Source organism: Arthrobacter sp. TS-15 (assembly GCF_006964045.1).
Lineage (GTDB): Bacteria > Actinomycetota > Actinomycetes > Actinomycetales > Micrococcaceae > Arthrobacter.
The window spans coordinates 1-46,896 of the sequence record NZ_SDXQ01000001.1; the positions used below are offsets into that span (position 1 = coordinate 1).

At 61.2% G+C, this 46,896-nt stretch carries 53 protein-coding genes, 1 pseudogene and 1 riboswitch; of the genes and pseudogenes, 23 read left to right on the forward strand and 31 right to left on the reverse strand.

The window, feature by feature from the left end; all coding sequences use genetic code 11:
* The 5 genes from EU811_RS00005 to EU811_RS00025 form a co-directional block, all read right to left on the reverse strand.
* Positions 1–357: serine dehydratase beta chain (locus EU811_RS00005; RefSeq protein ID WP_274595822.1), on the reverse strand; the 357-nt coding region annotated here is incomplete at its 3' end.
* A gap of 179 nt (positions 358–536) precedes the next feature.
* Entirely contained in the window at positions 537–923 is a 387-nt protein-coding gene (gcvH, locus tag EU811_RS00010) for a glycine cleavage system protein GcvH (RefSeq protein WP_090820475.1), read from the reverse strand.
* Between the two features lie 323 nt (positions 924–1,246).
* Complete coding sequence (gcvT, locus tag EU811_RS00015; protein ID WP_142936489.1) at positions 1,247–2,395, reverse strand: glycine cleavage system aminomethyltransferase GcvT; 1,149 nt, start codon at positions 2,393–2,395, stop codon at positions 1,247–1,249.
* 12 nt (positions 2,396–2,407) lie between these two features.
* A complete protein-coding gene (gene gcvP, locus EU811_RS00020) occupies positions 2,408–5,254 on the reverse strand; it encodes an aminomethyl-transferring glycine dehydrogenase (protein WP_142936490.1) in 2,847 nt (948 codons plus the stop codon).
* A 180-nt stretch (positions 5,255–5,434) separates the two neighbouring features.
* Positions 5,435–5,532: riboswitch (glycine riboswitch) on the reverse strand.
* Between the two features lie 93 nt (positions 5,533–5,625).
* On the reverse strand, positions 5,626–6,165 hold the full coding sequence (locus tag EU811_RS00025; protein WP_105691509.1) for a TetR/AcrR family transcriptional regulator: 540 nt from the start codon (positions 6,163–6,165) through the stop codon (positions 5,626–5,628).
* 73 nt (positions 6,166–6,238) lie between these two features.
* On the opposite strand from EU811_RS00025, the gene EU811_RS00030 reads away from it, so the two are divergent.
* Complete coding sequence (locus EU811_RS00030) at positions 6,239–7,789, forward strand: MFS transporter (protein WP_142936491.1); 1,551 nt, start codon at positions 6,239–6,241, stop codon at positions 7,787–7,789.
* A gap of 84 nt (positions 7,790–7,873) precedes the next feature.
* Here the strand turns inward: EU811_RS00030 and EU811_RS00035 are convergent, their stop codons facing one another.
* The gene (locus EU811_RS00035; RefSeq protein WP_142936492.1) at positions 7,874–8,533 is read right to left on the reverse strand and encodes a cyclodeaminase/cyclohydrolase family protein; all 660 of its coding nucleotides are present in this window, start codon (positions 8,531–8,533) and stop codon (positions 7,874–7,876) included.
* 90 nt (positions 8,534–8,623) lie between these two features.
* Between EU811_RS00035 and EU811_RS00040 the strand changes: the two genes are divergently transcribed.
* Positions 8,624–9,847 carry an amidohydrolase gene (locus EU811_RS00040; protein ID WP_142936528.1) on the forward strand — a complete coding sequence of 408 codons (1,224 nt, stop codon included), beginning with the start codon at positions 8,624–8,626 and terminating at the stop codon, positions 9,845–9,847.
* A gap of 96 nt (positions 9,848–9,943) precedes the next feature.
* On the opposite strand, the gene EU811_RS00045 is transcribed toward EU811_RS00040, so the two are convergent.
* Positions 9,944–10,951 (reverse strand): NAD(P)/FAD-dependent oxidoreductase, encoded by a 1,008-nt coding sequence (locus EU811_RS00045; protein WP_274595823.1) that lies wholly within the window; start codon positions 10,949–10,951, stop codon positions 9,944–9,946.
* Between the two features lie 101 nt (positions 10,952–11,052).
* On the opposite strand from EU811_RS00045, the gene EU811_RS00050 reads away from it, so the two are divergent.
* The gene (locus tag EU811_RS00050; RefSeq protein ID WP_142936493.1) at positions 11,053–11,634 is read left to right on the forward strand and encodes a helix-turn-helix domain-containing protein; all 582 of its coding nucleotides are present in this window, start codon (positions 11,053–11,055) and stop codon (positions 11,632–11,634) included.
* A gap of 31 nt (positions 11,635–11,665) precedes the next feature.
* Here EU811_RS00050 and EU811_RS00055 read toward each other — a convergent pair whose 3' ends face one another.
* A complete protein-coding gene (locus EU811_RS00055) occupies positions 11,666–11,968 on the reverse strand; it encodes a helix-turn-helix domain-containing protein (protein WP_142936494.1) in 303 nt (100 codons plus the stop codon).
* A gap of 67 nt (positions 11,969–12,035) precedes the next feature.
* Here EU811_RS00055 and map point away from each other — a divergent pair, with 67 nt between their 5' ends.
* Positions 12,036–12,815, forward strand: coding sequence for a type I methionyl aminopeptidase (gene map / locus EU811_RS00060; RefSeq protein WP_142936495.1), 780 nt, complete (start codon positions 12,036–12,038; stop codon positions 12,813–12,815).
* Between the two features lie 14 nt (positions 12,816–12,829).
* On the opposite strand, the gene EU811_RS00065 is transcribed toward map, so the two are convergent.
* Complete coding sequence (locus tag EU811_RS00065; RefSeq protein ID WP_142936496.1) at positions 12,830–14,404, reverse strand: HNH endonuclease; 1,575 nt, start codon at positions 14,402–14,404, stop codon at positions 12,830–12,832.
* Positions 14,405–14,707: 303 nt separating this feature from the next.
* On the opposite strand from EU811_RS00065, the gene EU811_RS24530 reads away from it, so the two are divergent.
* Both EU811_RS24530 and EU811_RS00070 read left to right on the forward strand, forming a co-directional pair.
* The gene (locus EU811_RS24530) at positions 14,708–14,836 is read left to right on the forward strand and encodes a hypothetical protein (protein WP_274595824.1); all 129 of its coding nucleotides are present in this window, start codon (positions 14,708–14,710) and stop codon (positions 14,834–14,836) included.
* Between the two features lie 27 nt (positions 14,837–14,863).
* The gene (locus EU811_RS00070) at positions 14,864–16,402 is read left to right on the forward strand and encodes an APC family permease (RefSeq protein ID WP_142936497.1); all 1,539 of its coding nucleotides are present in this window, start codon (positions 14,864–14,866) and stop codon (positions 16,400–16,402) included.
* A 102-nt stretch (positions 16,403–16,504) separates the two neighbouring features.
* Here the strand turns inward: EU811_RS00070 and EU811_RS00075 are convergent, their stop codons facing one another.
* The 11 genes from EU811_RS00075 to EU811_RS00125 form a co-directional block, all read right to left on the reverse strand.
* On the reverse strand, positions 16,505–17,050 hold the full coding sequence (locus EU811_RS00075) for an AMIN-like domain-containing (lipo)protein (protein WP_142936498.1): 546 nt from the start codon (positions 17,048–17,050) through the stop codon (positions 16,505–16,507).
* A 216-nt stretch (positions 17,051–17,266) separates the two neighbouring features.
* Positions 17,267–17,569 (reverse strand): DUF4193 domain-containing protein, encoded by a 303-nt coding sequence (locus EU811_RS00080; RefSeq protein WP_024819766.1) that lies wholly within the window; start codon positions 17,567–17,569, stop codon positions 17,267–17,269.
* A 125-nt stretch (positions 17,570–17,694) separates the two neighbouring features.
* Positions 17,695–17,922 carry a hypothetical protein gene (locus EU811_RS00085; protein WP_142936499.1) on the reverse strand — a complete coding sequence of 76 codons (228 nt, stop codon included), beginning with the start codon at positions 17,920–17,922 and terminating at the stop codon, positions 17,695–17,697.
* Between the two features lie 64 nt (positions 17,923–17,986).
* The gene (lhgO, locus tag EU811_RS00090; protein WP_142936500.1) at positions 17,987–19,204 is read right to left on the reverse strand and encodes an L-2-hydroxyglutarate oxidase; all 1,218 of its coding nucleotides are present in this window, start codon (positions 19,202–19,204) and stop codon (positions 17,987–17,989) included.
* A 163-nt stretch (positions 19,205–19,367) separates the two neighbouring features.
* Entirely contained in the window at positions 19,368–19,859 is a 492-nt protein-coding gene (locus tag EU811_RS00095) for a DUF805 domain-containing protein (RefSeq protein WP_142936501.1), read from the reverse strand.
* Between the two features lie 210 nt (positions 19,860–20,069).
* Entirely contained in the window at positions 20,070–21,620 is a 1,551-nt protein-coding gene (gene menE, locus EU811_RS00100) for an o-succinylbenzoate--CoA ligase (protein WP_142936502.1), read from the reverse strand.
* 12 nt (positions 21,621–21,632) lie between these two features.
* Positions 21,633–22,958 (reverse strand): MFS transporter, encoded by a 1,326-nt coding sequence (locus tag EU811_RS00105; protein WP_142936503.1) that lies wholly within the window; start codon positions 22,956–22,958, stop codon positions 21,633–21,635.
* Positions 22,959–23,015: 57 nt separating this feature from the next.
* Positions 23,016–23,471: a MaoC family dehydratase gene (locus EU811_RS00110; protein ID WP_142936504.1), complete on the reverse strand. Its 456-nt coding sequence runs from the start codon at positions 23,469–23,471 to the stop codon at positions 23,016–23,018.
* 38 nt (positions 23,472–23,509) lie between these two features.
* Complete coding sequence (locus EU811_RS00115; protein WP_446698025.1) at positions 23,510–24,733, reverse strand: acyl-CoA dehydrogenase family protein; 1,224 nt, start codon at positions 24,731–24,733, stop codon at positions 23,510–23,512.
* 7 nt (positions 24,734–24,740) lie between these two features.
* Positions 24,741–25,631 carry an amidohydrolase family protein gene (locus EU811_RS00120; protein WP_142936506.1) on the reverse strand — a complete coding sequence of 297 codons (891 nt, stop codon included), beginning with the start codon at positions 25,629–25,631 and terminating at the stop codon, positions 24,741–24,743.
* A gap of 2 nt (positions 25,632–25,633) precedes the next feature.
* Positions 25,634–26,584 carry an SDR family NAD(P)-dependent oxidoreductase gene (locus tag EU811_RS00125; RefSeq protein ID WP_142936507.1) on the reverse strand — a complete coding sequence of 317 codons (951 nt, stop codon included), beginning with the start codon at positions 26,582–26,584 and terminating at the stop codon, positions 25,634–25,636.
* 139 nt (positions 26,585–26,723) lie between these two features.
* On the opposite strand from EU811_RS00125, the gene EU811_RS00130 reads away from it, so the two are divergent.
* The 7 genes from EU811_RS00130 to EU811_RS00160 all read left to right on the forward strand — a co-directional run bounded on the left by EU811_RS00130 (position 26,724) and on the right by EU811_RS00160 (position 31,666).
* Positions 26,724–27,182 carry a MarR family winged helix-turn-helix transcriptional regulator gene (locus tag EU811_RS00130; RefSeq protein ID WP_142936508.1) on the forward strand — a complete coding sequence of 153 codons (459 nt, stop codon included), beginning with the start codon at positions 26,724–26,726 and terminating at the stop codon, positions 27,180–27,182.
* Positions 27,183–27,299: 117 nt separating this feature from the next.
* Positions 27,300–27,518 (forward strand): hypothetical protein, encoded by a 219-nt coding sequence (locus EU811_RS00135; RefSeq protein WP_142936509.1) that lies wholly within the window; start codon positions 27,300–27,302, stop codon positions 27,516–27,518.
* Positions 27,519–27,999: 481 nt separating this feature from the next.
* Entirely contained in the window at positions 28,000–28,746 is a 747-nt protein-coding gene (locus EU811_RS00140; RefSeq protein WP_160147610.1) for a DNA/RNA non-specific endonuclease, read from the forward strand.
* A gap of 212 nt (positions 28,747–28,958) precedes the next feature.
* Positions 28,959–29,387, forward strand: coding sequence for a hypothetical protein (locus EU811_RS00145; RefSeq protein WP_223941935.1), 429 nt, complete (start codon positions 28,959–28,961; stop codon positions 29,385–29,387).
* Positions 29,388–29,856: 469 nt separating this feature from the next.
* On the forward strand, positions 29,857–30,501 hold the full coding sequence (locus tag EU811_RS00150) for a hypothetical protein (protein ID WP_142936512.1): 645 nt from the start codon (positions 29,857–29,859) through the stop codon (positions 30,499–30,501).
* Positions 30,502–30,702: 201 nt separating this feature from the next.
* On the forward strand, positions 30,703–31,008 hold the full coding sequence (locus EU811_RS24680; RefSeq protein WP_446698026.1) for a hypothetical protein: 306 nt from the start codon (positions 30,703–30,705) through the stop codon (positions 31,006–31,008).
* On the forward strand, positions 30,974–31,666 hold the full coding sequence (locus EU811_RS00160) for a hypothetical protein (RefSeq protein ID WP_238703236.1): 693 nt from the start codon (positions 30,974–30,976) through the stop codon (positions 31,664–31,666). Before EU811_RS24680 ends, EU811_RS00160 begins: the two co-directional genes overlap by 35 nt.
* Positions 31,667–31,707: 41 nt before the next feature.
* Here EU811_RS00160 and EU811_RS24000 read toward each other — a convergent pair whose 3' ends face one another.
* Entirely contained in the window at positions 31,708–31,950 is a 243-nt protein-coding gene (locus tag EU811_RS24000; RefSeq protein WP_223941934.1) for a hypothetical protein, read from the reverse strand.
* On the opposite strand from EU811_RS24000, the gene EU811_RS24685 reads away from it, so the two are divergent.
* The 3 genes from EU811_RS24685 (at position 31,876) to EU811_RS00175 (ending at position 33,955) form a co-directional block, all read left to right on the forward strand.
* Positions 31,876–32,193 carry a hypothetical protein gene (locus EU811_RS24685; RefSeq protein WP_446698027.1) on the forward strand — a complete coding sequence of 106 codons (318 nt, stop codon included), beginning with the start codon at positions 31,876–31,878 and terminating at the stop codon, positions 32,191–32,193. The two genes, EU811_RS24000 and EU811_RS24685, sit on opposite strands and share 75 nt — an antisense overlap.
* Positions 32,190–32,831, forward strand: a complete 642-nt coding sequence (locus EU811_RS00170; protein ID WP_142936513.1) for a hypothetical protein — start codon at positions 32,190–32,192, stop codon at positions 32,829–32,831. The genes EU811_RS24685 and EU811_RS00170 overlap by 4 nt, the downstream gene beginning before the upstream one ends.
* Positions 32,832–33,310: 479 nt before the next feature.
* Positions 33,311–33,955 carry a hypothetical protein gene (locus EU811_RS00175; RefSeq protein ID WP_142936514.1) on the forward strand — a complete coding sequence of 215 codons (645 nt, stop codon included), beginning with the start codon at positions 33,311–33,313 and terminating at the stop codon, positions 33,953–33,955.
* Between the two features lie 245 nt (positions 33,956–34,200).
* On the opposite strand, the gene EU811_RS00180 is transcribed toward EU811_RS00175, so the two are convergent.
* Positions 34,201–35,073, reverse strand: coding sequence for a hypothetical protein (locus EU811_RS00180; protein ID WP_142936515.1), 873 nt, complete (start codon positions 35,071–35,073; stop codon positions 34,201–34,203).
* Between the two features lie 102 nt (positions 35,074–35,175).
* On the opposite strand from EU811_RS00180, the gene EU811_RS00185 reads away from it, so the two are divergent.
* Positions 35,176–35,907: a DUF72 domain-containing protein gene (locus tag EU811_RS00185; protein ID WP_142936516.1), complete on the forward strand. Its 732-nt coding sequence runs from the start codon at positions 35,176–35,178 to the stop codon at positions 35,905–35,907.
* Between the two features lie 2 nt (positions 35,908–35,909).
* Here EU811_RS00185 and EU811_RS00190 read toward each other — a convergent pair whose 3' ends face one another.
* Positions 35,910–36,371 carry a GatB/YqeY domain-containing protein gene (locus EU811_RS00190; protein WP_142936517.1) on the reverse strand — a complete coding sequence of 154 codons (462 nt, stop codon included), beginning with the start codon at positions 36,369–36,371 and terminating at the stop codon, positions 35,910–35,912.
* Between the two features lie 573 nt (positions 36,372–36,944).
* Positions 36,945–38,222, reverse strand: a complete 1,278-nt coding sequence (locus EU811_RS00195; protein ID WP_142936518.1) for an NAD(P)/FAD-dependent oxidoreductase — start codon at positions 38,220–38,222, stop codon at positions 36,945–36,947.
* 124 nt (positions 38,223–38,346) lie between these two features.
* Between EU811_RS00195 and EU811_RS00200 the strand changes: the two genes are divergently transcribed.
* From EU811_RS00200 to EU811_RS00210, 3 genes are read left to right on the forward strand one after another with little or no spacing between them, the layout of a single operon-like run.
* The gene (locus EU811_RS00200) at positions 38,347–39,132 is read left to right on the forward strand and encodes a histidine phosphatase family protein (RefSeq protein WP_142936519.1); all 786 of its coding nucleotides are present in this window, start codon (positions 38,347–38,349) and stop codon (positions 39,130–39,132) included.
* A complete protein-coding gene (locus tag EU811_RS00205) occupies positions 39,110–40,039 on the forward strand; it encodes an NAD(P)H-hydrate dehydratase (RefSeq protein ID WP_187697045.1) in 930 nt (309 codons plus the stop codon). The genes EU811_RS00200 and EU811_RS00205 overlap by 23 nt, the downstream gene beginning before the upstream one ends.
* An 18-nt stretch (positions 40,040–40,057) precedes the next feature.
* A complete protein-coding gene (locus tag EU811_RS00210; protein ID WP_238703237.1) occupies positions 40,058–40,564 on the forward strand; it encodes a hypothetical protein in 507 nt (168 codons plus the stop codon).
* Here EU811_RS00210 and EU811_RS00215 read toward each other — a convergent pair.
* Together EU811_RS00215 and EU811_RS00220 are read right to left on the reverse strand one after the other, a co-directional pair.
* Positions 40,561–42,225, reverse strand: a complete 1,665-nt coding sequence (locus EU811_RS00215; RefSeq protein WP_187697046.1) for a RecQ family ATP-dependent DNA helicase — start codon at positions 42,223–42,225, stop codon at positions 40,561–40,563. The two genes, EU811_RS00210 and EU811_RS00215, sit on opposite strands and share 4 nt — an antisense overlap.
* 123 nt (positions 42,226–42,348) lie before the next feature.
* Positions 42,349–42,969, reverse strand: a complete 621-nt coding sequence (locus EU811_RS00220) for a dihydrofolate reductase family protein (RefSeq protein ID WP_142936521.1) — start codon at positions 42,967–42,969, stop codon at positions 42,349–42,351.
* Positions 42,970–43,071: 102 nt separating this feature from the next.
* On the opposite strand from EU811_RS00220, the gene EU811_RS00225 reads away from it, so the two are divergent.
* Together EU811_RS00225 and EU811_RS00230 are read left to right on the forward strand one after the other, a co-directional pair.
* Entirely contained in the window at positions 43,072–43,305 is a 234-nt protein-coding gene (locus tag EU811_RS00225) for a hypothetical protein (protein ID WP_142936522.1), read from the forward strand.
* 203 nt (positions 43,306–43,508) lie between these two features.
* Entirely contained in the window at positions 43,509–44,162 is a 654-nt protein-coding gene (locus EU811_RS00230; protein ID WP_142936523.1) for a DedA family protein, read from the forward strand.
* A gap of 9 nt (positions 44,163–44,171) precedes the next feature.
* Here the strand turns inward: EU811_RS00230 and EU811_RS00235 are convergent, their stop codons facing one another.
* From EU811_RS00235 to EU811_RS00250, 4 genes are all read right to left on the reverse strand, one after another.
* Positions 44,172–44,624 (reverse strand): Clp protease N-terminal domain-containing protein, encoded by a 453-nt coding sequence (locus EU811_RS00235; RefSeq protein WP_142936524.1) that lies wholly within the window; start codon positions 44,622–44,624, stop codon positions 44,172–44,174.
* An 8-nt stretch (positions 44,625–44,632) separates the two neighbouring features.
* On the reverse strand, positions 44,633–44,836 hold the full coding sequence (locus EU811_RS00240; RefSeq protein WP_024819718.1) for a helix-turn-helix domain-containing protein: 204 nt from the start codon (positions 44,834–44,836) through the stop codon (positions 44,633–44,635).
* Positions 44,837–44,949: 113 nt separating this feature from the next.
* Positions 44,950–45,231, reverse strand: a complete 282-nt coding sequence (locus EU811_RS00245; RefSeq protein WP_142936525.1) for an amidohydrolase family protein — start codon at positions 45,229–45,231, stop codon at positions 44,950–44,952.
* Between the two features lie 275 nt (positions 45,232–45,506).
* Positions 45,507–45,791 (reverse strand): DUF1905 domain-containing protein, encoded by a 285-nt coding sequence (locus EU811_RS00250; protein WP_142936526.1) that lies wholly within the window; start codon positions 45,789–45,791, stop codon positions 45,507–45,509.
* Positions 45,792–46,030: 239 nt separating this feature from the next.
* Between EU811_RS00250 and EU811_RS00255 the strand changes: the two genes are divergently transcribed.
* Entirely contained in the window at positions 46,031–46,333 is a 303-nt protein-coding gene (locus EU811_RS00255; protein ID WP_142936527.1) for a hypothetical protein, read from the forward strand.
* Positions 46,334–46,410: 77 nt separating this feature from the next.
* Here EU811_RS00255 and EU811_RS23455 read toward each other — a convergent pair.
* Positions 46,411–46,896, reverse strand: a pseudogene (locus tag EU811_RS23455) (hypothetical protein); the annotation flags it as partial.

Below are 46,896 nucleotides of genomic sequence, written 5' to 3' on the forward strand. Positions count from 1 at the left end.
ATGAAGAACCATATCCTCCACCGCATACGGCAACTCCACACCCCCACCCGAAGCACCAGCCAGATTCAGCACACCCGTCTCGGCGATCGCAGCGAGCCGTTCCTCAACCTCGTCCGGCAGGATCAGCTCAGGGTGATAACCCTCCAAACCCAGCAACGTAGCCGTCATGGTCCCGTGCCCCCGGCCCGTCGCAGCCAACGAACCATACAAATCAACCCGCAGCGAAGCCACCGAACCCAGGACACCAGCGTCCTTGAGCTCCCGGGCAAACACCGCCCCGGCCCGCATCGGCCCCACAGTATGAGAACTCGACGGGCCAATACCCACAGTAAACAGATCGAAAACGCCAACAGCCATGGTCGGGATTCCTTAACAAAGCTTGAAAACGGTCCGGCAGATGGTCCTACCGGAGGGCCGCCCCCCCCCCCCGTGTGCCGGTCAGCCCGGCGCCCAATTCGGGGTCTAGCTGCAGAACATGCCGTGCGCACGGCACAGCCCGCAGCGAACCCCCGAATCGGACTCGGTCGGGGTGGGAGTTAGGAGAGGTCTCCGCCATTCTTGGAGGCGTATTCCTCGGCCGAGAGCAACGGGCCCTCGGACTCGGCGGCGACCTTGAACAACCAACCGGCGCCGTAGGGATCGTTGTTGATCAGGGCGGGGTCGGATACAACGGCGTCGTTGATCTCGGTGACCTCACCGGTGACCGGCGAGTACAGGTCAGAGACGGACTTAGTGGACTCAACTTCGCCACAGGTCTCGCCAGCGGTCACCGTGGAGCCAACCTCGGGGAGGTCGACGTAAACGATGTCACCCAGTGCGTCGGTGGCAACCTCGGAGATACCAACGGACACGGAGTTCCCGTCTCCGCGTGAAACCCACTCGTGCTCGTCGGAGTACTGAAGTTCGGGCGCTACTTTGGGCATTCTGTTTCCTTTACGTGTAGTGGCTACATCTAATTGTGTCGCGTGTGGGCCGTCTGAGTGGTTGGCCTGGCGGTGTGGCACCGAATTCCTCCGCGTGCTGCTCCTTCGTCGCTTTGACGCACGCTTCCGGAATCCGCTCCCCCACCGCACGGCCACGCGAGTCCGGCCTCCGGCAGCATGCTCCCCACCGTCCCCCTCGCCTCGCAAGCTCGGCCAGGGAACCCGGACGGCGTGGCCCCCGTGGAGCATCGCGTCCGCTCAGCGGGCGCACATGCGACCGAGCATGCAGAGGAGGTCGGACCCGCCGGCCGAAGGCGACTGATTCAGCGAACCCGCTTGTAGAACGGCAGTGCGACCACTTCGAAGGGCTCAGTTTTACCCCGCAGGTCAATATCCAGCGCGGTGCCCGGCTCAGCGAAAGCGACGTCGACATACGCCAACGCTACCGGGTAGTCGAGCGTGGGGCTGGGCTGGCCGGAGGTGACTTCGCCAATCACTGCGCCGTCCTTGAGGACCGGGTAGTGACTGCGTCCGGCACGGCGACCGAGGCCCTTCAGGCCAACGAGTTTCCGTCCGCTGGTGGAGCCGGCGCCGTCGGCCTTCAGTGCAGCCAGTGCGTCCTTGCCGACGAAGTCGCCTTCCTTGGACAATGCCACTACGGGACCGAGTCCTGCTGCGAAGGGGTTGCCTTCACGGGAGAGCTCGTTGCCATAGAGGGGCATTCCGGCTTCGAGACGCAGGGAATCGCGGGAGGCGAGGCCGGCTGGGGTGAGTTCGCCTTCATTCGCGGCAGCCGCAATCGCCTGCCACAGTGCGGCAGCTGATTCGTTGGCCACAAAGATCTCAAAGCCGTCTTCGCCGGTGTAGCCGGTGCGGGCGAGCAGCAGGTCTTGCGTGCCGCCGTCGAACGTGAACGGTACTTCCACCGCCGCGTAGTACTTGAGTTCGGTGACCAGTGCGTGCTGTTCGGCGGGCACCAGGCGGAGCAGGATGGCTTCGGCGAGGGGACCCTGCACGGCAATCAGCGAGGTCTCAGCGGAGGCGTCTTCAACTACGACGTCAAAACCGGCGGCGCGCTCCTGCAGCGCGGACGCCACAACCGCAGCGTTGCCTGCGTTCGGTACCACCAGGAATTTGTCCGAGCCTTCTTCGGTAGAGGCCCGGCGGTAGACGATCAGGTCATCGATGATGCCGCCGTTTTCCTGGCAGATCAGCGAGTACTTGGCCTTGCCGACGGCCATGGCGGAGATCTTGCCTACCAAGGCGTAGTCCAGGAACGCGGCGGCCTCGGGACCGGTGACCCAGACTTCGCCCATGTGGGAGAGGTCGAACAGGCCTGCGGCCTTGCGGACGGCGTGGTGCTCGGCCAGTTCGGACGAGTACTTGAGGGGCATCTGCCAACCCCCGAAGTCGGTGAAGGACGCGCCGAGCTTCTTGTGCTCTTCGTAAAGGGCTGTGTAGTTCTCAGTCATTTCCGGAACCCCTTAGTTTTCGAAGTCTTCGATTGGCGGGCAGGAGCAGACCAGGTTGCGGTCGCCAGCTGCGCCGTCGATGCGGCCAACGGGCGGGAAGTACTTGTCCTGCTTGAGGTGGTGGACCGGGAAGGCGGCCTGCTCGCGCGGGTACGCACGGTCCCAGTCGGAACTTACGACGGCGGCAGCCGTGTGGGGCGCGCGGCGAAGCGGAGAATCCTGCACGGAGAAATCACCGTGGGCAACCTGGTCGATTTCGGCACGGATGGTGATCATGGCCTCGATGAAGCGGTCGATCTCGGCAAGGTCTTCCGACTCGGTGGGCTCCACCATCAGGGTTCCGGCAACCGGGAACGCGAGCGTGGGGGCGTGGAAGCCGAAGTCGATGAGGCGCTTGGCCACGTCCTCAGCGGTGACGCCGGTCTTGGCTGTCAGTTCACGGAGGTCGAGGATGCACTCGTGGGCCACGAGTCCGCCTTCGCCGGTGTAGAGGACCGGGAAGTACTCGTTGAGGCGTGAAGCGATGTAGTTCGCAGCGAGCAACGCGGACTTGGTGGCTTCGGTGAGACCCTGGCCGCCCATGAGCTTCACGTACGCCCAGGAAATCGGCAGAACGCCGGCAGAACCGAAACGGGAGGCGGAAATCGGGACGTCGTTGCCCTCAGTCCAAGACGCGGCATCACCGGGCATGAACGGAGCCAGGTGTGCCTTGGCCGCTACCGGGCCAACGCCGGGTCCACCGCCACCGTGCGGGATGCAGAAGGTCTTGTGCAGGTTCAGGTGGGACACGTCGCCGCCGAACTTGCCCGGCTGGGCCAAGCCAACCAGCGCGTTGAGGTTGGCGCCGTCGATGTACACCTGGCCGCCGGCCTCGTGGATGGAGTCGCAGACTTCGCGGACGTCGGCGTCGTACACACCGTGCGTGGACGGGTAAGTGATCATGATGGCCGAGAGGGCGTCCCGGTTAGCTTCGATCTTGTTCTTGAGGTCAACGTGATCGATGGTGCCATCCGGAGCGGTGGCAACAACCACTACCTTCATGCCGGCGAGCACTGCCGAGGCAGCGTTGGTGCCGTGCGCGGAAGCAGGAATGAGGCACACGTTGCGCTGATCATCGCCGTTGGACAGGTGGTAGCCGCGGATGGCCAGGAGGCCAGCGAGCTCACCCTGCGAACCGGCATTCGGCTGGATGGACACCTGGTCGTAGCCGGTGATCTCAGTCAGCTGCGCTTCGAGGTCGGTGATGAGATCACGCCAACCCTCGGTCTGCGAATCCGGAGCGAACGGGTGGATCGAGGCGAATTCCGGCCAGGAGATGGCTTCCATCTCTGCCGTGGCGTTGAGCTTCATGGTGCAGGAGCCCAGCGGAATCATGGTGCGGTCCAGCGCGAGGTCGCGGTCAGAGAGCTTGCGGATGTAGCGCAGTAGCTGGGTTTCGGAGCGGTGCGTGTTAAACACCGGGTGCTGCATGAAATCGCTGGTGCGCTCCACGGAGGATTCCAGGGCGAAGCCTTCAGCGGTTTCGGTTACCGAAGCACCAAAGACTTCAAGGAGACCGCCGACAATCTCAGATGTAGTGGTCTCGTCAACAGACATACCCACGGTGTCAGCATCAATGCCGCGGAGGTTAATGCCTTTGGCCTCAGCGGCGGCCACGATCTCCGCAGCCTTACCGGGGACGCGGACGGTGATGGTGTCGAAGAAGGAACCGTGGAGGACCTCGACGCCGGCCGCCTTCAGGGACGCTGCAAGGGTACGGGCGTGACCGTGCGCGGTCTCCGCGATCGCTTTCAGGCCTTCAGGGCCGTGGTAAACGGCGTACATCGACGCGACGATGGCCAGGAGCGCCTGCGCAGTACAGATGTTGGAGGTGGCCTTCTCGCGGCGGATGTGCTGCTCTCGGGTCTGCAGCGCCAAGCGGTAGGCGGGGACACCGGCGTCGTCCTTGGAAACGCCAACCAGACGGCCGGGCATGGAACGCTCCAGCCCCTTCTGGACGGCCATGTACGCAGCATGCGGGCCGCCGAAGAACAGCGGAACGCCCAGTCGCTGCGCGGAACCAACGGCGATGTCGGCGCCCTGCTCACCCGGAGGGGTGATGAGCGTCAGGGACAGAAGATCTGCAGCCACGGTGACCAGTGCGCCGCGTTCTTTGGCTGCGGCGATGACGGCGGAGTGGTCGAACACGCGGCCGGAGACACCGGGCTGCTGCAGGACGACGCCGTTGATGGCGCCTTCCGGGAGACCAAGCGAGAGGTCAGCAACCTCAACCTCGAAGCCGAGTGCTTCGGCGCGGCCCTTCACGATCGCGATGGTCTGCGGCAGGCAGTCGGCGTCCAGGACGGTCTTGCCATCCTGTGCGGCCTTGTTCTTGTTGGCACGGCGCATCATCAGCACGGCCTCGGCAACAGCGGTTGCTTCATCCAGAAGGGACGCATTGGCAATCGGCAGGCCAACAAGGTCCTGGACCATGGTCTGGAAGTTGAGGAGCGCTTCGAGGCGGCCCTGCGAGATTTCCGGCTGGTAGGGGGTGTAGGCGGTGTACCAAGCCGGAGATTCCAGGATGTTGCGGCGGATCACCGGCGGCGTCACGGTGTCGTAGTAGCCCTGGCCGATCATCTGAACGGCAGTCTTGTTCTTGGAAGCGAGCTTGCGCAGCTCAGCCAAAACTTCAACTTCACTCAGTGCGTTCTGAAGGGTGAGGGCAACGTCCTGGCGGATATCGTTCGGGACGGCGGTGTCGACCAGCGAATCGACGGTGTCGTAGCCGATGGACTTGAGCATGGTCTCAATGTCGGCCTGGCGGCGGGCGCCGATATGCCGATCGACGAAGGTGGTGGAGGCAGAACTAACCGTCACGAAGGAACTCCATTACTTGGGCGGCGTTTGGGTACGCCACAGCGGCTGGGTTCCTCCCCGCTCTGTATTGGACCTGAGAGTTTCCGCGCGTTGCGTGAACAACCATCGCTTGCACCGTCGGTGAGCACAGCACCCGTTCGCCCGTGGGTGGGCTGAGTACCTGCTGCTTTCCAGAGTTGCCTCGCCGCGGCGGTGCTTGGGCCTGAGAGATTCCTGGGGAGGGTTTGCTCCTACGGCGCCTGCATCACTTGCCTGCAGGACTCTCCCGCCGCAGATCAAAGGCATGTTCAGTTGTGTATGGGCGCCATGTAGGGCACGCCACAAGAGTTAATTGTCCTACGCTCGGGCCTCAGCAGCAAATGGATGAGCTGCTACTTCCGCAGGCGTTCAAGGACCCCCAGAAGGATTTCGACGTCGGCCTCCCGCCCGGCGTTGCCGCCTTCCTGGCCGCCTTCAAAGATCGCGTTGAAATAGAGTCCGTCGCCCATATAGCTGACAGCCTTGGCAACCTCTGGTCCGACGTCTTCTGCCAGCACGTCAAGCCACCGCTGTTGAATTGCGGCAAACCTGCGGCGGGTTTCCTCGTGAGCCACCTCAGCCAGCCTGGTAGCGGCGACGAATGCCCGGTCCATGGGCGTATCTGCCCAGAGAGAGGACCTGATGAAGTATGCCGCTGAACCATCCGGCGCCGCCTTCATGAGTTCAGTATCTTCATCGGCCAGCAGGTCCAGGCGCTCCAAAAGGGCCGTAATCAGCGCTTCCTTGTTGGGGAAGTGGTAGAGCAGTCCGCCTTTGGACACGCCTGCCCGCTTGGCGACGGCGTCGAGTGTGGCAGCCCGCTCCCCTACTTCTATGAGGAGGGCTTCAAAGGCATCCAGGACGGCGTCCCGGGCAATTGGTTTTCGTGGCATGTATCCATCATTCCCTAAAGGTTCATGGGGGCTATAGTTGAAACTGTACCGTCTGGACGGTATAGTTGAATCCATGTTCTCGCCGTCCTCAACCCAAGCACCCCGTTCCGCTCACCCCGTCAAGGGCCAAGCGGCACCGTGGCGCGACTGGACGGCCTTGGCACTCCTGATGTTTCCGGTGCTGCTGGTGGCCGTCGACAACACCGCGCTCACCTTTGCCTTGCCGGAGATTGCCCGCTCCCTGAATGTCGGAGGCGTGCAGTTGCTGTGGATTGTTGATGCGTACCCGCTGGTCCTCGCAGCACTGCTCGTCTCCATGGGCAACTTGGGCGACAGGATCGGACGACGGCGGCTGCTGCTGATCGGCAGCACGGGCTTCGCGGCGGTGTCGGCTGCTACAGCATTCGCGCCGTCCGCTGAATGGCTGATCGCCGGGCGCGCCGGTCTTGGTGTCTTCGGCGCCATGTTGATGCCTTCCACGTTGTCCTTGATCCGGAACATCTTCACCGACCCCAACCGTCGCCGCTTGGCGATCGCTGTCTGGGCAGCCGGGTTCTCCGGTGGCGCCGCCCTTGGCCCGATCTTTGGCGGCTGGCTGGTGGAGCACTTCTGGTGGGGCGCCGTCTTCCTGGTTGCAGCATTCCTACTCCTCCCCCTGCTGGCTTTCGGCCGGGTCCTGATTCCGGAGTCCAAGGACTCCAACCCGGGACGTGTGGATGTGCGCAGCATCGTTCTGTCCGTCGTCACCATGGCGCCGTTCGTATACGGGATCAAAGAATTCGCGGTTCATGGTTTCGGAGCCTCCGCAGCAGCCTTCATGGGCTTTGGCGTGGTGATGGGCATCCTGTTCGTGCGTCGCCAGCAGCGGATCGAGAACCCCATGTTGGATGTTGCCTTGTTCAAGAACAAGGTGTTCAGCACGGCCATCGTGGCGAACGTGCTGTCCCTGTTCTCCATGACGGGTTTCATCTACTTCTTCGCACAGCACTTGCAACTCGTTGAGGGCCAGTCCCCCATGGAGGCCGGTATCGCCATGATTCCCGCCCTCCTGGCCACGGTCATCGCCGGACTACTGGTGGTGCCATTGGTCAAGCGCGTGCGGCCAGGGTTCGTTGTGGCCGCAGGCCTGACGCTCAGCGCTGTGGGTTATCTGATCGTCGTAGTGGGCGATCACGGCAGCGGCCCCGTGTTCCTGTTGTCGGCGCTCACCGTGTTGGCCGTGGGGGTTGGCGCGGCGGAGACGATCTCCAATGACCTCATCCTGGCATCGGTGCCGGCCGACAAATCCGGCGCAGCCTCGGCCATCTCCGAGACCGGCTACGAGCTGGGGTCGCTCCTGGGAACGGCAGTACTTGGCTCCATCCTCACGGCGTCCTACCAGCACAACCTGATCATGCCGGACGGCATCTCCGAGCAGGCCGCCGGGAATTCCGGTGAAACCCTCGCCGGCGCTGTTGATGCGGCGGCCGCACTTCCGGCCCCGTTGTCGGAGGCGTTGACACATGCCGCCCGGACAGCTTTCGAGTCCGGCGTCCACATCACTGCGGCGATTGGGCTGGTACTGATGGCTGGCGCGGCAGTGCTCGCCGCCGTCGTGCTCCGGCGTGTGCCGAAGGCGCAGTAATAGGCAGAGCGCCGAAGGCGCAGTAATGCCGTTGTGAGGCCCGCTCTGCATGGTTCCGTAGGGACTTGCCATGCAAACCGGGCCTCACAAGGCTTCGGTCGGCGCCGCTTTTTTGTCGACGCCGGCAGTCAGCTGGTCGATTCTGTCGAGGGCTTCGCTGAGCTGGCTGACTGTGTTCCACAACTCCGGGTGTTGTTCCCTGACTTCCTCCAACGTGGCGCCGGCGGAGGTCAGGGATGCGAGGTCGAAGCTCACGTTGGTTCGGGCCCCGGCTATGGCTGCCCGGAGTGCCCCGAAACCCACTACGACGTCGGCGATCAGCGCAGGATTGCCGTTGGCGGCGAGCCACCCGAGGTCTTCAATGGCATCAATGGCCCGCTCCCCGAGCACCGCTGATGCCCTGGCGGCATCGACGGAGGCTTGATGGATGGCCTCCTCGCGTTCAGGTCCGGGATCCAGGCGGAAAGCCGCGCCGAAGGCATTGGAAGCGGAAGCGTCGTCGTCGGCTAGTTGCAGGGCAGTTTGCCGGAGTTTGAGGGCACGGGAGTGAATGCCGTCGAGCTGTTGGTGCTGCGACTTTTCCGGCTCGGTATATCCGGCCACCATGGACGTCAACGACGCCGCGATGGAGAGCATCACCCCGGTTCCGGCACCGCCTCCCGGGGACCCGCTGGATTCTGCCAGCGCCTTGGTCCACTCCTCAACAGTGGACAGCTGTGTGGTGACTGATTCGGAATGGTTCATGCCCTCCAGTGTGCCGGGGCTTCCCAGACTTTGCATTTATGGGCTGGATACACTGGCCAAACTATGGCGTCGAACGAAAAGGGCAAACTCATGACCATTGACCTCGAAGAGCTTTACAAAGACCTGCACGCCAACCCCGAACTGTCCTTTCAGGAGACCCGAACAGCCGGGATCGCTGCGGGACATCTTGAAGATCTTGGCTTCACCGTTCATCGCAATATCGGAAAGACCGGCGTTGTTGGTGTTCTGGACAATGGGCCCGGACCGGTGGTGATGCTCCGGGCTGACATGGATGCGTTGCCGGTCAAGGAAACAACGGGTTTGGACTACGCAAGCACTGCGATGGGTGTTGATCATGAGGGCAAAGACATGCCTGTCATGCACGCCTGCGGCCATGACGTGCATGTGAGCTGCCTAGTAGGCGCGGCGGAGGTTCTGGCGGCCCGGCGTGATGAGTGGCAGGGCACCCTGATCGCCCTCTTCCAGCCGGCCGAGGAATGGGGCGGCGGGGCAGCAACCATGGTTGCCGACGGGCTGTATAACGTGGTGCCGAAACCAGATATCGTCCTGGGCCAACATGTTGCCCCGTTCCCCGCCGGCTGGTTCGGCATCCGGCCCGGCGTCACCATGGCGTCCGCCGATTCCCTCAACATCACCCTGCACGGACGAGGTGGCCACGGATCGCGTCCGGAGACCACTGTTGACCCGGTGCTGATGGCAGCTGCAACCACCGTGCGGTTGCAGGGCATTGTGTCGCGTGAGCTCGCCGCCAGTGACTCCGCGGTGGTGACTGTTGGGCAGATTCATTCAGGAACCAAAAACAACATCATCCCCGAAACAGCAACTCTAGGCCTGAGCGTCCGCACCTTCAGCGATGCCACAAGGGACAAGATCCTCGGTTCCATTGAGCGCATTGCCAAGAGTGAATCCACAGCTTCAGGCGCGCCCAAGGACCCTGAGATCAAGTTTGAAGAGCATTTCCCGCTGACCGTCAACGACCAAGCTGCGACCGGCAGGGTGTCCGCTGCCTTCAAAGCAAAGTTCGGCGAGGCACAGATCATGGACCCTGGCCCGGTGTCCGGAAGCGAAGACGTTGGAGCCCTGGCGAAGGCCGCCGGAGCTCCCCTGGTTTTCTGGTTCCTGGGTGGCGCCGAACCTGCCCTGTTCAAGGAGTTCGCCACAACAGGTCGGCTTCCGGAGGACATTCCCTCTAATCACTCGCCGTACTTTGCTCCCGTCATTGAGCCGACGCTGGCTCGCGGAACCGAAGCGCTGGTGACGGCTGCCCGGGAATTCCTGACGTCTACATCGTAGGGTGCCGGAGCCTTACTACGGCCCACTCGAACAAGGAAAGGCGCTGCATGCGCAGCGCCTTTCCTTGTCGAATTTCGATTCGGTCCGGGATTCCTATCAGCGGGATACAGCCGACTTGCGCGCATCCTCAACAGCCCGATTGGTCTCCTCCATTATGAGATCTGCGTTGATTGCGGCTCCTGACATGACACCTGCGGCTGCGGAGGCCATCACCTGGCCCATGAGGTCGGTGACGTTTCCTGCAGCGTAGACACCCGGCACTGACGTGGCACCACCCATTGGATTGACCTCTACGTGGCTTCCCACCCCCATGGGGTGCTCCACCGTGGGGACGCCCAGGGATTCCAGCACGGCAGACCTGGCCTCCAACCGTGGGGCGGTGACTACAGCTTCCACTGGGATGGTGGTTCCCGATGCCAGGATGACACCCGCCAAAGCGTCGTCAGTTACTTGGAGGGCCTGGACTTTGCCGTCCACTACGGTGATGGAACGGGCAGCCAACTGCTCCCATTGTTCTTCCGTCGGCTCCACCACATCATTGAGGAACAAGGTGATGTTGGAACTCCATTGGCGGAACAGCAACGCCTGGTGCAATGCCATCGGCCCTGACCCCAGGATCCCGATCGCTTTGTTCCGGACTTCCCAGCCGTGGCAATAGGGGCAGTGCAGGACATCTTTGCCCCACCGCCCACGAAGGCCTTGCACGTCCGGGAGTATGTCCACCAGTCCGGTGGTGACCAGCAAACGGCGGGCTCTCACCGTTCGTCCGTCTGCCAGATCCACCTCGAAGGTGGGTTCGGATCCGTTCGCAGGGCCGGCCGTCGAGCGTGCCCCGACTACGATGCCGGACACTATGTCCACTCCGTACTGGATCGCCTCCGCGCGTCCGAGTTCCAGCAGTTCCTTGGGATTGATTCCGTCCCGCGACAGGAATCCGTGCACCCCGGCCGCGGGAGCATTTCGCGGCTCGCCGGCGTCGATGACGAGGACGGACCGTAAGGCCCTGCCGAGGGTCAGCGCGGCACTCAAGCCAGCCGCGCCACCTCCCACCACTACGACGTCATACTCGTCCACCGTTCCGATGTTCTCGATTTCCGTACCCACAAGTGCCTCCACGTATCCAGCGGCCCTGCGCCGCTTCTTCTATGGTTTGCCAGAAGGCAAGAAACAGCAAGGAAGTTTGCCAATATGGCAAACTGGGGAACATGGCTACCGATTTCAGCACCATGCTCGACGCCGTCGGCCCTCGCCTGCGCGCCATGAGGACCCAACGCAACGTGACCCTTACTGAAGCTTCGGAAGTAACAGGCATCTCCGTGAGCACGCTCTCCCGGCTGGAGTCAGGTCAACGCAAACCGACCTTGGAGCTTCTTCTCCCCATTGCGCGGCTGTATCAGGTCCCCTTGGAAGAGCTTATTGATGCCCCCGAAACGGGCGATCCCCGCATTCATCTCAAGCCGCACGTTCACGAGTGGGGAACGGCCGTTCCCCTCACGCGACGCCCTGGCGGCATCCAGGCCTTCAAGATGGTCCTCAGGGGTGGCACGGGCAAGGAGACTCCCACACCGCAATCACATGAGGGCTACGACTGGGTGTATATCCTCAACGGCAAGCTCAGATTGGTCCTAGGCGAGAACGACTTTGTCCTGAAACCGGGCGAGGTGGCGGAATTTGATACCCGCACACCACACTGGTTTGCCAGCGCCACCAAAGAGCCGGTGGAGCTTCTCACTCTCTTCGGGCAGCAGGGCGAACGGCTCCACGTCCGGGCACGGCCCAAGCGCTGAGACGCGCAACACTGGCAGCTCAGCACTCAGGCTACGAGGCCAACCATTCGCGGGCGCTCCGACGTCGGCTGTCCGGCTCAATGGCACGCTCCTGCTGATTGATCTCCGCCCAGACCTCATCGAGGGATAGTCCCAGAACCTCGGCGATCGCAGCAACAGTGGGGAACGCGGGCGTCGCAACCCGCCCTGATTCGATCTTTCGAAGCGTTTCGGGCGACACTCGAGCATCCAGAGCCGTTTCCAGCATGGAGCGTTCACCCCGCGCTCGACGCAAGAGAGCTCCGAGGCGTTGTCCGCGCTCGGCCTCTGCGGGTGTAAGCGGCAACCTGACCATGGATCCAATTGTAATACCGGGATAATATGGCCGGGATAGTTATTGGTTGCTACATGAAAGGTCCCGCATGATCGAGATCCTGAGCCACTCAGAACTAGGCCGGGCCAAGGAAGCCGGCGCTCTGGTCGCCAACATTTTGCACACGCTGAAGGGCCGCGCAACGGTAGGAACGAATCTCCTGGACATTGACAGGTGGGCCAAGAGCATGATCCTCGAGGCCGGGGCCGTCTCCTGCTATGTGGACTACGCCCCATCCTTCGGTCGCGGACCATTCGGGCACTACATCTGCACTGGCGTCAATGATGCCGTCCTGCACGGGTTACCCACGGATTACAACCTGGCCGAGGGCGACCTCCTGACCCTGGATCTGGCAGTTTTGAAGGACGGAATCGCGGCCGACTCTGCCATCAGCTTCATCGTTGGCGAGTCCAGGCCGGCTGAGAGTGTGGCCATGATCGAAGCAACCGAACGTGCCTTGCGCGCAGGCATTGAGGCCGCCCGGCCGGGCGCTCGAATCGGCGACCTCTCCTATGCCATCGGCTCAGTCCTCAGCGAAGCCGGATACCCCGTCAACACCGAGTTCGGAGGCCACGGCATCGGCTCAACCATGCACCAGGAGCCGCACGTTCCGAACATGGGCCGCCCCGGCCGAGGGTACAAGCTACGGCCAGGACTCCTACTGGCCTTGGAGCCCTGGGTGATGGCCAACACCTCCCAACTGGTCACCGACGCCGATGGCTGGACGCTCCGCAGTGCGACCGGTTGCCGCACTGCCCACAGCGAGCACACCATCGCCATCACCGAAGACGGCGCCGAGATTCTAACCCTGCCCACCGTGGCTGCTTAGACGCTGGCCCAAGGTTAGATTCCCGCCATGCGCGGTTTCAGCTGGCCGCTGGATCCACATTCCGCGCCTTCAGCAGGCAAAGGTTCCGACTGCTGACCCGACGACGAGCGAGCCACATCCAAAGCACACTCATTCGACATTGCTACAGGTGGCGCGGATTGTAACGGCTGGGCGCGGACATGCCCCGGCAGTGGAGGCGCCTTGGATACATAGGCGTGGCCTGTGGGTGTGCTGATCTGGAGCGTGTGGCCGCCTTGTTTGTCCCCGGTCACCCTCTTGCTGTTCCATCCGGGGTTTTCTTTGGTGTGGTTGCAGGCTTCGCAGAGTCCTGCGCCGTTGTTAGGTGTGGTGGTCCCGCCGGAGCGCCAGGGGACCACATGGTCGATGTGCCGGATGGGCGCGTCGCAGAAGGGGGTGCGGCAGGTGTCGTCCCGGGCCTCGATGTATCGTCGGAGCCGGGGTGGGAAGAGTCGGGCTTTGGAGTCCATGTTCAGGAGTTCGCCCGTTCCGGGTGCCGTGTAGAGCCGCCGCAGCCACACGGTGAAGTCACGGTCCGGAACTGGTGAGCCTGCCTGGCCGGTCGCCAAACCACTTGCTTCGTCTGCCTGAGGTTCACGAAGTAGTTTCCTGGCCCACTGGGCCGGGACGATTCCATAGCCTTTGAGCCGGGCCGGTTCGCTGTCTGCCTGAAACAGGGTCCGGTCCGTCATCACGAGATCGAGGTTGATGCCCGCGACCCCGCCCGGGGTTCCGGTAACGCGTTCGACCAGGGTGTCAGCCATGACCTGACCGCGGGAACGGCAGTCACCGCCGGCCCGGGCAGTATCAGCCTCACGGGTCAGCGCCGCATACGCCGCGACGCCTCGGGCCACTGGCAGGAGGGCGGTCAGGTAGGTCATGGTGTCCGGGGCGGGTCGCAGGCTCACTGTCCGTTCGGTGGCTGCTTGACTGGCGCGTTGGGCCACCGAACGGGGATCACGACGATACGCGGCAGCCTTGACCGCGGCGATGATGGCCCGGTCGCCCTTGCCTTCGAAGGTCCCGGTGTCCGGGGCGAGTTCCTCATCCACCGCGCACCGGTCCTCCACGGACAGGCACGCTGTTTCCTTGACCAGCAGCATGGCCCGCCACTCATTGAGCTGGCCTGATTCCAGGGCGGCCAGGGTGCGGGGCATCTCCGTCACCAACGCTCTCGCCAAGCCCAATAACCGGGGACCCTTATTGGGAGACTCCCGCCGGGCCAACGCCAGCTGCGCCCCGACACCCTGGCCACGCTCGGACGCAGGAACACCAGCTCGGGCCTGTTCAGCCCGTTGGGCAAGATCAAACGCCACAGCAGCCCGCGCCTGCAGGCCGGTGATGGCCGACTTCAGCTCCTCCAACCCCCGGAGCTGATCAATCAGCTCTCCACTGGAGCCGGCAAGCGGAACAGAGCCAAGGAGCGCGACGAGGTCAGACACCCGGGGCGATGAATGGCCTGACACAGGCCCCGTAGCAGGGAGTGCGGAGTCGGAGTGCCCGGGTAGAGCTTCCCAGGCGCGCCCGAGCTCATCGTGTGACGGCGTCTGCGTGGCCCGGATCTGCTCCATGCCCCAACTCTTCCAGCACGCAGCAAGCGCTATAAGACCACAACTCCCGTATGTGGAAACCAGGGCCTATGTGGAAAACAGGGCCCGTGCGGAAAACACCCCGCAGCAAGCCCAACACCCACGTCACCAGACACCCACCCCCGGACCCCGGGATACCCAGAGACCCGGACCCCAAAGTACCCATAGGCCAGTCACATATGAACGTCATTCATTTCAGGCCTTGCGCCCGAGCGTGACTCACGACATACTAAATGAACACTATTCATTTAGTGACTGTCGTCTCACCGGAGTACCAATCACACCATGATCGAACTGACGCGCCTGGATGGCCCGGCCCCCAACGCCACGGCACGCCCGGCCCCCAACGCCACGGCGCCCACGGCACCTTCGGCCCCCAGGGGCGGCAGCATGCTCCGCAGCACCAAGCAATAACCTTCGGCCATCTAGAAAGGGCCTTACATGAGCCAGACAATCCGACGCAGCGGCAGTGAAGCCGCGAAGTCGCATGACATCAGCGGCAAGGGACTGAAGACGGGGCAGTTGGGGCTCCTCGCCGTCGTCGTTCTTGGCATCTCCACCATCGCCCCGGCGTACACCCTCACCGGCGCGCTAGGCCCAACTGTCAACGAAGTCGGGCTGCAATTGCCTGTCATCTTCCTGATCGGGTTCATCCCGATGATCCTGGTGTCCTTGGCGTACCGGGAACTCAATGCAGACTCCCCCGACAGCGGCACCACCTTCACATGGGTAACCAAAGCCTTCGGACCGTGGGTTGGCTGGATGGGCGGCTGGGGTTTGCTGGCCGCCAACATCATTGTTCTGTCCAACCTGGCGGGCGTGGCCGTGGACTTCTTCTACCTGTTCCTCGCACAGGCCACGGGTTCACCCGAGCTCGCAGACCTCGCTTCGAACAAGCTGCTCAACGTTGCCACGTGCTTCGTTTTCGTGGCACTTGCTGTCTGGATCAGCTACCGAGGGCTTCACACCACCAAGATTGTCCAGTACGGCCTGGTGGGATTCCAGCTGCTGGTCCTTGGCCTGTTCGTCGCCATGGCGTTCGCTAACTGGTCCACCTCCGAAACTGCTGTGCCCTTCAGCTGGGACTGGTTCGACGTCACCAAGATCGAGACGTTCGGCCAGATCGCAGCCGGCATCTCATTATCGATCTTCGTCTACTGGGGCTGGGATGTATGCCTGACCGTCAACGAGGAAACGGCCAACGGTAAGAAGACCGCGGGCCTCGCAGGCACGCTGACAGCGGTGATCGTCCTGGGCATCTACCTCCTGGTCACCATTGCCACCATGATGTTCGCAGGCGTCGGCGATACCGGGATCGGCCTGAACAACGAGGAAAACCACGCCAACGTCTTCACCGCACTGGCATCACCGGTCATGGGTCCATTCGCCATCCTCATGTCCCTCGCCGTGCTTTCCAGCTCCGCGGCCTCGCTTCAGTCAACGTTCACCTCACCGTCGCGCAGCCTGTTGGCCATGGCGCATTACGGCGCCCTGCCGGAGCGCTTCAGCCACATGAGCAAGAAGTTCTCGACGCCGGGCTTCGCCACCATAGCGGCTGGCGTCCTGTCTGCGGGCTTCTACGCGGTGATGCACGTGATCAGTGAAAACGTCCTGAACGACACCATTCTGGCCCTTGGCCTGATGATCTGCTTCTACTACGGACTCACGGCCATCGCCTGTGTCTGGTACTTCCGCAACAGCGTGTTCTCCAGCGCCAGGAATTTCTTCCTGCGACTCGTCTGCCCGCTGCTGGGTGGCGTCGGCCTGTTCGTCGTGTTCCTGCAGACTGCCGTGGACAGCTGGGCTCCCGAGTTCGGCAGTGGCTCGGAGATCTTCGGGGTGGGGCTCGTATTCGTCCTGGGCATCGGCATCCTGGCTTTGGGCGTAGTGGTCATGTTGATCATGTCCCGTGTTCGGCCCGGGTTCTTCCGTGGCGAGACCATCCGAAAGGACACGCCGGCTCTGGTGGTGCCGGAGTAGGCCCGCCTTCCGCGGAGTTCGTGGGAAAGCTGCCAGTTCGCCGGACATCTCCGGGCGAATTGGCAGCTTTCCCGCGATCTGGGCACTTCAGCGCCCCGTCAATCACCAACGATGCGCCACGTCCACTACCAGGCGAGAACCGCCGTCGGGCCCGTCCAGGGTGAAGACCCGGAACGGAAGACGTGCACGGACGCCCAGCCCAATGCTGGTGGTGCCCTCAAAACTGCCCGCGTAAACCACCTGCCGGAAGGTCTGATAACCGGAGACGTTGGACAATTCGGCCTTGGCTGCCGGCACATACGTCGGCTGGTTGTACTGGTTGTACGACGGCGCCGTCACCATCACTTGGAGATCAGCATCCCCCAGCACCGGGATGGGGTAGCCGGTAGCATCCTGGGTCACTACAGGAACGTACTGAACGACGTAGCCGGCCACCTTACCTGTCATGTCGATCACCAGACGGTCATAGCAGGGCTGTTGCCCGGTGCGAACGTTGGTGACACTGGCGGAGCTCATGTCGAGGTCTGCCTTGGCCATGGAACCCCACGAGATACCGCAATATGTTGCTGCCGAGGCCGGCCCCGGCGCCACCAGACCGAGACCGGCAGCTGCCATGACCGCTGCCAAACCCGCTCCAAATTTCCTCATTTTTTGTGCCCCCTTCAGGCGAAGTTAATACTTCAACAGTAGGAGCGCAGCAGGGTGTTTGGGCGGGTTGTGGCCGCTTCGGGGCGCAACCGTTAAGTGGACGCAGCGGTGGTCACAAGAGGGTTATTGTCGGGCAGTATTTTGGGCATTGGGCGGCCGTGCAGAGGGTGCTCGCGCCCATATTCGTAACCGAAGATAACGAGACCTTGGCGTTATTTAGCCTTCGCAGTCCTTACAGAACTTAAGACCGTTCTTTTCCAATGCAATCTGGGACCTGTGACGGACCAGGAAACAGGAGCCGCACGTGAATTCGTCGGACTGCTCCGGGACCACAATAACTGTCAGTTCTTCACCGGAAAGATCTGCTCCGGGCAGGTCGATTCCTTCGGCGGTATCGTTTTCCTCGACGTCGATGACCGCAGTCTGCGCAGTGTTTCCTCGGGATGCCTGAAGGGCCTCAAGCGACTCGGCGGGAGACTCTTCTTCTGTCTTGCGCGGGGCATCGTAATCAGTAGCCATTGAGCTTCGCTTTCGTTGCTGCATAGTGCCTCTTCCGGCACCTCAGTGAAGCAGTTTAGGGCATATCAGAGGAGATCAGCGAAAAGTGTGCCCAACGCGACATTCTGCAGCATTCCGAGCGGCTTCTAGGACTCTGAACGCACCCTTGCGGCGTGCGTTTGGATGGCCTGAGCACTGGCAACCGTGACGCCGCTGAGGGCAGGGAGCCATGACAAATCACTCATGCTCCCCGGGCCACCTGCACCTTGTTCCTCCGCCGACGGGCCAGTGCAATCCAGGACGTACGCTGCCTCAATCCAGGCCGCTATGGTGGTGCCGACTGAACTGGCAAGCGAAGCTAGTGATCCGATCATGCGGCAACGGTATCCAGCCCGCGTTTGGCGGCCGTTTCCGTTGGATCACCAGTTTGTTAACTCCTCAATCCTGCAAAGCCTTCTCCACGATGTACTCCGCTATGGCCATAGACGAAGTAGCCCCGGGAGAAGGTGCGTTGCGCACCAAAACGGTGTCCCGGCGTCGTGCGATCACAAAGTCGTCCACCAGCGAACCGTCACCGTTCATTGCCTGCGCGCGCACGCCCCGGGTGCCCGGAAGAATGGTGGCGCCTTCCAGCGACGGCACAAAGCGCACGGCCTCGCGGATGAACTTTTTCTTGCTCACTACGGTCTGGAATTCACGAACAGCTGACGGCACATTCTGCCTGGCAAATTTCCAGAATCCAGGAAACAGCGTGTAGTTCAGTACGTCGCGGGCATTCACCTCATTCCACGAGTAAGACTCGCGGCCGAAGGAGATGAATGCATTTGGACCGAGCATCATTTCACCGTCGATGCGTTTGGTGAGGTGGACACCGAGGAAGGGGTGTTTTGGGTCCGGCACCGGGTAAATCAGCCCGCGAACTTGATCCCGGGCCTCCTCACCCAGCAGGAAGTACTGCCCAAAGAACGGCACGATCCTTGGGGTAGCCGGTTCACCCGTCGCTTCGGCCACGCGATCCGATTGAAGGCCCGCGCACACCACCACGAGGTCGTAATGTTCGCCGCCATCCCTGGTACTGACCACCACGCCGCTGTCCTGTTGCTCAAGCCTGGTAACTTCCTGCCTGAGCCGGATGCTTCCGCCCGAACTACGGACGTCGTCGGCGAGCGCGTTGGTGATAGCCGTGTAGTCAACGATCGCCGTTTCCGGCGAGTGAAGAGCGGAAAGCCCGACGGCGTTCGGCTCCACCTCGCGTAGCTGCTCGCCCCGCAGCATCCTTGCGCCCGGGACCCCGTTGGCCGTGGCACGGGCGAAAATCTTGTCCAAGCGATCCGATTCCTCGGGTGTCTGGGCAATGACCAACTTGCCGCACGCCTCATAGGGCAGGTTCTTCATGGCGCAGAATTCCTGCAGCAGCTCCACTCCCCTGCGACACAGTTTTGCTTTCAGCCCGCCGGGTTCGTAGTACAGGCCTGCGTGCACCACCCCCGAATTGTGTCCGGTCTGGTGTGCTGCGAGCCGGTCTTCCTTTTCGTAGACGGTGACCTGGACGCCCTCGAGCCTGTTCGTCAGTTCCCTCGCCACTGCAATGCCGATGATCCCGCCACCCACCACGGCGCAGCGTTTGATGGTTCTTAGGCGTGGAGGGTGGGGCATGGCAGTCCTCGTCTTTGGGTGGGCCCGAATCAGTCACAGCATGTCACGCGTGCCGCTTTTACGGCACGTGACGCCCGAAAATTGTCCGAAGAAGGGCATGAAAAAGGGCGGCACGCGAGGTGCCGCCCTTTTCTGTGAAACGAATTACTTGCTATGTGGCTGACTATGCAGTCGGCTGATCGAAACGCTGGCCGGCCGGGTTGGACGGCAGGAGCGCGAAGACCAGGATGGCAAGTCCACCCACGAACGGGATGAGCCCGAGAAGGGCCAGCCAGCCGCTGAAGTTGCCATCGTGGAGACGACGAACCAGCAGGGCGATGGACGGGATAAGGACCGCCAGGTAGAACACGGAGATCAGAATGATGCCCACCACGGCTCCCGGGCCGGGAACCGTGCCGCTGCTGGTGGTGGTGGATCCGGCTGCACCGAGAATGCCGGTGAGGAGCTGCAGGACAAAGCCAACCACGCCCAAGGCAAGGGCGACCCACCAGTATTCGCTGCGGCTCGCGCGGCCACTGAATGCGGTGTATTTCTTGAAGAAACGCTTGACGGCCGCGCCGATCGGAGCGCCGTAATAAGGTGCCCACAGCGGCGGTTCGCCGGCTTGGACGCCGTACTGCTCGGTTTGCTGAGGTTGTTGCGGGTAACTGGTCATTGGTATATCCCCCGGGTTAAGTGAGTCGTGATGAAGCTTCGTGCTCAGTGTGTGAGTCGTGCCTATCGTAATGCCCTTACACCGAATTAGGCAGTTCGATGGAGGAAATTAACCCGGATTTAGCTTGGTAACGCAATATTTCGTCGGTGCGGCTTGCCATGAGACAGCATATTCTTTGCCACGACAGGTGACATTGAATACGGTCAAGCGTCACTGCGCGTAGTGCTTTCGGAGGTCCATCTTCCGGATCTTCCCGCTGGCGGTTCGTGGCATCTCCTCAACGAATACCACTGACTTGGGGATTTTGTACCGTGCCAACCGACCCTCCAGATGCGAGCGCAGTTGCTCTTCGGTCAGGGACGCACCGTCACGCAATGTGATGATCGCCCTGGGCACTTCTCCCCATTTGTTGTCATCCATGCCGATCACGGCCACACTCCCCACGGCCGGTAATTCTGCGATGGCAGCTTCCACTTCGGCCGGGTAGATGTTCTCCCCGCCGGAAATGATCATGTCCTTGATGCGGTCCGAAACGAACAGGAAGCCTTCTGCGTCTTGGTAGCCCATGTCGCCGGAGCGGAACCAAGAGGACTCGGAATAGCTTTCGACGGTTGCTTCGGGCCGGTTCCAGTACTCCTTGATCACGTTGGGTCCGGAGATTTGGATCTCCCCCACGGCGCCAACTGCAGCAAGACCACCCAACGGATCGGCAATCCGCACGTCTGTAAAGAAGTGCGGAAGCCCGGCGGAGCCAGCCTTTTCCTTGGACTTCGATACCGGCAGCATGGTGGCCCCCGGCGCGGTTTCCGTCATGCCATAACAGCTGGTGAAGCCGATGCCGCGTTGTTCGTACGCATCCAGCACCCGCTGCGGAACGGCAGAACCGCCGCAGGTGAGCTTGTCCAGGGAGCTGAGATCCGCCGTCCACCATCCCGGATGGTCACAGAGCATCTGGAAGGTGGTGGGGACACCGTTGAGCGTGGTGACTTTGTGCTGGTCCACCAGCTCCAGTACACGGCCGGCGTCGAACTTGGCTTCAAGCACCACGGTGGCACCCTTGAGCAGCATGGGAAGCAGACCCATATCCAGGGAAGCCACATGGAACAGCGGTGAGATCATGAGCGCTACGTCGTTGCGGTTCAGGTCCATGTCCACCACCGTGTTGATGCAGTTCCAGGTGATGTTGCTGTGTGTCAGCAAAGCACCCTTGGGCTTGCCGGTAGTGCCGGACGTGTAGAGGATCATGGCGCCGTCTTCAAGAGTCACCGCTTCATCCAGCGGCGCCGCGTTTGCAGCGCCAAGCACCTCGCCATAGTGCTCGACGCCGGATGGCGCCTTAAGAGCGGAACCGTCAGTCTCGTCGTCGGACGCCACTACAAGGCGGTGGGTCACGTCAGTGTCGATGCAGGACGCGGCGGCAACGTCCTCCAACGATGCCGCGCTGATCAGGAGCCGCGCACCGGAGTCCTGCAGTTGAAACTGCAGCTCCGGGGCAGCCAAGCGGGTGTTCAACGGGACGAAGATGGCGCCCAGCAGCCCGCAGGCGAAGAACGTCTCCACAAAGGACGGGTGATTCTCACCGAGGTAAGCCACCCTGTCCCCCTTGGTCACGCCCCTGTCCTTAAGGGCGTTGGCCAGGCGATCGGTCCGTTCTGCGAGTTCCGCGTAGCTCACAGTGTGCTCACCGGAAATGATGGCAGTTTTGGTACCGGACTTGATCCGGCGCCGGTGCAGCCAGGATCCAACTCCGTTGTTGTCCATGGTGCGGTACTCCTAACTGACCGTAGAGAGGTCGTTGTTCTTAGACTCCCGCGTCAGCAGGATGAAGACAATCGATACCAGCGACATGACGGACAGGAACACCACCACGGGAACGATGCTCTGGCCGGCGTCCTTGTAGAGGCTCGCCACAATGCCGGGTGTGAAGCCCGCGCCAATCAGTGTTGCCAACTGGTAGCCGACGGCTGCGCCGGTATAGCGGTTAGTGGTGCCGAACTGCTCGGACACGAACGCGGCCAGCGGACCATAGAGGGACGAATGCAGAACCAGCGCCACAGTGAAGGCCAGGAAGACCACAGCGATGTTGCCGGAACTCAGCATCCCGAACATGGGGAACAAGTAAAGGATGAACAGGGCCAGGCCGGTGACCATGACCGGACGGCGGCCGAAGCGATCCGAGAGCCTGCCGCCCAAAAGGACGAACAGGATGGAGATGGCTGAGGCGCCCGCGAAGGCATAGAGCACACCTTGTTGTGGTGCTCCCTTGGACACTGCATAGGTGACGGAGAACGTGGGCAGCACTACTTGGAGGCCGAAGCCGGCAGCACCGGCAAACATGATCATGATGAGTGCCTTGGGACGCTTCAGCACTTCCAGCAGCGGGATCTTGCGCTTGGTGTCCTGGGCGCTTTCCTTGGCCACGGCCTCGGCAAAGATGGGGCTTTCGGAGACCCTGAGCCGGACGAACATGCCGACTATCAGGAGTACGAAGGACAACAGGAATGGAACTCGCCAGCCCCAGGCCAGGAATGCATCCTGGGGAAGTGCGGAGAAAATGCCCATGACAACGGTGCCGAGGACTGCGCCCGTCGGGGCACCGGCATTGACGAACGATGCCGCGAACCCGCGACGTTTGGGATCCGAATGCTCCAGGGCCATGAGCGCTGCCCCGCCCCATTCACCGCCGACGGCGATTCCCTGGCAAACACGCAAGACCACCAGGATCACGGCGCCCCAAGGACCAATGACGTTGGCTCCCGGGATTAGACCAATCAACGTCGAAGCGATGCCCATCATGGCCATGGACACGATCAGCATGCCCTTGCGGCCAATGCGGTCACCGAAGTGCCCGAAGATGATACCGCCCAGAGGCCGGGCAACATAACCCGCCGCGAACGTGGCATAAGCCGCGACCACGCCCACCCACTCATCTGTACCGGCGAAGAACACTTTGGGAAAGGCAACCGCTGCCGCAGTTGCGTACAGCAGGAAGTCGTAGAACTCGATGGTGCTGCCCAGATAGCTGGACATGATGACCGTGCGCGCCTCTTTGCGCTTAGCGGCCGTGCTCGACTGTGCGAGCGCAGTGTGTCCTGACATGGCTGTTCCTTGGGAGAGGAGGGAAAGGGGGTGGATGTCTACTTGTAGAAGCGGTTCCTACTTGTAGAAACGGGCGAGGAACTCGGCGACGACGGCTGGGCGTTCCTGGCCTTCGATTTCGATGGTGGCGTTGACCTTGATCTGGGCGCCGCCCTTGACTTCGCTGACTTCGGCGATGCTGCCTTGCATTCGGACCTTCGAGCCGACCTTGACCGGCGAGGTGAAACGGACCTTGTCCAGGCCGTAGTTGACCTTGGTGGTCACGCCCTCGACGTCGAAGAGTTCGCCCCAGAACGGGATGATCAGGGACAGGGTGAGGAAACCGTGCGCGATCGGAGCGCTGAACGGGCCGTCCTTGGCGCGTTCCGGGTCGGTATGGATCCACTGCTGATCGTCGGTTGCGTCAGCAAACAGATTGATCTGCTGCTGGGTGACTTCGCGGTAGTCGGTGGTGCCAAGGTCCTTGCCGGACATGGTGAGCAGGGTGTCGAAATCGACGACGAGATTGGGCATCTTTGCCTCCTGTGTTGTTGTGTTTTGGTGTTCGTTGTTCAGTGGGTGAAAGCACTCTCGCCGGTGAGGGCGCGGCCGACAATGAGGGCGTTGATTTCGTGCGTGCCTTCGTACGAATAGACAGCTTCCGCGTCGGCATGGAAACGCGCGACGTCGGCGGCGAGGGTTATGCCGTTGCCGCCCACCACTTCGCGGGCCAAGGCGACGGTTTCGCGCATCATCAAGGACGTCTGCATCTTGGCCAGGGCCGAGTCCTGGTCCCGATAGATCCCCCAGCTCTGCTGCTCGGTCAACCGCACCACCAACGACAAGCTGGCAGTGATGTTGCCGAGCATGCGTGCCAGCTTTTCCTGGACCAGCTGGAACGACCCCAGGGAACGGCCGAACTGTTGGCGTTCATTCACATACGCCAGGGCAGCTTCGAACGCGCCTGCTTGGATCCCGGTGGCGATCCACGCAACGTCCGATCGCATCGCCCGCAGCATGGCGGCCACGTCCTTGAACGAGTTCACGTTGTGCAGGCGCATTGCCTCGGATACGCGAACATTGTCCAGGGTGATATGAGCGTTCTGCATCATCCGCAGCGAGGTCTTACCGTGGATCTTCTCCAAGCTGACCCCTGCGGCGGTCCTGTCCACGAGGAATGCCTTGACCTGTCCGTCCGCGACGTCGCGGGCGAACACGCACAACACATCCGCCGTTGAGGCGCCCCCAATCCACCGCTTGGCGCCGTCCAGAACCCAGCTGCCGCCGTCGGCCTCAGTCCCCGGGTCTGGTTCGAAGCGTGCGGTGGTGGAAAGCCCGCCGGCGATGTCCGAGCCGTGCTCCGGTTCTGTCAGCGAGAAGACGCCTTTGAGGGAGAAGTCGATGACCTTGGGCATCCACTCCTTCTGCTGTGCCTCGGAGGCTCCCACCCGGATGGCTGTCCGGAACAAGCCGGCTTGGGCTGTGTACCACGTTGCCAACGAGGCATCAGTGCGGGCCAGTTCGAAGATCCGGAAGCCTTGGTAAATCCCTCGGGCTGGAGCCTCAACAGTGACGTCGGCCGGTTCCATCAGGTCCAGGTCAATCAACGGCCGGGCCAGTTGCTCGGGGAACTCCCCCTTCTCCCAGTACTCGGCCAACAAGGGCTTGGCTTCGGCGTCAAGGAAGTCCCGCAGCCCGCCCAGCACCTTGCGCTCTTCGGTGCTGAGGAGCGCTTCGGCGTCGTACCAGTCCGCAACGGAGTACAGCCGCTGTTCCGCATCTGTTGCTGTAGTCATGGTCATCTCAGCCATCAAGTCCCAGCAGCTCGACTGCGTTGTCCTTGAGAATCTTCGGTCGGACTTCGTCCTTCAACGGCAGGTCCGCGAACGCCCTCAACCACTTTTGCGGGGTGATCAGCGGGAAGTCCGTGCCGAACAGCACCTTGTCCTGCAGCACCGAGTTGGACAGCCGAACCAGGGATTCCGGGAAGTACTTGGGCGACCACCCGGAGAGATCGATGAACACGTTGGACTTGTGCGTTGCGATCGAGTTCGCCTCGTCCTGCCATGGCACCGAGGGGTGGGCCATGATGATCTGCAGCCCCGGGAAATCAGCCGCCACGGCATCCAGCAACAGCGGATTCGAGTACGCCAACTTGATCCCGTACCCGCCCGGAAGACCCGCGCCCATGCCGTTCTGGCCTGTATGGAAAATGCATGGCAGCCCCAACTCCTGGAGCGTCTCCCACAACGGGTAGAACGCCTCGTTGGACGGGTCGAAGCCCTGCAGCGAAGGGTGGAACTTGAAACCCCGGGCACCCAGCTCCACAGCCTGGTGTTTTGCCCCCGCGATCGCGTCCTCCCCCGTCCGCGGGTCAACGCTGCCGAAAGGAATCAGCACATCATTGTTCCGCGCAGCTCCGGCAATCAGCTCGGGGATGCTGTTGGGCTCATGCTTGAGCTGGGTCCGGGCGTCGACGGTGAAGACGACGGCGGCCATGTTCAGTTCGCGATACACCTCGGCGATCCTGTCCAGCGAGGGGGTCCGATCCTCGGACTTGAAGTACTTCGCCGACGCTTCCGTCAACGCTTCCGGAAGCGAGCCGTGCCCGCAGCTGTCCACTTCGAGGTGGACATGCATATCGATGGCATCCAGGGCAGCGGCGTCGATGCCGAGCTCGTAACGGTCGGCCATGATCAGCGCGCCTGCGAAGGTACAGCCACCGGCTCGGGCCGGAGTTCCTCAGGCAGCGGCAGGAATTCCTCGCCGAAGCTCTGCAGCGCCTGCGGACCAAACAGCGAGTCGGCATTTTCCTGCAGGGCCTCGTAGCTCCAGCCGCCATCGCGGTACTCGGTGGTGGCCGCCGTCGGGTGCGTCCAGACTTGCAGCCGGTCGCCACCGGCACCGATTGCCTGGCCGGTAATGCCGGCAGCCGCATCAGAGGCGAGGAAGGCAATCAGCCCGGCGACGTCGTCGGCCGTTCCAAAACCGAGATCATGGCGGAAGAAGGACGGCATGGCCTCGCCACGTTCCTCCGCCTCCACGGCCTTCTGGAAATACGGGACCGTCTTGGTCATGGCCGTTGCCGCCACGGGGATCACGGAGTTCACCGTCACGCCGGCCTTTTTCATTTCCAGCGCCCACGTCCGGACCATGCCCACAATGCCGGCCTTGGCAGCGGCATAGTTGCTCTGCCCGAAGTTGCCGCGCTGGCCCGTCGGTGAACCAATGGTGATGATGCGGCCGGCGATGTTGTTTTCCTTAAAGTACGCGAAGGCCTCACGGACGCAGGTGAACGTGCCCTTCAGGTGAACGTTGATGACCAGGTCAAAATCCTCGTCGGTCATCTTTAGGAGGCTCTTGTCCCGCAGGATTCCGGCATTCGTCACCAGGATGTCCAGCCGACCGAACGCTTCAACAGCACCGGCCACCAAAGCCTTCGCAGCATCCGTCGAACCCACCGGAACCACCACAGCGGTGGCGCGTCCGCCGTCGGCCTCGATCTGGGCGACAGCGTCCGCAGCGGTCTGGGCGTTCACGTCGTTAATAACGACGGCGGCACCCTGGCGGGCGAGCTCCCTCGCGTAAGCGAGTCCAAGACCCTGTCCACTCCCGGTGACGATTGCAACCTTGCCGTTCAAGCTCATGGCGTGCTCCTTCGCATGCAGTAACCGGCCTGAGCCGGTGAGGCCGATCCCACTGCATCGTGAGATCCTTGTCATGATCAATGAGAATACGGATCATTGAAAAAGTCAACGATTGTTTTTCATTACTATTGGAGTTGTCATGGGCCCGCAAAGCACCGAAGTGGAAACCCCGCGCCTGGCCGCAGCAAAAATCGGCAGCGATGTGGGCCTGTTGCTGGCCAAACTGCACGCCACAGGATCACTGCTCAACAACAAAGCCCTGGCCGACTACGGCCTCCGCGAGCGATCATTCTCCGTGCTGACACTCGCATGCAGCGGCTTGGAACCCACCCAACGCGAGCTCGCCGATTTCCTTAGCCTGGATCCGAGCCAAGTTGTCAGCCTGGTGGACGATCTGGAGCACCGCGGACTGGTCAAACGAGCCCAAGGCAAGCAGGACCGCCGGGCAAAGATCATCGTCTCCACCACTGAGGGCCGCCGGATCCACAACAAAGCGCGGGCCGGGCTCGAAGAGTGTGAGCGGACGCAGCTCGCGGCACTCAGCGAGGAAGAGAACACGCAGCTGAGGGCGCTGTTGAAGAAGGCACTGTGGGGCTAGGCTCGGGGCCGCACACCTGAACCGCGGCGGCTCGATGGACATCTGCACAGCAGCCCCCGGCTACCGTATGCATCTGTCCATATCAGCATCCGGCCGCTTCTGTCAGGATCGGAAACTATGAGCTTCCCTCTTTTCCACGATCCCCTGCAGGGCGCCGTCGCCGTTGACGCACCTGTCCGCGATCCTCAGGTCCACCGCCAAAGCCGCACTAACAACAGGCCGGCTCGCCAAGCCACACATGGATCCAAGCCTGTCCGCACCTCCCGGCAGCGAGAGGTAGCTAAGGTTGCCGAAGACCTTCAGGCTCTGATGGCGCGGACCCCAGGCAGACACTAGCTAACCCTCAGTGCCCGTAAGTCGCTGCGCAGGTTGGATAGTATCCAGACGAGTAGTCGCCTTTTGAGGGGCTGAACCGTGAGCTTACACATCTGGTACCTGGTGGATCTTTCTGCATCTTCAGCGGAAGCGGACAGTGCCGTCCGTCGGCTTCAGGAATGGCTGGTAACCACCGGATGGGTGGGTGCCGAACGGGAGTCCGATTGGGTGGAGGGTCTTTGCCTGACACCCGGACCGCGGGCCCTTGAGCGAGGGCTCGCAAAGGGAACCAGCAATTTGACCCTGATTCATGACCGGGATGGTTACTCCATGGGAGAGAATTTCGGCCCTCCCCCCTGCCCTGCCTGTGGGGAGACGCTGGATGAAGACATCCTGTTTGACGCTTATAGCGACTGGGCCGCCACCGACTGGACACTTGAGACGCAACCCAGCGTCTCCTGCGACGCATGCGGGGAAGAGAAACCGGTGGTGGACTTCGCTGATGAGCATTCCCGAGTGGCGCACGGCAACCTCGCCAGCCAAGACCGGGCTGGAACCCAACACCTTGTACATCGTGGACAACCGCACCAAAATGCCAGATTCCAGCGGCGGCCTCACGGACGACAGTCTTGAACGGTTCTATACGGATGCCACAGGCCGGGTCGAACGCGTAGACACGTACGCTGGCGTCAAGGGTGCCTGGTCCGTTGAATTGAACAAGCGGATGCCCAATGTCACCTACAACGTCGTCGCGAAAACCGACGGTGGCTTGGAAAACCACTTCACGATCATCACCGATGACTTCGCCAAGCCCAAGAGCGTCGAAGCACACATCACCGGGTTGCTCAAAGGCGACATCAACCGCAGCGCATGGCAGCAGATACTGGCCGGTATCCGTGTAGGCGGTCGCGGCTACGAGGGCGGCCACATCATCGCGTCCCTCTTCGCAGGACCAGGAGAAGGCGCCAACCTCATGGCCCAACTCATGTTCCAGAACCGCGGACACGGAACCCCCAACGTACCCGCCAACACCCTGGCGTTCTACCAACTCGAACGAGAGCTGATGACCAAGGCCCTCCACCGCGTCGACACCGGACAACCCCTAGACTTGCGTGTAAAGGTAGAAGCCGTCCCAGGACCAAAACCCGGTCTGCCCGACAGGGTGGACGTTACATTCCGGTTCGACGCGGAGACATCAACGACTCGCCGTTTTCCGAATTTGCCCATGGAGCAGAAGGAGTCACTTTGAGCAGCAGCGAAATCATTTCCAGACCCTCCGTGCTAGTAGGCCTCACCCGGTTGAGGAGCGAGACCTTCAGCGAAGGCGCCCTGGGATTCGGTGCCCAAGAAGTTATAAGTACCTCGGTCATTCATCAGGCCTGGTCCCAACAAACTGAGACAATCTTGCGAGACGGTGTTTGGGGACCGCGTAGCTTCTCCTTGGAGTTTTCCCGCGAGTCCATGATTGATTGGCTAGAGGAAGTCCGCCGCGAGTCGTACGTCCTAGGCTTTGGAACGTGGACCAGCTGCAAGGTCTATCTCTATCCAGATTCGGACGGCAGACTTGAGGTCTTCGACGTGGAACTCCTCAGACCCGCCCACGAAACAACCATCCCTGATCGTCCGGCGGACGCACTGACATTGTTCCAGGACCTCAAAGCGTTCCCACGCACGCTAGACAACATCCCGCAGTGGATGTGGACGGTGTTCCGCGCCGAAGGCATCACACCCCCTGTCTACAACCCTCAACTGCAAACAGTCGAGTGGGCCAACAAACGCCTACCCGTCGCCGAAACCGGCACCGACTTCTCCGCCCAGCCTGAAATCATAGACCCATCCAAAGAACCAGGTGTCTTCGCGAAAATCAGCCGGAAGCTCTTCGGCAGCTAGGCTTCAATACGGACACGAACGCGCCCTGTCCGCACCAGTACGGTCACCCAGGGCAGCCGCGATCCAAGTTTTGTGAAGAAGCGGAGCTGCGTAAGCCGCCGTCGAGGCCCCACAATCTGTTGGGCCGCTCAAATGCGACATTAACCGCAGCGCCTAGCGGCAAATACTTGCCGGCCGCCGCTTCGGCGGACACGAAGGCGCTAGCCTCCTGGCCCAACTCATGTTCCAAAACAGAGGCCACGGTACCCCCAACACCTTGGCCTTCTATCAACTCGAAAGAGACCTCATGACCAAGGCCCTCCACCGCGTTGACACCGGACAATCCCTAGACTTGCGTCTGAAGGTAGAAGCCGTCCCAGGACCAAAGCCCGGCCTGCCTAGCAGCGTGGTAGTCAGAAATCGGTTCGACTCAACAGAGGAAATCGAAATCAACAGATTTGATAATTTGCCTGATACGGAAGAGTAGAAATTGCCACAAGCATTCAGACTTAATTCTCCGCAAGTAGCGACAGGACTTGAACGATTACACAAGGAGGCCTTCTCGCCGAGCGGAGCTGGCTTTGTTGCTGATGACATCAAGATATCGGCAGTACTGCACGCAGGTTGGTCCCGGATGACAGAGGCCACCTGGCTTCGGGGAGTGCCTCAGAGTCAGGACTTTTCGGTAACTTTTTCCGAAGAGGCTACCACCAATTGGATGTACGAGCTGAGACGTTCGTCCTATGTCGTCGGCCAGGGTACTTGGACGATCTGCGTCATACGAGTTTCACAATCGGGTGATAATTACATCGAAGTTTTCGATGAGGAAATTATACGGCCCGAGAAGCCCACTAAAATCCCGGACCGGCCGGCGGACGTAAAGACATGGGCCCGCGACCTTAAAGCTTTTCCGAGGACAATAGACAATATTCCGTCCTGGATGTCGGAGATATTTCGAGCTGAAGGAATTATCCCTCCCATCTACAATCCAGAGTTCCAGTCTGTGGACTGGAAGAACCGTCGCAGGCAAGTTACCGACCGAGGAACTGATTTCAGCATAGAACCGGTCGTCATTGACCCCACACTGGAACCAGGCGTCTTCGCGAAGATCGGCAAAAAACTCTTCGGCGGATAGCCAGCACCAACGCCGGACGGAGCGCCCGTCAGCACTAACACAGTCACAAAGAGCAGCCGCAATCCAAACTCCCCGAAGAAGCGGAGCCGCGTACGCCGTCGTCGAGGTTCATCTGCTCGAGGCGACATCAACCGCAGCGCATGGCAGCAGATACTGGCCGGTATCCGTGTAGGCGGTCGCGGCTACGAGGGCGGCCACCTCATCGCGTCCCTCTTCGCAGGACCAGGAGAAGGCGCCAACCTCATGGCCCAACTCATGTTCCAGAACCGCGGACACGGAACCCCCAACGTACCCGCCAACACCCTGGCGTTCTACCAACTCGAACGAGAGCTGATGACCAAGGCCCTCCACCGCGTCGACACCGGACAACCCCTAGACTTGCGTGTAAAGGTAGAAGCCGTCCCAGGACCAAAACCCGGTCTGCCCAGTGGACTCAAAGTGTCCCATTCGTTTGACAAGGACTTGATTCAAGATGATTTCTTCCCAAATCTTGAGTCCCCGAAATAGTGAGGCCCTGATGCAAGATTCCGTGGTGGATAGCCCTCTAATTCGACAGGGACTAGCTCGCCTCCAGGAGCATACTTTCTCCAAGGCCGGACTAGGCTTCGGCGCACAGGAAGTCATAAGCACCTCGCTGATGTTTCAAGATACATCGAGGCGCTACGTCGATGTTTGCCGCGACGGTCAGTGGGGTGGTCGGGACTGGCAAACCGATTTCCCACCCGAGCTCCTTGACTACTGGCTGATGGAAGTCAGACGTGAACTCTATGTTCCAGGCCTCGGCACATGGAAAACCTTCAGAGTATTCCTTTTCCCGTCCAACGAAGGGCGCATAGAGGCATTCGACTACGAGATTCTGACTCGCGGCATGTTCGGTGATCCGAAAGATTCCACCGGCCCAGCATCAGGGCAGGCCGTCAAGATGGATCTCCTGACATTTCCCCGCACATTAGACAATATTCAGGAATGGATGTGGACTGCTCTGCGTACAGATGCTCAGACGCCCCCGGTGTACAACCCCCAACTAAATACTGTCGATTGGGACAACAAACGCCTCCCCGTCACCGACAGTGGCACGGATTTCTCTGTCGAACCGGAGATTATTGACCCATCCAGGGAACCAGGCGTCTTCGCGAAGATCGGCAAAAAACTCTTCGGCGGATAGCCAGCACCAACGCCGGACGGAGCGCCCGTCAGCACTAACAGTCACAAAGAGCAGCCACAATCCAAGCTTTGCGGTGAAGCCGAGCTGCGTACGCCGTCGTCGAGGCTCACATCACCGGACTGCTCAAAGGCGACATCAACCGCAGCGCATGGCAGCAGATACTGGCCGGTATCCGTGTCGGCGGTCGCGGCTACGAGGGTGGCCACCTCATCGCATCCCTCTTCGCAGGACCAGGAGAAGGCGCCAACCTCCTGGCCCAACTCATGTTCCAAAACCGCGGCCACGGAACCCCCAACTTACCCGCCAACACCCTGGCCTTCTACCAACTCGAACGAGAGCTAATGACCAACGCCCTCCACCGCGTCGACACCGGACAACCCCTAAACTTACAGCTAAAAGTAGAAGCCGTCCCCGGACCAAAACCCGGACTGCCTGAATCGTCAAAGGTCACTCACTGGTTCGGCTCCGGAGAAAAAAGGTCAGAACATTTTCCCGACCTTCCACTTTCCGAGGAGGCATTCGAATGATGATTGGAACACGAATTTCTGGGGTAGAAGTGGTCACTGGTCTTCAAAGACTGCGCGCAGAGGCTTTTGCCGAAGGCGGCCTAGGATTCGGTGCTGAAGAAATCATCAGCACGACCGTGATGCATCGGGCCTGGAGCCGGCGCAGCGAGGACATCCGTCGTGACGGCGTATGGGGCTTCGCCCATAGTTTTCAAGACTTCTCCATCGAGTCCATGGAACATTGGCTCGAAGACATCCGCCGCGAGTCGTACGTCCAAGGTAAAGGCACATGGACCAGCTGCAAGGTCTACCTCTATCCTGACTCGGACGGCAGACTCGAAACCTTCGATTTTGAACTCTTTAGGCCGGACAACGACGATGGAATTCCTGATCGTCCGGCGGACGCACTGACATTGTTCCAGGACCTCAAAGCGTTCCCGAGAACGCTGGACAACATACCGCAGTGGATGTGGACGGTGTTCCGCGCCGAAGGCATCACACCACCCGTCTACAACCCACAACTCAAAATGGTCGAGTGGGCCAACAAACGCCTCCCCGTCACCGAAACCGGCACCGACTTCTCCGCCCAACCCCAAATCATCGACCCATCCAAAGAACCAGGCGTCTTCGCGAAAATCGGCAAGAAACTCTTCGGCTAGACAACACCAACACCTCAAGCAGCCACAATCCAAACTCCCCAAAGAAGCGGAGCTGCGTACACCGTCGTCGAGGTTCATCTGCTCAAGGCGACATCAACCGCACCCCATGGCAGCAGATACTGGCCGGTATCCGTGTCGGCGGTCGCGGCCCCGGGTGGCCACCTCATCGCGTCCCTCTTCGCAGGACCATGCGAAGGCGCCAACCTCCTGGCCCAACTCATGTTCCAAAACAGAGGCCACGGAACCCCCAACGTACCTCCGAACACCCTGGCGTTCTACCAACTCGAAAGAGACCTCATGACCAAGGCCCTCCACCGCGTCGACACCGGACAAACCCTAGACTTGCGTGTAAAGGTAGAAGCCGTCCCCGGACCAAAACCCGGGCTGCCCGACAGCATTGAAGTCACGCACAAGTACGATTCAGAGACACCCATGTTTCACGAGTTTCCGAATTTGCCCTTGGACCTAGAGGAGACATTTTGAGTAGCGGCCAACTTGCGTGGAGCCCGTCCGTAACGTCTGGCCTCCGTCGCCTGCAAGTTGAAACATTCAAAGAAGGCGGCCTTGGCTCCTGCGCCCAGGAAGTCGTAAGCACCTCCGTGATCCATCAGGCATGGTCTCGACGGACAGAGGAAATCTTGCGGGATGGTGTTTGGGGGGCGCGCAGTTTTTCCTTGGATTTCTCACGAGAGGCAATGAGTCAGTGGCTCAAGCAAATCCGCCGCGAGTCGTATGTGCTGGGGGCCGGAACGTGGACCAGCTGCAAGGTCTATCTCTATCCAGATTCGGACGGCAGACTTGAGGTCTTCGACGTGGAACTCCTCAGACTCGCCCATGAAACAACCATCCCCGATCGTCCGGCGGACGCACTGACATTGTTCCAGGATCTGAAAGCGTTCCCGAGAACGCTGGACAACATACCGCAGTGGATGTGGACGGTGTTCCGCGCCGAAGGCATCACACCACCCGTCTACAACCCCCAACTGCAAATGGTCGAGTGGGCCAACAAACGCCTTCCTGTCACCGAAAATGGCACCGACTTCTCCGTCCAACCTGAAATCATAGACCCATCCAAGGAACCGGGTATCTTCGCGAAGATCGGCAAGAAACTCTTCGGCAGCTAACCCCAACCCGGCGAACGGCACAGGCCTCGCCAAGCAAAACCAGCCGTGATCCAGACCTGCGAAAAGGGACGACCGATCATGTGGAGCCGCTACCCACCCAACGATGGCGCCGTCGTCGAAATGTCAATTCGTAAATTACGCGGTGAGGCTGCATAGGGGTCTCGGAGTCCGTCATCGTGGGTCGCTGCCAGCCGGGTCACCCAAAAACAGTGTTTCGCAGGGTCCTTAGCCTAGCGACTGGCGGATTATTTGACGGAGACCATCCGCTGATGTGCCCATCCAGGGAGTGTGCCAAGCTTTCGGATCCGACGCGTTTCACTGAGGCACGCGGCCTTCGTCGGCTCGGTGAGCCATTCCGGTTCTTTGTCGTAATTGAACTCGGTTTGGTAACTCCCGGGATCCGCTGGATTGAGTGTAATGGTGGCCGCGAACCACGTATTGCCTCCGGGGCCGCGCATGATGTTCCTGGCCTCAGACATCTGGTCAGCCAAGTGTGCTGGGACTTCCGTGGTGAACCGCGCCCCTGCCGTTTCGACGTTGAAGACGCATTCGCGATGAGAGCCGATTTCCCTGAATTCCAGCCACGCCGAAGACCACGTCGGCGGGAGGGTGGGGAACAGTTCAACTAGAACCGCGGTGATGTTCTGCATGGCGTCGATGGAGCTATGCAGCCCACCCGGCGCCCCGGCGGAGGATGGTCCGGACCGCGCAACGGCTGCGGGCGTCAGAGGAGCGCGCTGGCGGAAACACCAGGCGGCCGCGACGGCCAGTAAGGGTCCAAGTATGTGCGCAAGGAAGGAGTACATAGGGTCGACGGTGCCTCTTCCTTGGGAGGAAATTGCGCTGACGATGAGCAATAAAACGATTCCAAGGCCGATATACCCCTTGGTGCGCCTCGCCCATCTCCTCAAGAAGACGTGAATAAGAAAAGCAAGGAGAAGTGGCGATCCGATAACCCCCAGAAGGATCCCTCCCTGAATGATCGAGCCAATGACCATTGAGGCGAAGGCAGCGAGGGCAAGGACCGGCCCCAGCCATTCCGGTGGAACAGGGCCCGTCACCTTGCGGTCGGGCTGATCATCTGCCTCTTGCGCAGCAGAATTGGCCTGATTCTCCATGGTTCCCCCATCAACTGGATTTGGCCCTTTGAGTCTAGGCCAGCAGCGTGAGCCGCCCAAGCCACCACCCTTTCGGCCCAGAATCCCGCTACCATCCACACCATGGGCATCCACATTGGCACTTCAGGCTGGAGCTACGACCATTGGGAGAACGTGCTGTATCCCCCGAGTCTTCCCGTGGCCAAGCGTCTGGCCCACTACACTGCGCGATTTAGCACGGTTGAGCTAAACGCAAGTTTTTACCGGTGGCCGCGCGATACGTCCTTCGCGAGTTGGAGGGAGCGTCTCCCTGCCGGCTTTGCCATGTCGGTGAAAGCGCCACGCGGTCTGACGCACGGCAAAAAGCTTTACAGTCCTGAAGTTTGGGTGGAACGGATCATCCGCTGCTGGCACGAACTCGGCGACAAAAGGGCTGTACTCCTGGTCCAGCTTCCACCTGATTTTCAACGCGACGACGCCCGGCTCGACTACTTCCTGGCCACGCTTCCGCAGTGGGTTCGCATCGCCGTCGAGTTTCGTCATGACAGTTGGGACCACCCGGACGTCTACGCCCTGCTGGAGCGTCGAGGCGCCGCCTACTGCATCATGAGCGGCGCCCATCTGCCCTGCATCCTCCGGGCCACCGCACCATTCGTGTACGTTCGACTGCACGGCCCGGACCATGAGCACCTCTATGGCGGCTCATACTCCGATGATGATCTGCGATGGTGGGCGGACCGGATTCGCGAGTGGGCCGGCTACGGCAAGGACGTGTACGTCTACTTCAACAACGACGGCGGTGGTAACGCCGTGCGCAACGCTGACACTCTGCGGTGGCTGCTTGGGGTCAGTTGACTCTACGCCAGGCGTCCCCGCACGATCTCGCTGACAGTCTTGCCATTAAACCGTCCAGCAACCTTGGCGGTGACGGGCTTCATCACGGCTCCTATGGAACGCATGGACAGCTCTTGGCCATCAGCTTTCAGTGCCTCCACGGCATCGTCAACGATTGCTTCCACTTCTTCCCGCGTAAGAGCTTTTGGCAGGTAGGCCTCGATGATTTCGGCCTCCGCCACCTCGGCTGCGGCCCGATCTGCCTCGCCCGCCTCGGTGTAGATCCGAGCCGTATCCCGCCGCTTTGCGGCTTCCTTCTGAAGCAGCGAGGTGACCTGCGCGTCGTCGAGCTCCACCGGCGTCTTGCCAGACTTCTCACGGGTGGTGATCTCACCCAGCACGTTGCGCACAGTGGTCAACGCAAGCTTGTTGCCCGCCTTCATATGGTCGACGACGTCCGCCTTGAGGCGTTCTTTGAGTGTCATGATGCTCCTTGTTTGGGTTCCTCCTGTTATCTTCCCAGAATGAGTGCATGGGGGATGTTTCGCGGAGCCAAGCCGCGCGTGGTTCGGATGTTCCTGTGGCGCGTGCTCGCCGCACTAGTGCTCGTTGCCGCCGTGGTCGGTTCCTTCATTCTGGTGTCAACCCAGATCCAGGTCGCCGCCAGCAGTGTCCAAGTTCAGGGAATTGTTACGTCTCAAGAAGGATTCAGACATCGTGGTGAACACTGTGTGTTGGGATTGGGCTTCGAATTCCAAGGACGGCAATACAACGAAACGTTTGATACCAATTCAACGTGCATAGCGGTTCCGGGACCTGGCTCCCCCGTAATCCTCAGCGTCTATCCGGACGACCCACGCCAGCACCTACGGGTTGTGGGGCACGCCGGTAGTAGCTGGACTCCGTGGCCAGCGGCAGTGGCTGCCGTGCTGCTGATCATCGGAGCATGTATTCACCTGCACTGGGCATCTTCGGCATACAAGCAAAGTCGACTGGCGGCTTCTGCCAACCGGGCATCGCAATAAACCATTCATTACGAGTAAAACGTCGTGCGGGGCTCAAGTGCTGGGCGGATCCTGCTCCGTTGTTTCCTTCTCAGTGGGCCCGCTAACTACCACCTGTGCAGGGCTGTGAAGGATGTATCCGTTAAGCCAGGAGAACAAAGCCCGGATTTTCTGCTGGAGCCCGGACAAAAGGGCGAGGTGCACCAACAGCCAGGACAAGAAGGCCAGGATGCCTTGGAGTTGGATTCGCTTGCGGCCCAGCTCTGCCACAGCAGCTCCGCGCCCCACCATCGCCATATAGCCTTTGTCGACGTACCGGAACGGATCGCGGCTCTCGCCCTTGAGGTCCGCGAGAATGTTCTTGGCAGCCCATTTTCCGGCCTGTTGAGCCACCGAACCCAGCTGGGGCAATTTTGCCCCCGTTGAATCGGTGATGTTGGCGCAATCCCCGATGACATACACGCCCTCAACGCCAGGGGCAGTCAGGTCCGTCTTGACGTCAACGCGACCTCCCCTCCCCTGGGTCAAGCCCGAACCGCCAATGAGGTCCCCTGCTTTTAGTCCACCGGCCCACACGACAATTTGCCCGGGCACGGAGCTTCCGTCAGCCAGGGTCACTCCGTCTTTCCTTACCTCGGTGACACCCTGTCCCATATGGAGTTGAACGCCCACCTTCTTCAAATGATCAGTGGCATAGCTCTGGGACTTGGCTGAGAACATATTCAGGACAGTGGGAACCATGTCTACCAAATGAACCCTGCAGCGTGCCGCGAGTTCCGGCGAGAAGTACTTGCTCACCACGTATTTAACGTTCTCGGCCATTGCCCCGGCCGTTTCAACTCCGGTGGGTCCGCCGCCCACCACCACTACGTCCACAGACCCGTCCGGGTTCCTATCGGCTTGGTCCAACAAGCGGGTGAGGCCGCTCCCCAGCTTCGTCGCATCTGTGACGGAATACAGTGGGAAGGCATACTCTTCTGCTCCAGGTGTATTGAAGAAGTTCGGGACCGCCCCAACTGCAATGACCAGGACATCTGCCCGCAGCGAGCGGCCGTCGGCAGTTGTGATCACCCGCTCCGCGGCGTTAACGGCGTCAACCTTCGAGGTCAGAACTTTGACACTTTTGTAGCGCCGGAAAACGGAACGCAGTGGCCGGGCAATGGCCGAAACCCCAATTTGCGAGGTTGCCACTTGATAGAGGAGCGGCTGGAACTGGTGATAGTTATTTGAGTCGATCAGCAAGACACGAATGCCCTTGCGGCCCAGCTCTTTTGCAGCTGCAACGCCCGCGAATCCGGCACCGACAATGATGACTGGGTATGAGTCCTCCATGCGAGCAACTTACTGCACTCCCAGTTCCCACAACAGAGGCTTGTGATCACCGTCGAGCGTTTATCCTCTGTTCCTGTGGGTACGCAGTGGGTAGTGTTCTGCATTCGGCAACGCACACGGAAGGGTGATCTTTGTGAACGAGGACGGGCTGACGGACGCGGTGCAGGAAGCGGGAGCCGTTGAGTTGCTCCTGATCCGGCACGGCGAGAGCGAAGGCAACGTGGCCGCAACAGAAGCTCGTCTGGCTGGAGCCGAAGTCATTGACGTTCCAGCCAGGGATGCTGATGTGAACCTATCGGGCACCGGGCGGGACCAAGCCAAAGCATTGGGAACGGCGCTGGCCCGGATCGCCGAAGAACTCCGACCGGATGCCATTGTCTCCTCCCCCTACGCAAGGGCCCTTCAGACGGCGGAAATCGCCGTTGAGACAGCCGGCTGGCCCGTGAAAGTGCTTACTGATGAACGTCTCCGCGACCGGGAGCTGGGCATCCTGGACCGGCTAACACGTTTGGGAGTAGAGACCCGATACCCGGACGAAGCAGAGCGGCGGCTATGGCTGGGCAAGCTGTACTACCGGCCGCCAGGCGGTGAATCGTGGGCTGACGTCGCACTCCGTCTGCGATCCATCCTGGATGAGCTCAACACCCTGGGATCAGGGCAACGAGTGATGCTGGTCTGCCACGACGCCGTCATCCTGCTGGTCCGTTACGTTTTGGAGGGCATGTCCGAGCAGGAAATCCTTGACCTTGCGGCCACCACATCGGTGCTGAATGCTTCCATCACCCGGTATGTCCGTCCCTCGGGCGCAGGTCCCTGGCAACTGGAGAGCTTCAATGTTGCTGACCACCTTGCGGAGCAGGGTGTCACCGTCACGGAACACGCAGGAGATGCCAGTGTCCATCCACAGTGATAGCCCCGCACCAACACTGGTGACGCCCTCGCTTCTGCGCGACTGGCCGTTGCCCGCCCCCGGAGAGGACAAGTACTCGCGCGGCGCAGTGCTGGTGATCGGCGGAGCTCGCGCAACTCCCGGCGCGGCGTTGCTGGCCGGCACCTCCGCCCTTCGTGCCGGCGCCGGAAAGATCACTTTGGCAGTGGCCGAATCCGTAGCGGTCCCCGTAGGAGTTGCGCTCCCGGAATGCGGTTCCGTGGGCATGCCGGAGAACCCGGAAGGGTCCGTCACCGGGGAAGGACTCGACAGGATCTCGTCCTACCTGGATCGGGCTGATGCCGTGCTGATCGGACCAGGCCTGGACGATCCGGAACTCGCCGAATCGCTGCTGCGAGCGCTGCTGGAGCGGGAGGAATCCCACGAGGCGGCCAACGACGGCGGTGCTCCCGCCATCGTTCTTGACGCCTTCGCCTTGGGCGGCTTGGTAAAGATTGAGGAAAAATTGGGGCCGTGGCGCGGCCGGCTGATCCTTACACCGAATCCGACCGAAACCGGATTTCTTCTGGGCAGAGACGTGGAGGACCTGAAAACCGACGTTGCTGAGGTCGCTCGCCGGTTCGATGCGGTGGTGAGTTGTCAGGGTTACATCGCCGGACCTGGCGCCGCAACAGCAGACGACTCGCCGCTGTGGAAGATCACCACTGGTTACGGCGGACTGGGCACGTCAGGCAGCGGCGATGTTTTGGCAGGGGCCATCGCGGGGCTCCGTGCGCGCGGGACCAGCGATGCTCAAGCTGCTTGCTGGGGCACGCACCTTCACGCCGCCGCTGCCGACCGCCTGGCCAGCAAGCTCGGCCCGCTCGGGTTCCTGGCCAGGGAGCTCGCCGACGAACTGCCCGCCCTCATGCTGGAGCTCAATATCTGATACGAATAGGCTGCCTGCATGGGGACCAAGGGAAGCAGCACACAAACATCGCGCGTCATCATCAGCATCGTTGGGCTCATGGCAATCGCGGCCTACGGGCTCACCGCAGCGTTGCAGATCCTCGTGTGGAATCCGCTCGCCGCTGTTCCGGGCGCCACGCTGGACGAAATCCACGAAGGATTGGCCCGACGCAACGAGTCAATCTCCTTGGTGGCAGTTTTGACGTGGACAAGCCTCGGAACGCTTCTTGCTCTGGTTGTGGTCCTGCTGACGGCAACCCGGGTTATTTCACGGCTGAGAACAGTTGTAATTGTCCAACTCTTGATCCTGGTGCTCGGCGCACCCATGTATTTCTTTGCATCTTTCTCCGCCGGTATGGCCTTGGCAGACGCCTTCTTCATATCCGGTGGTGACTACACTCCATGGGGTGGTCTGCTGGGCCTGCTCAGCGCGGCAGCTCTGATCTGCACGCTGATGGTGGTGATCTTTCGTGGAAGGCCCGGGATGCGCACGGCCCGCACCTAAGCCGGCTTCAGCAATTCATGCTCGACGACGGCGGTACGGGACAAGGTCTTGTAGCCTTCCTTTTCGAACAGAACAGTCATGACGTCGTCCTCGTGCCTCATCACCAAACCGGGACCCCACTCTTTGTGGATCACGGTGGACTGCAAGGGGAACTGATTCTCCGCGGGTGAGGCGGGCTGGCCGACGCGAACCGACCCGGCGGCGTCGGGCGTTTCCGCGCAAGCATCGCAATTGCCGCAGGGCCGCGGCAGATCCTCCCCGAAGTAGCCCAAAAGGAACTGGCGACGGCAGCCGTCCGTCTCCGCGTAGCCACGCATCATGGTGAGCCGGGACTGGTCCACGCGTTGACGCGCCTCAGCCAACCGGGCGGCTCGCTCTACCAGTGCGGTCAGCTTGGCTTTGGAACTGAGCCGGATGCCGCGCTTGCCGGTTTTCACGGCGCCGGCTTCCTCCAACTGGTTCACCAACGCTGTAACCCGGCGGGCAGGGAAGCCGGTGAGCTCCGCCAGGGCGGTTTTGGGGGCAGGTGCGCCCGCGTTCTTAATGACTTTCAGCACGGCCATGAGCTCCTTCGCGTCCGGGGCATGGGTGGCAAAGAACTTACGCAGCCCAAGGTCCTCGGCACGGTAATGCAGTGTCGCAGCGGCCGGTTCGCCGTCCCGGCCCGCGCGGCCGATTTCCTGATAATAAGCGTCCAAGGACTCCGGAATATCTGCGTGCACCACGAACCGGACGTTGGGTTTGTCGATCCCCATGCCGAAGGCTGTTGTGGCAACCACTACCTCCAGCTGGTCATCCAGGAACTGCTCGTGGATGCTCTCCCTGTCAGTGTCGGAACGTCCTGCGTGATAAGCCTCGGCCCGCAGACCTTGATCTTTTAGCTTGGCCGCGTACTTCTCGGTGTCCTTGCGGGTAGCGGCATAGAGCAGCCCCATGCCCGCGGCCTTGGCCAAGGCGATGACCTGCTCCACTACGGCTTTCCGCTTGCCTTTGTCCTCTTGGTGCCGGACAACGTCGAGGCTGATGTTGGGGCGATCGAAGCCACGCACCAGGACCAGCGGTTCCGTCATGCCCAACCTCTTGACGATTTCCTCACGCACGGGTGGGGACGCAGTTGCGGTCAAGGCTATGACCGGCGGGTTACCCAGGCGCTCGCGGACGCTGCCTAAGTCGAGGTAGTCCGGGCGGAAGTCATGCCCCCAAGAGGATACGCAGTGTGCCTCGTCCACTACGAACATGGTGATGTGCAGCGTGGCGATCCGGTCCACGGTTTCCTGCTTAGCCAATTGTTCGGGTGCGAGGAACAGGAATATCGCCTTTCCGGATTCAATTGCCTGCCACGCTGCCTCCACCTCCGAAGCACTGAGGGAGGAATTGATGACGACGGCGGCGCCCTCGCCCAGGTCCTCATTCAGCCCGTCCATTTGGTCTTCTTGCAAGGCAATAAGTGGAGAAACGACGACGGCGGGTCGGCCCGTTGTGTTGTGAAGGTGCAGTGCTGCGACTTGATAGGTAGCGGATTTTCCGTACCCGGTAGGCATGACAGCGAGGACATCACGACCCTCGACGACGGCGGTCATACCTGCGAGTTGTCCGTCGCGCAGCTCAGGCAAAGAAAAGGAAGTGGCCGCCAGGGCGGTCAGGGCAAGGTCATCGGACATGAAGATGTGGCTCCGCGTTGTGGTTCCTGCGGCCACTTGCATCAGCCGAGGTGACCAGCCTAGCGCGGGCGAGGCCCCGCCGTCGTACGCTGTATGCCCGGTTGTGGATAACCTGGGGTGACGTTAGCGCAGATCCCGGGACCGCACCTGATAGCTCAGGTGGGTTACGCGTGTTCCTGGGACGATCACGGGATCGTCCAGCACGAACTCCGCGCCAAGGTCACCGAACCAACGAATGCCACTTCCGAGCAGCACGGGCACCAAATCAACCCGGAGTTCGTCCACCACACCGAGGCGCAAGCACTGCCGTGCCACGTCCGCGCCGGCAACACCTATCTCCTTGCCCGCCGCGAGGTGCGCCGCACGCTCCAGGGCCGATCCCAGGTCCCCAACGAATTCGAACGGGACAGTCTGGCCGTCCCGCCGGACCGGCGGCCAATCCGAAGGAGGTTCGCGGTGCGTCAGGACGACGGTGGGCGACTCATTGGGCGGGTGACCGCCCCACCCCCTCGTCAGATCGAAGATCCGCCTGCCGCAGATGAATGCACCCTCCCTTGGGAGTGATCTCCAGTAAGCGGCATCGGCTTCGCTGAGATGAAACGGCACGGGGTGACCCGGCATCCATGTTTCAACGGGTCCGGCCTCGTACCAGTCGAAGAGCGGTCCGACTCCGTCATCATCCCGAGCGATGAATCCGTCAAGGGACATGGAAAACTGGGCTGAGACGCGGCTGTTCCTGTACATGAAATCAGTGTTGTGGCACCGCCGGGCTTGTCAAGCACACTGCCCGGAAAGGTGGTAATCAGGCTACTTACCAACGGTGATTAAGGTGCCTATGCGTGGGTTATGGAGCCCACTTCAGCCATCCTTCTTGTGCTTATTGGCGTGGTTGTCTGGCTCGCAGCCACCATCCTGCCATTGGCCCTGCTCCCCTCCTCGCGCGCCGAGGAAGAGCACAAGCCCAAGGCTCGCCACCCCCGCCATCCGAGGGGCGAGCCGCGCACCATCCATCGGTTCCGACCATCCTCACTGAAGGTCCGATCCGGGCACCACGCCCGTATTCGGCCGCACGGCGCCTAGGCAGTTGAGCTCCGACGCGGCGCCTTTGTTGCAGTGCAGTTACCAGCGTAAAAAACCTCTTTACATTGTTTGTTGCCGGAGGGCGTAGATGGGCATAGCGTTGAGGTGGAAGCCCAGTGGTCCCCCATCACTGGGCTTCTCTTTGTCACCGTCAATTTCCGCGCCAGGTCTTTTCGAAGCGTCCGTCATGAAGGGAGATCAACCTGATCAGCTTGCTCACGGCGACCGCTGCAGCCGATGAACTAACCGGGATTGTGGGGGTGGCCGCACAGGTAATCGAAGCCCTCGGCGAATGGGGCGTCGGCTTGTTGACGCTCCTGGAGACCGTGTTTCCGCCCATACCCAGCGAGGTGATCCTCCCACTGGCCGGGTTCCTTACCCAGCAGGGTGGCATGAACCTGATCCTGGTCTTTGTCACCAGCACACTTGGCGCCTACGCCGGAGCGATGCTCCTGTACTGGCTGGGTTACAAGGTGGGGCAGGAAAGGGCCATCAAGCTGCTGTCAAAACTGCCGTTGGTTGATCGGGAAGATTTCGAGAAAGCCGCTGGATGGTTCGAACGCCACGGCAAGTCAGCGATCTTCTTTGGCAGGCTGCTTCCCGGGGTGCGCAGCCTCATTTCCCTCCCGGCAGGTGCTGAACGCATGAACCTCGTGACGTTTAGCATCTTTACTGTGGCTGGCACGGGCTTGTGGAACGCCCTGCTCATTGGAGCGGGAGCACTGCTCGGCAAGCAATACCACTTGGTTGATCAGTATTCGCGATTCCTCAATTACGCCGTCTACGCAGGGCTTGCCGCGTTCGTCGTGTGGCTCATCATCCGGAGGGTCAAGAAGCGCAAGGAAAGCGCCCGGTAGAGAGCCCCTTCACCGGAGTCGGGCTCGAACCGTCGTTTTGTCCACCTTGAGTTCTTCGAAGAGAGCAGACACAGGATCGTGTTCTTCGCGATCCAGAAGCGCCACAAGAAGGTTTGACGTTGTGATCTGCCGGGACTTCTGATCCATTGCCTGTTTCACCATGTTGGCCATCACTTCCTTGGCGCCCGAACTAAACGGCGGCTTCCTCCCCTTGGTTGGCATCGTGACCCCCTTAAGGTTCCTGGTTTCCAGCCCGATAGCCTTCAGCGCAGCGGCATCCAACCGGGACGCCGCTTTATGAGCATCGTCCAGAGTGATGCCAAGGACCGCGGCGGGTTCCGGTTCATGAAGCGCCCCCAAAAGCAGGTGCTCCGTTCCCAGTCGCTTGTCGCCCCTGCCTCGGGCTTCTTCCATGGCGTACCCCACAATCCTGCGGGTATCACGGGCAAATTGTTCAAACATGGCTCAACTCATTCCCTGTATTTTGCGTGCACTGATTGCCGTGAGACACCCAAGGCATCACCGATCTGCTCCCACGTCCACCCCTGCTCACGGGCCGCCCGCACGTGGACCGCCTCAACCTGCTCGGCCAGGCGGTGAAGGGCTCCCACTGCGCGTAGGCCCACGGCGGGGTTCGTCGAATGGATCTGCTCGGATAGATCATCAGCTTCCATACCTGTCAGGCTAGACTGACAAGTATGGAACTGTCAACCTAGACTGACAAGCTGCTTCGGTTGGATTGAGGGCTTACGGCCCTAGGGGATCCCTGCGCCCCGGGAGCTTGGCGTTAGTGTGAGCACGTTGAGTGCGCGGAGGACGGGACGCCCTTGGTCGCATAGGCCGCTGCGGCCTCCACAGGTGGCTCTTCGGCGAACTCCCTCCGGGCATCGTGGACCACTGCGCCATTGACGATCGTCAGGTCGGCCCGCTCGCCGAGGAGTTCGTCCGCTCCAAGAGCGTAGAGATTCGAAGACCAGACCACGACGTCGGCCCTCGCACCTACGCGGATGACGCCCAGTTCATCTTCTGCGTGCCAAGCCCACGCGCCGCCTTGCGTGTAGGAAGCAATTTGGGGTCAGACCACCGGGAGTCGTTTTGCAGGAAGGGAAGAGACACACGCGGGGGATCAGACGAATTCAGAGTCGTGGCGTGAATGGCCTGCTCACCCCGGTATTCACGGTTCCAATGAGCAACGGGGCGCCGGGCGACTCAGCATCATCGGGTAACTTTGGCGCCGCGTGCTGAACGCCAGTCACATTTGGTTTGCAGCTTCGACTACCCCAACAAGACTGACGGCTGAAAAGATCCGGCGGCGGATTTCAGCTAGTTCTTGGAGTTCTAGTGTCAGTTCAGTCGCTGAGTGAGGTGAACTTCAACGGCGTCACCGTCGCCCTTGCCGATGGCTTTGCGGACAGGAGCGGCCACCGGCAGTTTGTGCGTACCGTCTCCCAACGCCATGAAGGCTCCAGTGAACGGGTGCCCGTCTACTGTGCCGGCCACTTTGACCAGTCCACGGGTTCCAAAGATCTTCGCTGACTCAGGCAATTGGACACAGGTCCAGGTATCTCCTGGTCGAACTTTGCCGAGCAGGGCAACAAAGGTGATGTCCAGTGGTTGTGGTTCTGCCATCTTCTCGTCCTTGTCACTGTGCCGAGCTGGACGCTGCCGCTTATTCGGGCAGCGTATTGACGGACACTCTGCCGTCCTGGCAATTCTGACAAGTACGTGACGCGTTGCCAACGAACCATTAGGTGCTCGTAGCTAGGATAAAGACGAAACTGAAGGTGCAACCCGCGCACCTGGCAGCGGGTTCCGTCTCCCGCACCCTGGCACTACCAACTCACCATCCCGCACAACGAGAAATGAATATGGAACTTCTTGACGCCCACACGGTTGTGATCTCTGCCGTCTTCTTGGTGCACATCACAGGTGTGATGATCGTGGCCGCCTCGATCGCTGGCTTGGTGATCTCACTCTTTACCGTCGTACTCGCCGTGCATTCCGTCCGCACCACGTGGGAACTGACGCAAAACTGGCGAAGCAGAGGCCGCTTCGAAGGCAGTTTCAACAAGGTTCTTGGCTCGTTGAAAGCAGGCGTTCTGGCAGCACGTCCGTTGATTGCTGCGGCGCGGCGGCGGATCAGCCGGTTGTCATCGTTCAAGCCCGAGTAAGGGCCGGACACGGCAAGGCTCAGCGGATAGCCGGAGCCACCGCCGCCAACCAAGCGACCCCCGTCAGCAACTTCTGATCAGCCGATCAGGGCCGTGGCCGCAGAGTAGCGCGCCAGTGCAGTGTACGCAGTCTTTGTGCCGGTCACGCGTACTTTGATGGCACTTCCCTTGTCCGCAGCGACCAGTTTGTACGTCTGGGCGGTGGCGCCCGAAATGGCGGTGCTTCCGCGGTACCACTGGTAGGTCAGCGTCACGGGCGCAGGACCCCACGTGCCGGGAGTCGCAGTGAGCGTGCTGCCCACCGTGTTGGTGCCCGACACCGCAGGAACCGGAGCCGTCAGGGTACCGGCAGCGACCGCAGCCGTAGCAGCGGAAGTCTTCGCCGCCGTCGTAAACCCTGCTTTCGAACCCGTGACCTTGACCGTCATGGCGTTACCCAGATCAGCCGCAACCAACGAATAAGTAGCAGAAGTAGCACCCGTCACGGCAACACCGCTCCGGAACCACTGATAAGCCAGCGTCACAGGAGCAGGACCCCACGCCCCCGGAGCAGCCGTCAACAC

What these genes read in the sequence shown, in the direction of transcription:
- gcvH (WP_090820475.1), bottom strand. Translation starts at nt 923, where the DNA reads ATGCCCAAAGTAGCGCCCGAACTTCAGTACTCCGACGAGCACGAGTGG.
- gcvT (WP_142936489.1), bottom strand. Translation starts at nt 2,395, where the DNA reads ATGACTGAGAACTACACAGCCCTTTACGAAGAGCACAAGAAGCTCGGC.
- EU811_RS00025 (WP_105691509.1), bottom strand. Translation starts at nt 6,165, where the DNA reads ATGCCACGAAAACCAATTGCCCGGGACGCCGTCCTGGATGCCTTTGAA.
- EU811_RS00030 (WP_142936491.1), top strand. Translation starts at nt 6,239, where the DNA reads ATGTTCTCGCCGTCCTCAACCCAAGCACCCCGTTCCGCTCACCCCGTC.
- EU811_RS00035 (WP_142936492.1), bottom strand. Translation starts at nt 8,533, where the DNA reads ATGAACCATTCCGAATCAGTCACCACACAGCTGTCCACTGTTGAGGAG.
- EU811_RS00040 (WP_142936528.1), top strand. Translation starts at nt 8,624, where the DNA reads ATGACCATTGACCTCGAAGAGCTTTACAAAGACCTGCACGCCAACCCC.
- EU811_RS00050 (WP_142936493.1), top strand. Translation starts at nt 11,053, where the DNA reads ATGGCTACCGATTTCAGCACCATGCTCGACGCCGTCGGCCCTCGCCTG.
- EU811_RS00055 (WP_142936494.1), bottom strand. Translation starts at nt 11,968, where the DNA reads ATGGTCAGGTTGCCGCTTACACCCGCAGAGGCCGAGCGCGGACAACGC.
- map (WP_142936495.1), top strand. Translation starts at nt 12,036, where the DNA reads ATGATCGAGATCCTGAGCCACTCAGAACTAGGCCGGGCCAAGGAAGCC.
- EU811_RS00065 (WP_142936496.1), bottom strand. Translation starts at nt 14,404, where the DNA reads ATGGAGCAGATCCGGGCCACGCAGACGCCGTCACACGATGAGCTCGGG.
- EU811_RS24530 (WP_274595824.1), top strand. Translation starts at nt 14,708, where the DNA reads ATGATCGAACTGACGCGCCTGGATGGCCCGGCCCCCAACGCCACGGCA.
- EU811_RS00070 (WP_142936497.1), top strand. Translation starts at nt 14,864, where the DNA reads ATGAGCCAGACAATCCGACGCAGCGGCAGTGAAGCCGCGAAGTCGCAT.
- EU811_RS00075 (WP_142936498.1), bottom strand. Translation starts at nt 17,050, where the DNA reads ATGAGGAAATTTGGAGCGGGTTTGGCAGCGGTCATGGCAGCTGCCGGT.
- EU811_RS00080 (WP_024819766.1), bottom strand. Translation starts at nt 17,569, where the DNA reads ATGGCTACTGATTACGATGCCCCGCGCAAGACAGAAGAAGAGTCTCCC.
- EU811_RS00085 (WP_142936499.1), bottom strand. Translation starts at nt 17,922, where the DNA reads ATGATCGGATCACTAGCTTCGCTTGCCAGTTCAGTCGGCACCACCATA.
- lhgO (WP_142936500.1), bottom strand. Translation starts at nt 19,204, where the DNA reads ATGCCCCACCCTCCACGCCTAAGAACCATCAAACGCTGCGCCGTGGTG.
- EU811_RS00095 (WP_142936501.1), bottom strand. Translation starts at nt 19,859, where the DNA reads ATGACCAGTTACCCGCAACAACCTCAGCAAACCGAGCAGTACGGCGTC.
- menE (WP_142936502.1), bottom strand. Translation starts at nt 21,620, where the DNA reads ATGGACAACAACGGAGTTGGATCCTGGCTGCACCGGCGCCGGATCAAG.
- EU811_RS00105 (WP_142936503.1), bottom strand. Translation starts at nt 22,958, where the DNA reads ATGTCAGGACACACTGCGCTCGCACAGTCGAGCACGGCCGCTAAGCGC.
- EU811_RS00110 (WP_142936504.1), bottom strand. Translation starts at nt 23,471, where the DNA reads ATGCCCAATCTCGTCGTCGATTTCGACACCCTGCTCACCATGTCCGGC.
- EU811_RS00115 (WP_446698025.1), bottom strand. Translation starts at nt 24,733, where the DNA reads ATGACTACAGCAACAGATGCGGAACAGCGGCTGTACTCCGTTGCGGAC.
- EU811_RS00120 (WP_142936506.1), bottom strand. Translation starts at nt 25,631, where the DNA reads ATGGCCGACCGTTACGAGCTCGGCATCGACGCCGCTGCCCTGGATGCC.
- EU811_RS00125 (WP_142936507.1), bottom strand. Translation starts at nt 26,584, where the DNA reads ATGAGCTTGAACGGCAAGGTTGCAATCGTCACCGGGAGTGGACAGGGT.
- EU811_RS00130 (WP_142936508.1), top strand. Translation starts at nt 26,724, where the DNA reads ATGGGCCCGCAAAGCACCGAAGTGGAAACCCCGCGCCTGGCCGCAGCA.
- EU811_RS00135 (WP_142936509.1), top strand. Translation starts at nt 27,300, where the DNA reads ATGAGCTTCCCTCTTTTCCACGATCCCCTGCAGGGCGCCGTCGCCGTT.
- EU811_RS00140 (WP_160147610.1), top strand. Translation starts at nt 28,000, where the DNA reads ATGAGCATTCCCGAGTGGCGCACGGCAACCTCGCCAGCCAAGACCGGG.
- EU811_RS00145 (WP_223941935.1), top strand. Translation starts at nt 28,959, where the DNA reads ATGATTGATTGGCTAGAGGAAGTCCGCCGCGAGTCGTACGTCCTAGGC.
- EU811_RS00160 (WP_238703236.1), top strand. Translation starts at nt 30,974, where the DNA reads ATGATTTCTTCCCAAATCTTGAGTCCCCGAAATAGTGAGGCCCTGATG.
- EU811_RS00170 (WP_142936513.1), top strand. Translation starts at nt 32,190, where the DNA reads ATGATGATTGGAACACGAATTTCTGGGGTAGAAGTGGTCACTGGTCTT.
- EU811_RS00180 (WP_142936515.1), bottom strand. Translation starts at nt 35,073, where the DNA reads ATGGAGAATCAGGCCAATTCTGCTGCGCAAGAGGCAGATGATCAGCCC.
- EU811_RS00185 (WP_142936516.1), top strand. Translation starts at nt 35,176, where the DNA reads ATGGGCATCCACATTGGCACTTCAGGCTGGAGCTACGACCATTGGGAG.
- EU811_RS00190 (WP_142936517.1), bottom strand. Translation starts at nt 36,371, where the DNA reads ATGACACTCAAAGAACGCCTCAAGGCGGACGTCGTCGACCATATGAAG.
- EU811_RS00195 (WP_142936518.1), bottom strand. Translation starts at nt 38,222, where the DNA reads ATGGAGGACTCATACCCAGTCATCATTGTCGGTGCCGGATTCGCGGGC.
- EU811_RS00205 (WP_187697045.1), top strand. Translation starts at nt 39,110, where the DNA reads ATGCCAGTGTCCATCCACAGTGATAGCCCCGCACCAACACTGGTGACG.
- EU811_RS00210 (WP_238703237.1), top strand. Translation starts at nt 40,058, where the DNA reads ATGGGGACCAAGGGAAGCAGCACACAAACATCGCGCGTCATCATCAGC.
- EU811_RS00215 (WP_187697046.1), bottom strand. Translation starts at nt 42,225, where the DNA reads ATGTCCGATGACCTTGCCCTGACCGCCCTGGCGGCCACTTCCTTTTCT.
- EU811_RS00220 (WP_142936521.1), bottom strand. Translation starts at nt 42,969, where the DNA reads ATGTACAGGAACAGCCGCGTCTCAGCCCAGTTTTCCATGTCCCTTGAC.
- EU811_RS00225 (WP_142936522.1), top strand. Translation starts at nt 43,072, where the DNA reads ATGGAGCCCACTTCAGCCATCCTTCTTGTGCTTATTGGCGTGGTTGTC.
- EU811_RS00235 (WP_142936524.1), bottom strand. Translation starts at nt 44,624, where the DNA reads ATGTTTGAACAATTTGCCCGTGATACCCGCAGGATTGTGGGGTACGCC.
- EU811_RS00240 (WP_024819718.1), bottom strand. Translation starts at nt 44,836, where the DNA reads ATGGAAGCTGATGATCTATCCGAGCAGATCCATTCGACGAACCCCGCC.
- EU811_RS00250 (WP_142936526.1), bottom strand. Translation starts at nt 45,791, where the DNA reads ATGGCAGAACCACAACCACTGGACATCACCTTTGTTGCCCTGCTCGGC.
- EU811_RS00255 (WP_142936527.1), top strand. Translation starts at nt 46,031, where the DNA reads ATGGAACTTCTTGACGCCCACACGGTTGTGATCTCTGCCGTCTTCTTG.